At 37.2% G+C, this 57,671-nt stretch carries 42 protein-coding genes (2 of these 42 cut by a window edge); 15 read left to right on the top strand and 27 right to left on the bottom strand.

What is annotated here, in order from left to right; all coding sequences use genetic code 11:
• Window positions 1-1,070: the 3' portion of a GAF domain-containing protein gene (locus HME9304_RS05290; protein ID WP_112377589.1), read on the top strand. It extends 1,303 nt beyond the left edge of the window; only the last 1,070 of its 2,373 coding nucleotides appear in the window; the start codon falls outside the window, past its left edge; its stop codon occupies window positions 1,068-1,070.
• A gap of 13 nt (window positions 1,071-1,083) precedes the next feature.
• Here HME9304_RS05290 and HME9304_RS05285 read toward each other — a convergent pair whose 3' ends face one another.
• Entirely contained in the window at window positions 1,084-2,277 is a 1,194-nt protein-coding gene (locus HME9304_RS05285; RefSeq protein ID WP_112377588.1) for a Pycsar system effector family protein, read from the bottom strand.
• A 54-nt stretch (window positions 2,278-2,331) separates the two neighbouring features.
• Between HME9304_RS05285 and HME9304_RS05280 the strand changes: the two genes are divergently transcribed.
• Window positions 2,332-6,051 (top strand): metallophosphoesterase, encoded by a 3,720-nt coding sequence (locus tag HME9304_RS05280; RefSeq protein ID WP_112377587.1) that lies wholly within the window; start codon window positions 2,332-2,334, stop codon window positions 6,049-6,051.
• Here the strand turns inward: HME9304_RS05280 and HME9304_RS05275 are convergent.
• The 5 genes from HME9304_RS05275 to HME9304_RS05255 are packed head-to-tail and all read right to left on the bottom strand — an operon-like array spanning window position 6,048 to window position 15,720.
• Window positions 6,048-6,908, bottom strand: coding sequence for an NHL repeat-containing protein (locus HME9304_RS05275; protein WP_112377586.1), 861 nt, complete (start codon window positions 6,906-6,908; stop codon window positions 6,048-6,050). The two genes, HME9304_RS05280 and HME9304_RS05275, sit on opposite strands and share 4 nt — an antisense overlap.
• A complete protein-coding gene (locus HME9304_RS05270; protein WP_112377585.1) occupies window positions 6,905-7,804 on the bottom strand; it encodes a GyrI-like domain-containing protein in 900 nt (299 codons plus the stop codon). The genes HME9304_RS05275 and HME9304_RS05270 overlap by 4 nt, the downstream gene beginning before the upstream one ends.
• Before the next feature lie 33 nt (window positions 7,805-7,837).
• Window positions 7,838-9,166, bottom strand: a complete 1,329-nt coding sequence (locus HME9304_RS05265) for a vanadium-dependent haloperoxidase (protein WP_112377584.1) — start codon at window positions 9,164-9,166, stop codon at window positions 7,838-7,840.
• A gap of 12 nt (window positions 9,167-9,178) precedes the next feature.
• Window positions 9,179-12,427: a VCBS repeat-containing protein gene (locus HME9304_RS05260; RefSeq protein WP_112377583.1), complete on the bottom strand. Its 3,249-nt coding sequence runs from the start codon at window positions 12,425-12,427 to the stop codon at window positions 9,179-9,181.
• The gene (locus HME9304_RS05255) at window positions 12,424-15,720 is read right to left on the bottom strand and encodes a VCBS repeat-containing protein (RefSeq protein WP_112377582.1); all 3,297 of its coding nucleotides are present in this window, start codon (window positions 15,718-15,720) and stop codon (window positions 12,424-12,426) included. The genes HME9304_RS05260 and HME9304_RS05255 overlap by 4 nt, the downstream gene beginning before the upstream one ends.
• A 180-nt stretch (window positions 15,721-15,900) precedes the next feature.
• On the opposite strand from HME9304_RS05255, the gene HME9304_RS05250 reads away from it, so the two are divergent.
• Entirely contained in the window at window positions 15,901-17,553 is a 1,653-nt protein-coding gene (locus tag HME9304_RS05250) for a solute:sodium symporter family transporter (protein ID WP_112377581.1), read from the top strand.
• Between the two features lie 17 nt (window positions 17,554-17,570).
• On the opposite strand, the gene HME9304_RS05245 is transcribed toward HME9304_RS05250, so the two are convergent.
• From HME9304_RS05245 to HME9304_RS05225, 5 genes are all read right to left on the bottom strand, one after another.
• Entirely contained in the window at window positions 17,571-17,984 is a 414-nt protein-coding gene (locus HME9304_RS05245; RefSeq protein WP_239023389.1) for a monoheme cytochrome C, read from the bottom strand.
• Between the two features lie 56 nt (window positions 17,985-18,040).
• A complete protein-coding gene (locus HME9304_RS05240; protein WP_112377579.1) occupies window positions 18,041-19,264 on the bottom strand; it encodes a sulfite oxidase in 1,224 nt (407 codons plus the stop codon).
• Window positions 19,265-19,271: 7 nt separating this feature from the next.
• Window positions 19,272-20,816: an SLC5 family protein gene (locus HME9304_RS05235; RefSeq protein ID WP_112377578.1), complete on the bottom strand. Its 1,545-nt coding sequence runs from the start codon at window positions 20,814-20,816 to the stop codon at window positions 19,272-19,274.
• A 153-nt stretch (window positions 20,817-20,969) separates the two neighbouring features.
• The gene (locus tag HME9304_RS05230; RefSeq protein ID WP_112377577.1) at window positions 20,970-22,127 is read right to left on the bottom strand and encodes an LLM class flavin-dependent oxidoreductase; all 1,158 of its coding nucleotides are present in this window, start codon (window positions 22,125-22,127) and stop codon (window positions 20,970-20,972) included.
• Between the two features lie 14 nt (window positions 22,128-22,141).
• Window positions 22,142-23,032 (bottom strand): aldo/keto reductase, encoded by an 891-nt coding sequence (locus HME9304_RS05225; RefSeq protein WP_112377576.1) that lies wholly within the window; start codon window positions 23,030-23,032, stop codon window positions 22,142-22,144.
• 124 nt (window positions 23,033-23,156) lie between these two features.
• On the opposite strand from HME9304_RS05225, the gene HME9304_RS05220 reads away from it, so the two are divergent.
• A complete protein-coding gene (locus tag HME9304_RS05220) occupies window positions 23,157-23,699 on the top strand; it encodes an NADPH-dependent FMN reductase (RefSeq protein WP_112377575.1) in 543 nt (180 codons plus the stop codon).
• 2 nt (window positions 23,700-23,701) lie between these two features.
• Here the strand turns inward: HME9304_RS05220 and HME9304_RS05215 are convergent, their stop codons facing one another.
• The 5 genes from HME9304_RS05215 to HME9304_RS05195 all read right to left on the bottom strand — a co-directional run bounded on the left by HME9304_RS05215 (window position 23,702) and on the right by HME9304_RS05195 (window position 33,881).
• Entirely contained in the window at window positions 23,702-24,706 is a 1,005-nt protein-coding gene (locus HME9304_RS05215; RefSeq protein ID WP_112377574.1) for a LacI family DNA-binding transcriptional regulator, read from the bottom strand.
• A gap of 56 nt (window positions 24,707-24,762) precedes the next feature.
• On the bottom strand, window positions 24,763-25,695 hold the full coding sequence (locus HME9304_RS05210) for a YeiH family protein (protein WP_112377573.1): 933 nt from the start codon (window positions 25,693-25,695) through the stop codon (window positions 24,763-24,765).
• A 62-nt stretch (window positions 25,696-25,757) separates the two neighbouring features.
• The gene (locus tag HME9304_RS05205; protein WP_112377572.1) at window positions 25,758-29,090 is read right to left on the bottom strand and encodes a VCBS repeat-containing protein; all 3,333 of its coding nucleotides are present in this window, start codon (window positions 29,088-29,090) and stop codon (window positions 25,758-25,760) included.
• 181 nt (window positions 29,091-29,271) lie between these two features.
• Window positions 29,272-30,801, bottom strand: coding sequence for a RagB/SusD family nutrient uptake outer membrane protein (locus HME9304_RS05200; protein ID WP_112377571.1), 1,530 nt, complete (start codon window positions 30,799-30,801; stop codon window positions 29,272-29,274).
• Window positions 30,802-30,815: 14 nt separating this feature from the next.
• Complete coding sequence (locus tag HME9304_RS05195; RefSeq protein WP_112377570.1) at window positions 30,816-33,881, bottom strand: SusC/RagA family TonB-linked outer membrane protein; 3,066 nt, start codon at window positions 33,879-33,881, stop codon at window positions 30,816-30,818.
• Window positions 33,882-34,250: 369 nt separating this feature from the next.
• Here HME9304_RS05195 and HME9304_RS05190 point away from each other — a divergent pair, with 369 nt between their 5' ends.
• The 3 genes from HME9304_RS05190 (at window position 34,251) to HME9304_RS05180 (ending at window position 39,506) form a co-directional block, all read left to right on the top strand.
• On the top strand, window positions 34,251-35,270 hold the full coding sequence (locus HME9304_RS05190; protein WP_112377569.1) for a LacI family DNA-binding transcriptional regulator: 1,020 nt from the start codon (window positions 34,251-34,253) through the stop codon (window positions 35,268-35,270).
• A gap of 61 nt (window positions 35,271-35,331) precedes the next feature.
• Window positions 35,332-37,638 carry a glycoside hydrolase family 65 protein gene (locus tag HME9304_RS05185; RefSeq protein ID WP_112377568.1) on the top strand — a complete coding sequence of 769 codons (2,307 nt, stop codon included), beginning with the start codon at window positions 35,332-35,334 and terminating at the stop codon, window positions 37,636-37,638.
• The gene (locus HME9304_RS05180) at window positions 37,635-39,506 is read left to right on the top strand and encodes an alpha-amylase family glycosyl hydrolase (RefSeq protein ID WP_112377567.1); all 1,872 of its coding nucleotides are present in this window, start codon (window positions 37,635-37,637) and stop codon (window positions 39,504-39,506) included. The genes HME9304_RS05185 and HME9304_RS05180 overlap by 4 nt, the downstream gene beginning before the upstream one ends.
• Before the next feature lie 53 nt (window positions 39,507-39,559).
• Here HME9304_RS05180 and HME9304_RS05175 read toward each other — a convergent pair whose 3' ends face one another.
• Complete coding sequence (locus tag HME9304_RS05175) at window positions 39,560-39,979, bottom strand: hypothetical protein (RefSeq protein ID WP_112377566.1); 420 nt, start codon at window positions 39,977-39,979, stop codon at window positions 39,560-39,562.
• Window positions 39,980-40,224: 245 nt separating this feature from the next.
• Between HME9304_RS05175 and HME9304_RS05170 the strand changes: the two genes are divergently transcribed.
• Together HME9304_RS05170 and HME9304_RS05165 are read left to right on the top strand one after the other, a co-directional pair.
• On the top strand, window positions 40,225-40,920 hold the full coding sequence (locus tag HME9304_RS05170) for a glycerophosphodiester phosphodiesterase (RefSeq protein ID WP_112379731.1): 696 nt from the start codon (window positions 40,225-40,227) through the stop codon (window positions 40,918-40,920).
• Complete coding sequence (locus HME9304_RS05165; protein WP_112377565.1) at window positions 40,920-42,200, top strand: BaiN/RdsA family NAD(P)/FAD-dependent oxidoreductase; 1,281 nt, start codon at window positions 40,920-40,922, stop codon at window positions 42,198-42,200. Before HME9304_RS05170 ends, HME9304_RS05165 begins: the two co-directional genes overlap by 1 nt.
• Here HME9304_RS05165 and HME9304_RS05160 read toward each other — a convergent pair.
• Both HME9304_RS05160 and glpK read right to left on the bottom strand, forming a co-directional pair.
• The gene (locus HME9304_RS05160; RefSeq protein WP_112377564.1) at window positions 42,192-42,920 is read right to left on the bottom strand and encodes an MIP/aquaporin family protein; all 729 of its coding nucleotides are present in this window, start codon (window positions 42,918-42,920) and stop codon (window positions 42,192-42,194) included. The genes HME9304_RS05165 and HME9304_RS05160 overlap by 9 nt on opposite strands.
• Before the next feature lie 111 nt (window positions 42,921-43,031).
• A complete protein-coding gene (gene glpK / locus HME9304_RS05155) occupies window positions 43,032-44,525 on the bottom strand; it encodes a glycerol kinase GlpK (RefSeq protein WP_112377563.1) in 1,494 nt (497 codons plus the stop codon).
• A 70-nt stretch (window positions 44,526-44,595) separates the two neighbouring features.
• Here glpK and HME9304_RS05150 point away from each other — a divergent pair, with 70 nt between their 5' ends.
• Window positions 44,596-45,141, top strand: coding sequence for a DUF1697 domain-containing protein (locus HME9304_RS05150; protein ID WP_112377562.1), 546 nt, complete (start codon window positions 44,596-44,598; stop codon window positions 45,139-45,141).
• Window positions 45,142-45,345: 204 nt separating this feature from the next.
• On the opposite strand, the gene HME9304_RS05145 is transcribed toward HME9304_RS05150, so the two are convergent.
• Entirely contained in the window at window positions 45,346-45,819 is a 474-nt protein-coding gene (locus tag HME9304_RS05145) for a TspO/MBR family protein (RefSeq protein ID WP_112377561.1), read from the bottom strand.
• 90 nt (window positions 45,820-45,909) lie between these two features.
• Here HME9304_RS05145 and HME9304_RS05140 point away from each other — a divergent pair, with 90 nt between their 5' ends.
• The 4 genes from HME9304_RS05140 (at window position 45,910) to HME9304_RS05125 (ending at window position 49,945) form a co-directional block, all read left to right on the top strand.
• On the top strand, window positions 45,910-46,995 hold the full coding sequence (locus HME9304_RS05140) for a diphosphomevalonate decarboxylase (protein WP_112377560.1): 1,086 nt from the start codon (window positions 45,910-45,912) through the stop codon (window positions 46,993-46,995).
• Between the two features lie 143 nt (window positions 46,996-47,138).
• A complete protein-coding gene (locus HME9304_RS05135; RefSeq protein WP_112377559.1) occupies window positions 47,139-48,077 on the top strand; it encodes a mevalonate kinase family protein in 939 nt (312 codons plus the stop codon).
• A 9-nt stretch (window positions 48,078-48,086) separates the two neighbouring features.
• Window positions 48,087-48,992, top strand: a complete 906-nt coding sequence (locus tag HME9304_RS05130) for a geranylgeranylglycerol-phosphate geranylgeranyltransferase (protein ID WP_112377558.1) — start codon at window positions 48,087-48,089, stop codon at window positions 48,990-48,992.
• A complete protein-coding gene (locus tag HME9304_RS05125; protein ID WP_112377557.1) occupies window positions 48,992-49,945 on the top strand; it encodes a carbon-nitrogen hydrolase family protein in 954 nt (317 codons plus the stop codon). The genes HME9304_RS05130 and HME9304_RS05125 overlap by 1 nt, the downstream gene beginning before the upstream one ends.
• Window positions 49,946-50,027: 82 nt before the next feature.
• Here the strand turns inward: HME9304_RS05125 and HME9304_RS05120 are convergent, their stop codons facing one another.
• Complete coding sequence (locus HME9304_RS05120) at window positions 50,028-50,645, bottom strand: hypothetical protein (RefSeq protein WP_206170499.1); 618 nt, start codon at window positions 50,643-50,645, stop codon at window positions 50,028-50,030.
• Window positions 50,646-50,854: 209 nt separating this feature from the next.
• On the opposite strand from HME9304_RS05120, the gene HME9304_RS05115 reads away from it, so the two are divergent.
• The gene (locus HME9304_RS05115) at window positions 50,855-51,697 is read left to right on the top strand and encodes a pseudouridine synthase (RefSeq protein WP_112377556.1); all 843 of its coding nucleotides are present in this window, start codon (window positions 50,855-50,857) and stop codon (window positions 51,695-51,697) included.
• A gap of 30 nt (window positions 51,698-51,727) precedes the next feature.
• Here HME9304_RS05115 and HME9304_RS05110 read toward each other — a convergent pair whose 3' ends face one another.
• The 6 genes from HME9304_RS05110 to HME9304_RS05085 all read right to left on the bottom strand — a co-directional run.
• Complete coding sequence (locus HME9304_RS05110) at window positions 51,728-52,648, bottom strand: NAD(P)-dependent alcohol dehydrogenase (protein ID WP_112377555.1); 921 nt, start codon at window positions 52,646-52,648, stop codon at window positions 51,728-51,730.
• 1 nt (window position 52,649) lies between these two features.
• Window positions 52,650-53,942: an argininosuccinate lyase gene (argH, locus tag HME9304_RS05105; RefSeq protein WP_112377554.1), complete on the bottom strand. Its 1,293-nt coding sequence runs from the start codon at window positions 53,940-53,942 to the stop codon at window positions 52,650-52,652.
• An 80-nt stretch (window positions 53,943-54,022) separates the two neighbouring features.
• Window positions 54,023-55,093, bottom strand: a complete 1,071-nt coding sequence (locus HME9304_RS05100; protein ID WP_112377553.1) for a M20 family metallo-hydrolase — start codon at window positions 55,091-55,093, stop codon at window positions 54,023-54,025.
• Window positions 55,090-55,869 (bottom strand): acetylglutamate kinase, encoded by a 780-nt coding sequence (argB, locus tag HME9304_RS05095; RefSeq protein WP_112377552.1) that lies wholly within the window; start codon window positions 55,867-55,869, stop codon window positions 55,090-55,092. The genes HME9304_RS05100 and argB overlap by 4 nt, the downstream gene beginning before the upstream one ends.
• A 12-nt stretch (window positions 55,870-55,881) precedes the next feature.
• Complete coding sequence (locus HME9304_RS05090; RefSeq protein ID WP_112377551.1) at window positions 55,882-56,847, bottom strand: Rossmann-fold NAD(P)-binding domain-containing protein; 966 nt, start codon at window positions 56,845-56,847, stop codon at window positions 55,882-55,884.
• Window positions 56,848-56,946: 99 nt separating this feature from the next.
• Window positions 56,947-57,671: the 3' portion of an aspartate aminotransferase family protein gene (locus tag HME9304_RS05085; protein ID WP_112377550.1), read on the bottom strand. The gene runs 445 nt beyond the window's last position; the window shows 725 of its 1,170 coding nt (coding positions 446-1,170); its start codon lies off the right edge, out of view; the stop codon is at window positions 56,947-56,949.

Here is a 57,671-nt window from a genome sequence, read left to right as displayed (position 1 = left end):
AAGGGAACCAACCTATTTTTAAGGAAATAGTTTTTAAGGATGTTTATCCGCTTTATGGTCAAATAGATATTAAGGAATCCTCCAAGGAAAGGAATATTTCCATCCAAAGGGATCTAATGATTCAACTTTCAGAAATAAACGATGTTCTGATAAAAGCAGTCAAAAAATATAGATTGCCAATTTATGAAGAGTTGATTTTTAGGGTAGAAACGTATCTTGAAGAAGTAAAGGAGGCACTTTATACCCATACAGAACAAGCCATTTTCGATTTTGTTAAAGAAGAGGTCAATCCAATTTTTAAACACCTCAAGAAAGAGGACAAAGAGCTCAATAATCTTATTTTGAGCTATGAGGCTCAAATTGATGCTGGAACAGAATCTTACTATGATCATAGAAGAAATTATGATGACAGTGTTATGGAGGCCAATATGCAATTGGCGGCCCTTTTGGATAAAAGGCAATTGGATGCCCAGGAAATGTTTCCGCACTACTTTGAGAGATATAAGACCGATGGTGTGGAACACAACATGTACATAGGGAGTTCCATTGCCAATGAGAGAAGTTTTGATGAGCTCTATCTGAGTAACCTAAGGCTTTGGCAATTACAGGTTATGTGTGATATGGAGAACAGGTACTATGAACTAAAACACAATCTGCCTGTTAAACTGGATGTAGCTTCATTGATATTGGTCTATAGTACATCATTGTCCATTAGGTTCAGGATGGATGAAAAACGTTTTGACGTTGACGGTACGTACAATGCCAGATATGAGGTTATAAAAAAGCGTATTGATAAATCCTACATCAAAGGGACCAATGAAAGATTGACACAAAAAGGGAAATTGTCCATAGTGTATTCCCAGCGCAAGGATGAAAAGGAATATCTACGCTATATAAAGTTTTTGAAGGCAAAAGGATATTTTACCAACAATGTAGAAATTGTTGAGCTTGAAGGTCTCCAAGGAGTTACGGGACTTAAAGCGATAAGGGCAGAAATTTTATATAAAAAGGACAAAAAATCCGAACGTACGTTTACTTATGAAGATTTAATGGAAGAATTAAATTCCTAATGGATTACTTTTTTTAAGTTCCTGGTACCGTTTGTCCATAGTAATGGAATGAAATCCCAAATGCCAATACGGATATCACTATACCTGTGATGAAGATAGTATAGGTCCAGCGCAGGATTTTATATTTTCTGTTAAGCACGAGCCCTAAGAAATATAAGTCTTTGGTAAGGGAAGAATAAATATAATCCTTATCCTTTACCAATTCCTGAATTGCCCATTCATAATCCTGAAGGCTCATTTTATGGAAATTTCCAAAAAAAAGTAAATTCACCTCCTTGTTCTGTACGTCTTGTTTTGTAAACTCACCACTAGTTACGTTAGGCCTTGTCGCCAAAACGGCCATTATCATAGAAATAACACTGAAAACTACAAATATTGCCGTAGGATAAATGAGGTAGGTATTCGAGGGATTATCCAACTTAGGTATGAGATTGGACAAGGCCACGGAAATGATTATGGCATTTACGGATAATAGGATGTTTGCCTTGGTATCCGCAATATCACTAAGTGTAAGGTGATTTTTTAAAGTAACCCTAAATAGGGTCTGAATACCACGGTCTGGGCTTTCACTTTTGTACTTTGCCTTTAAAGCTTCCTTTTTTGCGATTTCTTTTTCGGTCTTTTTTTCTTTGACCAGTAGTTTTAAATTTTGCTCCTTTCCTTCTTCCCAGTTTTCTTTTGCATAAGTGGTATGGAATTTATGCTCATTTCGGAACATTTTTATGTTTTCGTCGCGCCATTCTTTGTTGGAATATGTGGCAATGCCCAGTTCTCTCAATTCTTCTTGCAAATAATCGGTAGTTTCCCAGTAGCTTTTTTTTGCAAAATGTGATGCATCCGCATCCCGTATGATTTCTTCCTGTAAATTAACCGGTTCATGATATCTCTTTGTAGCCATTATATGTGCATTTATATCTTTTATGGCAGCTATATCATAATTATTATCCTCTAGAAATTTTGTGGCAATCTTACAACTTTCCTCTTCATGATTATTTACACCTTTGGTATAGCCCGTATCATGAAACCATGCTGCCAATAAGATCTTTTCGTTCTCTATCGGTTTTAGATTATAGAAATTGAGTAATTCTTTAGTACTTTTAACTACACGTTGGGTATGTCTTAAATTGTGGTATAAAAACTTTGGGTTTAACTTATTTTCAAGAATCTCTGACACATAAAGTTCAGCTTTTTCAACAATCTTGGACATAGCACTATTTTAGACTCTTCCAAAATACGAAAATTTAGAACCAACCCCCATGCTATGAAAAAACATTATCTACTTATTTTTTTGTTTGCCATAATATACAGTTGTGCTACCTACGAAGCAAAATATGATGAACCCTTTACTGGTGAAAAAATATATGCGGATAAAGAGGTGGAACACACATTTTTCTTAATAGGCGATGCTGGAAAATCTCCTATGGGGGATTTGAATCCTGTATTGAAAATAGTCAAATCAAGATTGGATAACGCGGTCGAAAACAGCACCGCAATTTTTTTGGGCGACAATATTTATCCTGCTGGTCTACCGGACAAAAAAGATTCGACCATTGCATATATTGAAGCAAAGAACCATTTGGATGCTCAATTGAAGTCCGTATCCGAGTATAAAGGCAAAATTGTTTTTATACCGGGAAACCACGATTGGTATAACGAAGGATTGAAAGGGCTGAAAAGACAAGAAAATTATATTGAGGAAGTATTGGATAGTAAGGAGGTTTTCTTTCCCGAAAATGGATGTCCCATGGAAAAAATTGAAATAGGTGATAATATAATAGTCGTCACAATTGACACTGAATGGTACTTGGTCAATTGGAACAATCATCCTACTATTAATGACGAATGTGAAATAAAAGATCGCGGAAGATTTTTTGAGGAACTGGAGGGAATTATCAAAAAGAATCGTGATAAGACAGTGATTCTTGCCATGCACCACCCAATGTATACTTATGGATCACATGGCGGTCAATTTTCATTCAAGCAGGGAATGACTCCAACTTCCAAAGCAATCGTACCGATCCCAATACTGGGAACTTTTATCAATATTCTTAGAAAAGCATCTGGAGCTTCATTTGAAGACCTGTCAAATAAAGTTTATAATAGTTTAATAAAAAGAATCGTAACACTTTCCCAATTTTCTGACAAGGTAATTTTTACTTCGGGCCATGAGCATACCCTACAGTACATTGTTGAAAATGGGATACCCCAAATAGTGAGCGGATCTGGAGCTAAAAAGGGAGCAACACGACTTTTGAACGGAAGTAAGTTTTCTACAGGGCGAATGGGATATGCTATCTTGAACGTTTATAAGGACGGTTCATCCATAGTGGATTTTTATGGAGTTGGCCCTGATGGTAAGGAAGAGTTATTGTACAGTACAGAAGTCTTGCCTTCAGATGACCGAATAGATGAAAAGGAGTATACAAATAATTTTCCCGCAACCATGGAATCATCTATCTATAGTGAAGAAGAAATTGATAAGAGTGGTTTTTACAAATGGATTTGGGGAAATCGGTACAGAAAATATTATGCAACTAAAATAAAGGCCCCAACAGTTCGGTTAGATACTTTATTCGGGGGATTGGAGGTAGTAAGAAAAGGAGGGGGGAACCAATCCAGCTCTTTAAGGCTCCAGGATAAACAGGGTAGGCAATATGTAATGCGGGCAATGCGGAAAAGTGCAGAGCGTTACCTCCAGTCAATTGCTTTTCAGGAACAATATGTCATCGGGGATTTTAAAGATTCTTATACTGAAAGGCTCTTGATGGATTTTTATACGGGAGCACACCCTTATGCACCATTTACTATTGCACCGCTTTCAGATGCAATTGGACTTTTCCATACCAATCCGAAACTATACTACGTTCCCAAACAGAAAGTCCTCGGAGGGCACAACTTAGATTTTGGAGACGGCCTTTACATGATCGAAGAACATGTTTCCGAAGGTCATGTTGACTTAAAAAGCTTTGGATACACAAAGAAAATTGAGAGCACGTACGATTTGATAAACAAATTGAGAAAAGATGAAAAGTATAAAATAGATGAGGAGATGTATGTGAGGGCTCGTTTGTTCGATATGTTGATAGGAGACTGGGACCGTCACGTAGATCAATGGCGATGGGCTGAATTTGAAGACGGCTCCGGTCAAAAAATATACAAACCGATTCCTAGGGACAGAGACCAAGCTTTTTCAATCTGGGGAGATGGAACTTTAATGGCATTTGCCTCGCGCGCTGTCCCTAGCCTAAGAATTTTTGAAGGTTTCAATGAGGAAATAAGAAGTGTGAAAGGATTTAACTCCTCTCCCAAGACTTTTGCACTGGATATGGCCTTGTTATCCCAAACGAACATTGAATCATGGAAAGAACAAGCAAAGTACATTCAAAATAATATTGATGAGGCAGTTATAGAAAAAGCGTTTTCATTATTTCCTACAGAGGTCAATGATGAAACAGTTTCAGAGATTAAAAAAGTGATTTTGGCAAGAAAAGAAAATCTTGTTGAAACTGCCATGGATTATTTTAAAGTCATTAATAAATACAGTGTAATCACTGGAACAGATAAAGACGATTATTTTGAAATCAAATCATTGGACAATGGAAGCTTAGATGTTAGAGGCTATCGAATTAAAGATGGAAAAAAACGGGACTTATTTTTTCAAAAAACATATCAACCTGAATTTACCAAGGAAGTCTGGTTATATGGTTTGGATGATGATGATGTCTTTGACGTAAAAACAAAATCTTCAAAAGTTAAGCTTAGAATAGTAGGAGGCCAGAACAACGACGTCTATAAAATAGCCCAAGACAGTAAGAAAACCTACGTGTATGATTTTAAGACAAAAAAGAACACGTATGATGAGGCCTACGGAGGTAAAATCCACAGAATAAATGACTATGATACAAATACCTATGAGTTTCTTAAACTAAAGGCAAGTACCAACCAAATATTGCCTTCACTTGGTTTTAATCCAGATGATGGATTTAGATTGGGATTGACGAATACCTACACTTTCAACGGTTTCAGACAGAATCCGTTCACCCAACAGCACACTTTCAACGCTGCGTACTATTTTGCTACCAGTGGCTTTGATTTTGGTTATAATGGAGAGTTTGCCAATATTTTTAAGCATATAAATTTAGAATTGAACGCAAAGTTCACTAGTCCCAATTTTAGTGTCAATTTCTTCGGATTTGGTAATGAAACCGAAAACAATGATGATGAAGAACCTCTTGAATTTGACTTTAACCGAGTAAAGATAAGAACGATAACCTTTTCCCCTTCTTTGGTATGGAGAGGTTATTTGGGCTCTAAAGTAAGTTTGGGCCTATCTTATGAAAATTATGAGGTCGAGGAAACAGAAAACCGTTTCATCGCAGGATTTTTTACTGACGCAGGAAGGGATACACAACAAGATTTTTTGGGAGTGGATGCTGCATACAGTTACTCCAATACAGATAATGAAGCTTTTCCAACGCTTGGTATGAGTTTTTCATTGCAAGGAGGGTACAAAACTAATTTGAGCGATTCAGGCCGTGCATTCGGTTTTGTAATTCCCAGTTTGTCAATTGACTACAAATTGTCATCAAGTGGGAGATTGGTTCTTGCATCAAAAGTGAAGGCACATTTTAATATTGGAAACGATTTTGAGTTTTATCAAGGTGCCAGTATTGGTGCCAACAATGGTTTAAGGGGATTTCGTTTTCAACGCTTTACGGGAAAGACAGCGTATTTTCAAAATACAGATCTACGTTATAGTTTTAGAAAACAGCGAACGGGGCTTTTGCCAGTGACTCCTGGAATTTTTGGAGGATTTGATTATGGAAGGGTTTGGTTCCCGAACGATTCTTCTGATCAATGGCACAACTCTTATGGCGGAGGGTTTTTTGTAAACGGAGCGGATATTTTATCAGCCAACTTTGGCTTGTTCAATAGTACTGATGGCTTACGTTTTGCTTTTGGCTTAGGTTTTGGGTTTTAATCAAGATTATAGGAATATAAATTTCGTCCCCCGTTTTTGGATGCTTCATCCGCTATCAATAACGTATTGTTATCCAAAAAACAGATGGATTCTTGTTGGGTTCTATGTCTTACGTCAATAGCTTTGACCGTACCTTTTGTAAAATCATCAGAAGAGAAATTGGTAAATGACCAGATGAGCCCCGATCCCAATAGCACTATTCTTTTCCCATTAGGAGAAATATCTGCTGCCGTTACCGAACAAAAATTTTGATCTTTACAAGTAGTGAATATTCCTATAAGTTCTGCTGTATGCGAACCTTTTTCTGCGGGAACTTTATAAATAAAGGCTTTTCCGGTATAAGGTTTGGCTCTATTTTTAGTAATTAAATATAGGAAGCCGTCCTTATAAAAAAAAGCTTCGCAATCATATAATAATTCTGATTTTTTGGGGGGAAATTTTGTTTGTTCGGGATAATGGAAACTGATTTTTTCTGCATCGATTTTATCGCCTTTTTCATTTTCAGGATTTGGTAATTTATAGATAGAAAGATTTTCACGCTCGTTAAAATTGTTTCCAAAATTTCCTATATAAAGATTGCCGTCATCATCTTTTGCCAAATCTTCCCAATCATCGTTTTCAACACCTTTGACATCGAATGTCTTTATGATTTTACCATTCTGATCAACTTTAAAAATATCATCTTTATTTCCATTGTCCTCTATCGCCCATATTGTTGAGCCATCAATAGAGACAATACCTGATATTTCGCTTAGGCTTGAGGGCAGCTTTGCCAAATAGGTAAAATCTCCATGATTGGGTTCTTGTGCACAGGCTTGAAAAAAAATTAAAACTATAAAAAGCGATATATTTTTCATAAGGAATCTTTTATTGGCATGTAGATTTCAGCTATCCATTCCAGTTCATTACCTCCCATATTTGGATTATTTTGGAAAACTTCTACGGGCATTTTTGTCACTTCTATATCTTTATTATCAGCATGGTCCAAAAGCTTGTACCAAGCTCTATCTGAAGTTATATAATTTCCATTGTAAATAGCTTTCAACGCTTTTTTTGATTCAAATTTTTTGTATTTTATTTCATTATTAAGCGGTAGGGAATCCGGTTTAATTATCGGAAAGCAAAAATTATATGCAATACTATCATTTTCCATGTTCCATTCGGTGATTTCAACAAATGGACTGCCATTTACTTTCATATTGTTCTCTTTCACAAAACCACTCAAAAATGGAAAATCCTTCATCATATCAAATGCCTTTTCAGACTGTAAACCTTTGACTTCTATATAAGCACAGTACGTTGATTTCAACTCATCAATGCCTACAACATTCACCTTAAATTTTTTAAGATGTTCGTTCAAAAATTGATTAAAGTCCAACAGATTTTTTTTGGAACGTTTTTCCAAAATAGTTGAGGTGAAGGGAATCAAGATTTTGTTCATTAGGCTATTTTCCAAATCTTTGATTCTTACTTTGACCTTTGAGGTAGAATCCGTGATAGGGATAATTTTCCAGTTATATACAACAACGGTGTCCCCAAATTTCAGCTGTTGTTCAAGATTTAGAACTCCATACTCTTTCAGTGGTGCGTTGGTAGCCATACTTTTCCCCCAGTTTTTAATGGTTCTATTTATAGTGCCAGGAAAGGTTTTGGCGGTAAAAGAAACCAGATAATCATTTGGTTTAATGAAAAGATACCAGCCAAGGGCAGCTATGATTACAAATAAAACCACCAAAGAAATTTTTCGTTTCATCAGTATTCAAATTATTTTTTGGGTAAAGAAGAGTTATTGAAGCATTTTGAGATTTTCCACTACATATTTGCCCAAGCGCCTTCCTTGGTCTACACCTACGACCACTGCTGCCCTGTAGTGAATACCTCCGTACATTCTACTCATAGCAGCTTCGTCTGCAGCTTGCTCAAAGGATTTGAAAGTGCGAACCGGTAGACCGTAAGGAACTTCAGTATCATCATCAAAGGCAAAATTATCACCAAAAATATCTGTAAGAACTACTGCAGCGGCACCAGAAACAACACTATGACCACTAGTGTATTCGGGGAATGGAGGTGTTTGTAATATCGGCTCCCAATTTTCATCAATATGTTCATTAATCAATGTTTCTGGGCGAATCAAATTACTTCTATATTTTTCATCCCAACAGCTAATAAAGGCATCTGCCATTGCAATCGAAGCTTTTGTATAGGCATAAACTGTTTTGTTTACATCGGCATTGGTAGTTCTGCTCGCTATTTTGGTAATTCCTATCCAATGTGCTCCGGGAGTAATTTTTTTAGTGGCGAACATTAAATGTCCTCGAGTTACTGATACATAAGGATTGCAGTCCCAAAATTGGGCAATTTCTACTTCTTCAGAGGAATCTCCTTCGGTAGTAATATCGTTACTGATGTCGTACACCTCTTTCAATTCCTTATAAAAATCAGAGTCTTCTTCCATTGAAAATAGTGGCGGCGGCGTTGGCCTAAACTGACTTGCGGAATCTATTACAAAGGGCCTTATTTTACTCCAGTGCGGTTCTATCCCGGCCATGTATGCAGGCGGGGTAGGTTGCCATCTAGAAGGATTGTCCGTATCCACTGTAAACTTGGGCATGGTTCTGGTCTGGTTGTAATTGTCTTTGTTCATCCATTTAGCGACATGCTCGGCCACTTTAAGGCCATAGTCTTTGGATGCGTTGAACTCATTTGTATTTTTATCGTCCCAAATAGTGTACAAGCTGTCTCTGTAAGCCTCAATCCTGTCTTCGGAAAAAATAAGTCGCTTACTCAATTCAATATGGGAAATCAAAGCAGCCAATTCGTAATTTATCTTTTCGGCCACTTCTGGATTTGGGATGGGTGTAAGTCCCCTAACTTGATTTACCAATGATTTGTATTCATTATCCTGTGATGCTAAAATTTCATACGCCGCTATATTTGGATAAGCAAAGATCCTACTTGCTACGGGAGGCGAGAAAATATCATGTATCATCACTTCAGTAACCTTGTCCACAGAACCATGAAAATCATTTGGATCTATGACAATGGGTTCACTTTTTTTTGCACATGAAAAGAGAAAAATTGTGTATATATATAGTAAGCCGATTCGCATTTTCATTGTTCTATTAATTTATCTAAGCAGCCTATAAACTTGAGCCTTATCGTTATTTACAGTTACTAGCAGGTATGTAGCATTATTGAAATTAAATGCGTTTAAGTGTCTGGCAGATTTTTGGGACATCTCTAAACCGAGCGCATCTCCCAAAATTATATCATTTTCATTAGTTATCAATGCCCCGGGAAAAGAATCGAACTTTCCGTGAAATGGTGTTACGCCAAAATAGTTGCCGGCGACCAATACTTCATTTTTTGAGTCGCCGTTAAAATCAAAGGCCAAAAAAGACGTAATCGGAGAAACTTGCAGCTCAGCTTTAAAAGGGATAAAAGTATATGAAGTGCCATTATTTTGCAGATATCCGGAATGAAGTTCATGTATTTTTAAAACTTCAGCTTTGGCCAAAGTCTTTTTATTGAAAATTTCTTCAATTGATTTACCTGCAAAACTTTTATAGGTAGTGAATTTCTTTCGTAAAGAAACCAATTGTCCTGATAACTCGTCCAACCCCAATAAGGGGTAGTATTTCCCGTTCTTTTCTGTAGCAACAATAGTTTCTGTGCTTCCGTTGCCGTCAAAATCATAAGAATAAAGATTCATAGGGGCTTTTTTGGACGCACTGAATTTTGAATTTATGCCCCAATTGCCCAACAAATAATCTATATCTCCATCATTATCTATATCAAAGGGTTGAATAGCCTGCCAAAGACCATTCAGATTATTTTCCAAAAGGTCAACTTCTTCAAATGAACCATTAGAGTTTTTAAAGAATTTAGGAGCCATCCATTCTCCGATAACGATAAGATCTTCAACTCCATCATTGTTAAAGTCTGACCAAGTAGCATCAGTGATCATCCCCAGGTTTTGAAACGGGGTATTTTCCACTATTGAAAAATTACCGTTGGTATTCTTGAGTAAATATGAATTTGGAGTTTTACCGAATTTTGAAGTTACTACATTACTCCCCACAAATACATCCAAATCCCCATCCCCATCATAATCGTTAGCTTCGATTACGGAAGTATTTTCAAAGAAATCGGGAATTTTGGCTTTCAAGAACGCAGTATCTTTTTGAATAAAATAATTATCAAGTAGCGGTTTGACCTTTCCATAGAAATCCGCTCCACCAGAGCCAATAAAAACATCATTTTTTCCATCTCTGTCAAAATCCTTTATTAGCGCTACCACTTCTTCTTTTACGGAATCTTTTTGTATCACTGTAAATTTCTTTTCTGTAAATATAGTATCCTGTTGGATATAGATTTTTGAGGAAAAGAATTTTGAGCCACCAAAAAATACATCATCTTTTCCATCACCGTTCAAATCTCCAATAGCTGCGGCAGGTCCCCGATCAGATACGCGATAAGGAATAAGTTTTTCCCTATTAAAATCGATATGGTTGTCTTCTACATGTGTAAAGTTAAGACCTAAATTATCTTCAACTTTCTCGAAAATAAGCCCTTTGTTCCGTTTTGTTTTTTCATAGTCAAAAGGGTTAGTGTTATTTGGTCTTATCTCTAAAGTTTGGTTGGTAGAAATGTTTTTCAGTGTTTGATAGGATTTATCAGGCCAAACAATTTTTATTGAGTCTATTTTTTCTGAAGCGCCATAGCCAAAATGTATAATGGGTTCAGAACTTGATTGAAACCCGCGGGTAGTATAAAGTTCTTTGTACTGTAGTTTTCCTTTATGATAGGAATAGACTTTTGTTCCTATAGCAAAAGGATTTCTCCCAATGTATTTTAGTCTTATTTTCAAATAATTGGAAGTGGAGCCGATTTTATTTTGATAAATTGTAGCCGGCCTATTGATGTTATTGGTGACCAAGTCCAAATCTCCGTCGTTGTCCAAATCCCCATATGCCGTAGCACCTGATATTAAAGTATCTCTGGTAATCCAATCATTGGATTTATTATCAAATTGAAGATTTGATTTTCCTTTAAAAACCATATTGTTCGTTGCTCCGGAAGGCATTAAATTCAGCGCTTCTTGATCTACCAGTTTGGTGTTGTCCAGTTTTTTTTGAATTTGTTCATTGGAAACAAATCGGATATAGTCTAAGTCATTTGGTCGTTTTGGAATGCCATTCGAAATAAAAAGATCTTGCTCGCCATCTTGATTATAATCCCCAAAGAGAGCACTCCAACTCCAATCGGTTGCAGCAATTCCACTCAATAGTGCAGTTTCCAAATAATTACCACTTGGTTGGTTTACATAAAGCATGTTTCGGGTAAATTGGTAATGATATCCGTAACGCTGGGTTCGTAAGCGTTGCACTTGAATATTGTCGTCTCCTTCCGATGATTTCAACGGAACTTCGTCTTCAGGAAGCATATCCAAAGAAATAAAATCAGGTAACCCATCATGGTTGATATCCGCTACATCGCTTCCCATGGAAAATCTACTGGTATGGCCAAAATACTTTCGAAGACTTTCGGTAAATGTTCCATCTCCATTGTTCAGATAATAGTAATCATCTTCGTGGAAATCATTGCCTATATAGAGATCGGGATAGCCATCAACATTAAAATCCGAAACCGCTATTCCCAGGCCATAACCATTGATTCCACCATAAATTCCTGCCTCTTCGCTTACGTCTGTAAATTTATCGCCGTCATTACGTAACAATTTATCACCTGTTTCAAAATTTCTGGTATACCGTAAGTCGACCCGCCCAAAAGATTCTTGGGTATGCACTGCATGGTTCAATAAATAAAGGTCTAAATCACCATCAAGGTCATAATCCAAAAAAGCTGCAGAAGAACTATAAGTATCAAAGTCCAACCCATATTTTGCGGCACTCTCTGTAAATGTATTATCGCCGTTATTGATAAAAAGTTCATTGGCACCTTCAAATCCATTTATCCCCACAACAGCACATACATAAATATCTAAAAAGCCGTCTCCATTTATATCCCCCATAACAGATCCCGTATTCCATGAGCTGTCACCTTGAACACCTGCTTTTTCAGAAATATCCTTAAATTTTAATCCCCCTTGGTTCAAATACAACGTATTTTTTACTTGGTTTCCAGAAAAAAATATATCAGGGAGCCCATCATTGTTTATATCGCCTATGGATATACCGCCACCATTATAAAAATAGAGATAGTCAAGAATATTCAGATCATCAGATTCTGAGAGGGTATTGCTGAACAAAATACCCGTTTCCTCTGCCGATGGATTTGAAAAAAGGGTCCCTTCCTTTTTTCCACAACTTAAAACGACTAACAAGAGTAAGGTTGAAAAAGTATGCTTGATCATTTTATTTCAAATAATTGTGGAGCAGCATTATTAATACCAATTATATAGTGTTCCTGTTCATTTATTATAGCTTTTTCAATATTTCTAGCGGGTCCTGAAATATTGATTTTCAGGTTATTGTTCCATTCAAAATCATTTTTTCCAAACCGCAAAAATATACCATGCGATGCATCCATCCTACCAAGTTGTGTGCTAATTTCATAGTTGTTGCCTACGGCAAGGATATCTTTATGGCCATCATCGTCAAAATCATCCACTATCATATCATTTATGGTGGAAATCTGAGCTATTTTAGGAAGTTCAATTTTTTTAAACGTATTGTTCCCAAGGTTCTCAAAGTAACAACTGGAAAGTTCGTAAACATTTTTTTGAACTGCGTTCTTAAGTTTTTTTGTGCTAAATAAATCGTTTAGGGATGCCTTGGCAAAGCTCTCATATGAAAGAAACTTTTTATTTAAAAAAGGCATTTGTTTTACCAATTCATCTTTTGAAGCAAAAGGGGTTTCTTTTTCTTGGTAGAAATACGTTACCAAAGGTTCTATTGATCCATTGGCATCAAAATCATTACTGTACAGAGTAATTGGATGTTTTAGAGATGCCTTTAACTTACTATTGTTTCCCCAGTTTCCTGCTACCAAATCTATGTCGCCGTCGTTATCAAAATCTTCTGCAACAATACATTTCCAAAATCCATGGGTTTTGCCCAATCCATTTTTTGAAGCGAGATTTAGGTTTTTACCATCATTCATGAGAATTGAGATGGGCATCCAATTGCCTACTGCTATCAGGTCTTTGAAACCATCACCGTCCAAATCTATCCAAGTAACATCTTTTACATTACCGATAGATTCAAAACTTGGAGAAATACTTGTGGTGACATTTTCAAAAACACCTTTCCCATTATTTTTTAACAGATATTGTGCCGATGTAATTCCAAATTGCTGTGGAATTTGGTCCGAGGTTATCGTAAGGTCCATATCACCATCATTATCAAAATCCACAGCAGTTACTTTTGAAGCGTTTAATTCTATACCATCAAATACATTGGTTTGTTTTTCAAAAACACCATTTTTGTTGATGTAGAGTCTTGGCTGAATTCTATTGGATGATTTGAACTCGTTACCTGCACTGACTACAACCAAATCTTGAAATTCATCTCCATTGGCATCAAAAAAAGCATGGGATACATCTTCATTAAAAGCATCTTTAGAAAAAACAGCTTCTTGTTCGCTGGTAAAGATGCCGTCGGCTTGTTGAACGTATAATTTTGAAGCTTGTGCTTTTGCCCCTGAAATAAATATATCTTGGAGCCCATCATTATTTATATCTGCCACGGAAATCGAAGGTCCTTCATTGGTGTTGGCGAACGGGACCAAGGGATCCCTATCAAACTCAAATGTATTTTGTTCTTTATGGACAAATGGTATTATACTATCCTTTTTAATAAATAAGGAAGGTTTGGTATTGCTATTTTTTAAATAAAAATTTCCAGCTGAATTCTTTTCTTCAAGTACTATATTGCCATCTTTTAATGACCTTAAAGTTTGAAATTTTCCACCAGGCCAAATAACGGTCAGGGAATCTAAAATGGAGTCTTTCCCCAACCCCATATGTATGGTATTTGGAACAGCAGAAAGATAACCCCTGGTTGTAAAGTTCTCATGGGTGACAATGTCTGTTTTAGTGTGTGCAACAACTCTAGTTCCTATACCGAATTTATTCTTTTCATTTCCTTTGAAGGTCAGTTTGAGAGTATTTTGATTTGATGCAGTATTCAAGGTATTTTCTAAGATGAAAGCCTTCTCATTAATATTGTTCACTACCAAATCTAAATCGCCATCATTGTCTAAATCAGCATAAGCACAGCCATTGCTAAAGGAGTTCTCTTTTTTTAGCCATGAATCGGTGACGTTTGAAAAAGACAAATCCCCGTTATTTTTAAAGAAATAGTTGGCCACTTTTTTTTCTGGGAGCTCATCAATAAAAGCCATTTCTTTTGCTGACATTCCTTTTTCGATATTCTTTTGAATTTTGTCGTTTGCAATGAAACTAATAAAATCCATATCATTGGTAGCGCCTTTTATCCCATTGGAAACAAAAAGGTCTTTGTGGCTATCATTGTCAAAGTCCGCAAAAAGGGCTCCCCAAGACCATTCTGTTGCAGAAATACCACTAAGATTTGCCGTCTCACTAAAATTGCCATCACCTAAATTAAGGTGCAAAGCGTTTTGCATGTATTGTGGAGCGAATCCATTTTTTAGATATTGCTGGTATACGGGAAAGGGGTATTCCAATCCAGAAGTCTTGTATGTCTCCAAATTTTCAGGTAACATGTCTAGAGAAATGATATCTGTTAGACCATCATTATTGATGTCCGCAATATCATTGCCCATAGAAAAATGCGTTGTATGGCCTAATTTCTTATCATTTTTAGAGATAATTTCTTCAAAAGTCCCATTTTGTTGATTGATATATAAATAATCATTTTCAAAAAAATCATTTCCAATATAGATATCAGGATAACCATCATTATTGATGTCACTAATACCCAAGCCCAAGCCATATCCAATTTTGCTTTGAAAGATTCCGGCTTCATTTGAGACATTCAAGAATTTTCCATTTTCATTTTTATATAGGACATCACCAGATAGGGAATCCAATTGTTTTCTTTTTGCACCTTTTCCATAGGAACGATTTGGGTTGATAGAGTGATTCAGCAAGAACATGTCCAAATCCCCATCAATATCATAATCAAAAAAAGCGGCTTGAGTTGAAAATCCCGAAAAATCTATACCATATTCTGAAGCTTTCTCTTTAAAATGAGGTACCCCCTGTTCATCGACTCCTTGATTTACATAGAGTAGATTCTTTCCTTTTAATTGCTTGTAATTTCCAACCTTGCAAACATAAATATCCAATAATCCATCATTGTTGATATCTACATGGCTAACCCCTGTGGTCCATCCACTGCTGTTGTTAATTTTAGCTGATTCCGTAATATCTTCAAATTGTAGGGCGCCTTTGTTCAAGTACAACTTATCTGCTTGTAGGTTTGAAGTAAAATAGAGATCGACCAGACCATCATTGTTAAAATCGGCTGCAGCGACCCCTGCCCCATTATAGTAATATAAGTAGGTAAGTATATTAAGCTCTGGCGTATCTTTAAGATGGTTGGCAAAAGTGACTCCAGTATGTGATAAAGGCCTTTTTACAAAAAGACTCTCGGCATCTTTTTTGGAACAGCCCCCAACAAAGAAAATAAGACCGACGAAAATCCAGAAGACTTTTTTCATTTGGTTAAAATAGGGAGTAAGATAACTATTCCGTTAGTAACAGGAAAAGTTGAGATTGTTAATGTTTTTGGGACAAACGCCTATGGATTCTAAGATTGTCTGGTATGTTATCTTTATAATTATTGTTTTGATAAATAATCCAATATATTTATAAACTATAAACAAACTGAACCGATCAATATGTTAGGAATACTATCTTTTCTGGGATTCACCATTTTAGTGGGTGTGATAGCTTATTTAGCAACCAGGAGTACGGATGAAAAATCATCAGATGGATATTTTTTGGGTGGAAGAAGTTTAACGGCGGGAGTTATTGCAGGGTCGTTGTTATTGACTAACTTATCTACAGAACAAATTGTAGGATTAAATGGAAGCGCTTATAAAGACGGACTTTCTGTTATGGCATGGGAAACCCTGGCCGCTATTGCCATGGTTGTCGCAGCTATTTTTTTATTGCCCAGATATTTAAAAGGCGGTTTGACCACTGTTCCACAATTTTTGGCAGAAAGGTTTGATGTTGCAACCAAAACAATAACTTCCGGTCTTTTTTTAACGGGCTATGTGGTGGTATTGTTGCCTGTAATTTTGTACTCTGGTTCTGTGGCTATAAGCGGAATGTTCAATGTTCCGGAACTATTAAATGTTTCCGACTCCACTGCCTTGGTAATCTGTATATGGGGAATTGGTGTAGTAGGGTCTATTTATGCAGTTTTTGGAGGACTCAAGGCAGTAGCCGTATCAGATAGTATCAATGCTATAGGATTAATGATAGGTGGGATCATGATTCCTGTATTTGGATTGATGGCAATTGGCGATGGGAGTGTTCTAACAGGCTTGGATACATTGATTTCCTCAAATCCTGAAAGATTCGATTCTACTGGAGAACACGGACAAGAAGTTCCCTTTTCTACAATATTTACAGGGATGATGTTAGTGCAGTTGTTTTATTGGGGAACCAATCAACAAATTATTCAAAGAGCTTTGGGAGCAAAAAGTCTAGCAGAGGGGCAAAAAGGATTATTGCTGGCTTCGTTTCTAAAAATACTGGGCCCCTTGATTTTAGTATTACCTGGTATGATAGCCTATCATTATTTTGATGGCAGTTTGGAGTCCAGTGATATTGCTTATCCAGCTTTGGTTGGAGCCGTATTGCCTAAGTATTTGGTTGGTTTTTTTGCAGCAGTATTATTTGGTGCAATACTAAGTTCATTCAATAGTGTGCTTAATAGTTCTGTAACACTTTTTGGTATAGATATTTACAAGCAGCATATAAAAAAAGATGCCTCCGAAGTTACTGTCGTGAAATATGGAAAGGTTTTTGGGGTTTGTCTGGCTTTAGCCGCTATGTTTATTGCCCCTATAATCGCCAATGCAGGTAGTTTGTTCAACTATCTCCAAGAAATCAATGGTATTTATAATATACCGATATTAACTATTATTGTGGTTGGTTACATGACCAAAAGAGTGCCTGCGATTGCGGCTAAGATTGCCATATTTCTAGGTTCTGGACTCTATATTATAAGTCAGTTTATCGTTGGCCCTGCAATGGTAGAAAAGGCGATGGAAACAGCTAAAGCTTCTGGCATAACTGATGAGGCTACCTTAAGACTCGTAGAAGCCGATGCCTATCCTCATTTTTTACATGTTATGGCTATCCTCTTTTTGCTTAATGCCGGAATAATGTTGTTGATCGGTAAATTCTATCCAAGAAAAGAGGCATTTGTACAAAAATATACGAAGCAAGTGGAGATTACCCCCTTTAAATACGTAAAAGAAGCTGGAGCATTAGTATGCATTATAGTAATTGGAATCTATTTTTACTTTGCCAAATAAAAAGGATTTTCGAGAAATTATTCCTCTAAAACATACCATTCAATATCGGTTAAATTATCACGTCTGCCTTTATTCTGGGGAGCATAATTGGTAGCAAGATAGTTTACTATTGTTTCTTCTTGATTTCCCAAGTCCCAGAGATTTTGGGTTTCTTGCATCCATCTAATGGTCGCTATCCACCCTTCTTTGGACATTCTGTTTTGTGTAACCAATTTTGCTGAATGACAATTGGTGCAGTTCTGGATTACCTCGGTAAGTCCTTCATCATCTACAAATCCTGTCACAATATGAACCCCATCTTTAATTTCGTTTGCTAACTCGGGTAATTCAACTATAATGGTTTCTGTAGGTTTTTTGGAAAAAACGGATGGGTTTAAAGCGATATAGATAAAACCAAAAACAGCAAATCCAATTAGTCCAAAAGCCAACATAAGTTTATAATATAGGCTTCTAACTTGATTTTTAAATTTATTTTCAAAAGACATGGCTAAACGACCTTAATTGCTATTCTGTGACACGCATTGTTCAAATAACCTTTGGGATTCCAGCCAGGTAAAAGCATTGGCTGGCTTATGCCTTTTGAGTCGGTAGCCCTCGCCCAGACTTCATAATACCCTTTCTTTTGAAAGTTGCCGATTTTTGTAGAAAAGTGTTGCCATGCCAAACGATTTACTGGCTTTTCTAAAGTGCAAACATGCCATGTAGCTCCAAAGTCTATAGAATATTCCATTTTAGAAACCTCAAGTTCACCGGCCCATGCATGGCCTCGAATATTTAAAGTAGCTCCATTTTTAATTATGGCTCCAGATTTAGGATAGGTAATTAAGGACTTTATGGGCATGGATTCTATAATACACATGTCCTCCTCGGCTACTTTCTCGCCTGGAGCTACAGGCTCACAGGGAACTCGATAAGATGTCCCGTTCATTTTGGCACCATCATGCACTTTGTTTCTTATACTAATTCTATTTATCCACTTGCCAGATGCAGATGCGGGCCAACCTCCTGCTATCAATCTTAAGGGGTAACCGTGGGCAAGGGGAATATCTTTATCGTTCATTTTGAATGCCAATAGTGTTTCATTCTGTAATGCTTTGGCGATGGGAACTCCTCTAGAGATAGGTTCTTTTTCTGGATTTAAACTTAAGTGTTTGTCCGCAGCATGATATCCAATGTAGACAGCGTTACTTTTTAAACCTACATCATTGAGCACATCCCTTAATCGAACACCTGTCCAATTGGCACAGGAAACAGCGCCAACAGTCCATTGATTGCCTTTTGCTGGCGGATTGAACTCACTTCTGCCATTACCCCCGCATTCCAAAGTTAGTTGATAAGTATATTGTTTAAATTTAGATTTTAGGTCAGAAAGGGAATAGGTTTTACTTTTCTGAACTGATTCGCCGTCAAATATCAATGACCAATTGTCTACATCAATAACATCTGGAACCAAGCCATTGTTTCTGATGAACATAAACTTATTGGGTGTAATCTTATCGTCCAATAGATGTGCTTGTGCCTCAATATTCCAGGGCTTATTATTCAGAACGTTCATGCCCTTGTCTTTTCCAAAAAGTCTAAAAGGGTCTGGGTCCTGTAATCCCAAAGGCTTATACCCCAAAGGAATTTTATGTCCAAAAACGATTTTAGCACCTACGATGGCACTAAAAGCACTTAGGCTTCCTTTTGTAATAAAACTACGTCTTTTCATTTTTTAATTAATGAAATATAATGTGTAGCGCAATCAATGACAGTAACATTCCAACACCAGCTTTTGCAAGTATGGGAGAAGCGGGTTCGGCTTTTAATTTATTTCGCACAAAGCCAGTTTTAGATCCAGCCCAAATGATTACAAATCCGATTAGAATAACCCACATGGCTCTTACAAAGTAATTCATATCTGGAAAAAACTCCAAAAAGAAAAATTGCAATGGAATTGTCGCTGCAAATCCAAATAAAGCAACTCTGTGCTTTGGAAATGCAAGAAACGCTGCAGCACAGATTAAAACGACAATACCACAATTTATGAAATATCTTAATTGGTTGAGCGTATGGGTAAATGCAGCTCCTGGATCTTGGAATTTAAGGTAAAGTAAAACCACTCCGATAATTGACCCAGAAATAAAGGATATTAATATTGCTTTTTTCCCAGAGCGTACTATCTGCCTATCTGTTGCTTTTTTATTTACATATACTTTGTAGATGTCTATGGACCACAATGTTGCCAATGAATTGAAAGTGGAATCCACAGTACTCATTAAAGAGGCAAATAAGGCGCATAAAATCAGCCCTTTAATGCCAACGGGCAGGTACGTATTTACTAAATAAGGAAAAGCTGCATCAGGTTCTGGAAGACCATTTTCTCCCAAAATCCCTACTAAAGCTATACCGGGTAAGATAATAATAGCAGCCATGAAATATTTCATAAGCCCACCTACCATTAAACCAATCTGTACATCCTTTAAACTTTTGGCCGCTAAAGAACGTTGCACTACAGATTGGTTGGCGCACCAATAGTTGATATTTAATAAAAATGCTCCAAAAACATGTGTCCAAGGTAGCGTATCATGATCTGCAGGTAAATGCAAATGCATCAAGTCTCCAGTTTTCTCATACAGTTGTGACCAACCTCCAAGATGATGAATAGCTATAAATAGCACTACTGTACCACCGGTCAATAAAATGACAAATTGGATAACATCTGTGCGAACTACCGCAGCAAGTCCTCCAAAATAAGTGTAGGTTGCTGAGAAAAGCCCCAAGAAAACAATCAATATGGCTATCCTGATCAATCTATCTTGATGTATAAACGATAGAAAATCCCCAAATACTAAATCTACAGAGTAAGCTCCCCAGAACAATGCTGCTCCAAGTGTAATGGTAGAAAATAGTAAAATGTTAGAGGCTGAGTATAGCAAGGCAACGGTACTGCCCAATCTTGTTTTTATGAATTGGGTAATTGTGATAATCTGTTCCCGCAAATACATAGGAACAAATATGAACGCAGCCAAAAGCAATCCTTGAATTGCATTTATCTCAAAATTTGCCTGTGCCAATCCATATAGGTATGCTGAGCCCATAAATCCAAGAAATTGATATCCCTGAACATTGGTTGCAATAGTTGAAAAGGCAATTGAGGGCCAACGCAGATTTCTACCACTTAAGAAATATTCTTCAGTAGTGGCTTCTTTGGAAGTTCGTCCTGTAATAGCGGTTACAAAAACAATGATAAAATATGCACTGACAATTAATAAATCAATCATAGACTATGTAATTAAATGCGTTAATTCCATAGCACACGCCTCCTCCTATGGGCAATCATATAGGATTGACTCAGGTTACGGTGGTTGGTTACAGAATAATTCTTAATTATGTAATATACCATTTTGTTTCCAAAATCAGTATCTCAAAGTTTTTTAAACACGTACACCCGAACCCAAAGGGCTCATAGGTTCATCAGCCGATACTTTTCCCTGTACTTCCGGCATAGAGAATGTTTTTAGACGTGGCAAGACCAGTTTTGCAAAGCGTTCGCATTCTTCTTTATGGGGATAACCAGAAAATATAAATGCCCTGATTCCCATATCCATATATCTATTCAATTTTTCAACTATCTGATCTGGATTTCCAACAAGTGCTGCTCCACATCCTGAACGCCCTCTTCCGATTCCAGTCCACATATGTGGTTCCACATAACCATCATCCTCTGCTATTTCTCTCATTTCGGCTTGCCTGCTAACACCATAAGATTTTGCATCCAAGGCTCTTTCCCGTATTTCCTTTCCATGCTCCACATCAAGTTTTGAAATTATACTGTCAGCATATTCCCTAGCTTCTTCTTCTGTTTCCCTAACTACTACATGAACCCTTAGTCCAAAATCAATTTTACGGCCATAGCTTGCTGCTTTTGCACTCATGTTTTCCATAAGTTCACGAAGGTTTTCTTCAGTCTCAGGCCACATGAGATAAACATCGCAATGTTCTGCACACAAATCTACTGCTGCGGGCGAATAACCTCCAAAATAGAGTAGCGGGCCACCATTTTGATACGGTTTACCAGGTGAGGAAGAAAGTTTTAAATTGTAAAATTTACCTTGATAATCAATTTCATCCTGCGTCCAAATCTGCTTTAAGATTTCTATGACTTCCCTTGATCTTTGATATCGATCTTCCGAGGACATTTCCTCACCAGGTAGGGGCGATGAAATAATATTAATGGTAAACCTACCTTTTAATATGTGGTCTATTGTGGCGAGTGTTCTTGCCAACATCGGTGGGTGAATTTCACCGCAACGAACTGCCGCCAATAGATTTATTTGTTTTGTCATAGGCGCTACAGCAGAAACAAATGGAAGGGTGTCTTGTCCAACTTGATACGAAGATGGGCAGAGGATGTTTCTAAAACCATTGTTGTCCGCAGTGAGAACAATTTTTGAAGTGTTTTCGAAAGTACTTTTATATTCCATACTTCTTTCACCCAAATATCTATCATCCCCATTACAAATTGGAGCAAACCATGATACCTCTGCTCCTTCTAAATGCGGCGATCTAATTTCTATTTTTGAATTATCCATTTTCTTTTTTTTACTTAATCTATTTCCCTACCTAGTGCGGCTTGCCAGAGCATGTACCATTCTTCGTGCGTTAATGAAATATTCAATGCTTCACTTGCAGCTTTAATACGTTCAATCTTAGAAGTTCCCAATACCGGAACGATTCCTGCTGGATGTTTTCTTAACCAGGCATAGAGGATTTGATCATTTGCAGCACTATATTTTTCTGCAAGCAAGTTCAAGGTTTTTTGTATGGCTTGAATTTTTTTATCCTTACTATCTTTAAATAAAATTCCTCCACCAAGGGGAGACCATGCGGTAGGAATAACTTTTAGCTTTTGGCATTGATCAAGTGTACCATCTTCAAAAGCATTTCTATGCAACAGTGATATTTCAACTTGATTTGTAATTAGCGGAGTCAGGGAATTCAATAAATCAAATTGGGAAGGTGAAAAGTTGGAAACCCCAACATCCAATACTTTCCCTTCTTTTTTCAGCTTTGAAAAAGTTTCTGCAATTTCATGAGGGTCAAATAGATAATCGGGTCTGTGCAACAAAAGAACATCGATATAGTCTGTTTTTAGGTTTGCCAATGATTTTTCAACAGAAACATTTATATGTTCAGCCGATAGATCGTATGATTTTATTTTATGGTCAGGACGATTTTCCGAAGTCAACTTTATTCCACACTTTGTGGTGATTCGCATTTTTTTCCTTAAATCTTTTCTGGACTTAAGAACTTTTCCAAAATCTTCTTCAGTTGTATAGTGTCCGTAAATATCTGCATGGTCAAAATCCACTAAATTTAAATCGATACAACCTTCAATGAATTTTTCATATTCAGCAGTAGTGAGGTTACTTCCCCAAGTTCCCAATCTCATAGTGCCGATTATGTATGGAGAAATACTGTCTTTTGTCAGTTTCATGTGCTTTGAACGATTCACGTTAATTACCAAATTTAAATAAATTGCTGATAAATGTAAACGTTTACATTATAAAAATCCATAATTTTGTTTTTTGGCACTATGTTTAATTTCATTTGTTATAGAAATGATTACAATTATCTCTGGGTCCAACAGAAAAAACAATAAAACATTGCATTTTGCTAAGCATGCGTACGAGAAACTTTGTTTAGAAACTACAGAAGAAGTAAGGTTTTTGGATTTATCAACCATAGTTGGTAATGTTGTTTATGAAAACATGTACAGAGATTCCCAACAACCCAAAATAATTCAGGATATACAAAACAATTATTTTATACCATCTTCTAAATTTTGGTTTTTTATTCCAGAATATAATGGAAGCTATCCTGGGATTGTAAAATTGCTTCTGGACATAATGTCTGTAAGAGAGATTAAACCAAGTTTTAATAACAAAAAAGCCTGTATAACAGGAATTGCTTCAGGACGAGCGGGCAATCTTAGGGGAATGGACCATCTTGCAGATGTTTTAAACCATTTGGGTATTCATGTGCATCCGAATAAAAACCCAATTTCCTCTATTTTTAAAATATTGAATTCGGAAGATAATTCGATAAATGATGATGCTGAAAAAACAATTCAAAATCAGATAATACAATTGTTGAAATTTTGATGTTATTGAATCATGGTGGAATCCCGTTTGATCAGTTTGGGAAGTAATACTTTATTCTGTGGCTTTAATTCTACTTCTTTTAGTTTTTCTATGAGCAAACCTGCAGCCAATTCGCCCATTTGAGAACATTCCTGGTCAATGGTACTTATTTTTGGTTGTGTAAGTTTAGTAAAATCCGCATTTCCAAACCCAATTAGTTTTACTTTGCCAGGAACATCAATATCCAAATCTTTGAGAAGATTTAAAACGTGCAATCCAATTTCATCACCGTAAGCGAAAATACCATCTATTTTTGGGTCGCTCTTGAACAACTCTTTTAAGATTTTCAAATCTTTTTTTGTATGTGCAGTGAGCTCAATTTCTCTAGAGAGAATACCCTTTCGCCCACTTTTTAGAATGGCATCTTTGAATCCTTTTAATCTTTCCTTAAAAATAGAAACTCTAGGGTTACCTGCTATATGTAAAAGATTTTTACAATTTTTATCCAACAAATGTTTAGTGGCCATAAAGCCGCCCATATAATCGTTCAGGGTTACTGAGCTTGTTCCATCTAGAGGAGGTACACGGTCAAAATATACAATGGGCACTTTACTTTCACCTATTTTTTCAATAAATGAAAAGTCTGATGTTTCCTTTGATATTGACATGAGAATACCTTCAACGTGTAGTTTTAAAAAAGAATTCAAGGCTACATTTTCTCTTTCTTGCAACTCGTGCGATTGCGAAATAATAATATTATACCCTGAGTCGCTGACTATTTTTTCTATTCCGTTAATTATCCCACTAAAGAAATAATTATTCACTTCAGGTACAATGACACCAATAATCTTACTTTTTCCACTGCGTAGGGCGGCAGCCATAATGTTGGGTCTGTAATCCAAATCCTTGGCGGCCTTCAAAACTTTTTCCTTGGTTTTTGGTGAAACAAGTGAGCTATCATTGAATACACGTGACACTGTAGCCAAAGATAAACCTGTAATCTTAGCGATTTCCTTTATTCCTGCCATGTAACCTTGTATTGATAACCTTTATTATAATTTCAAATGTTGGACCGTATACAGAATCAGACGTAATTTAATACATAGAGCAGTGATATAATTCCCAAAACGACCCATGTAAAAATACCAACTATCAGAATGTTGAATCCGAGTTTTTTAAGCTGTGAAATATTTATTTGTAGCCCAATCAGGAATAGTGTAAAAATCAACGCTTTTCTAGCTCCCCAAACAATATATTCACTAAAGAGTTCTGCGGCGGGAATGTAAGAGTTTATAAGCATAGCACCTACGAAACCAAAAATAAACCATGAAAATGTAAATTTTTCTTTTGAGTTTGATCCAAACGATATGATAAGTACCAATGGTATTATCCAAAGTGTTCGCACCAATTTTGTGGTAGTAGCTACATTTAGCGCAACATTTCCATAAACTTCCGCTGCTCCGACTACAGAACTGGTATCATGTATTGCAATAGCACTCCACGTTCCAAATTGAATTTGGGATAGTTCGAAAAAATATCCTATATATGGAAAGATGAACAATGCAATTGCATTGAGCAAGAAAACAATAGCCAGTGAAATAGAAGTTTGTGATGAATCGGCTTTTAAACTTGGACTTACTGCTGCTATTGCGCTACCTCCACAAATAGCTGTTCCAGAGGCGACCAATATTGTGGTTATTCTTTCAGATTTAAGGATTTTACCAATTGCAAAGGCAATAATAAAAGTACAAACTATAGTAATCAATGTAATAAAGAAACTGTTGGAACCTACTTCAATGGCTTGTCTCATATGGATTCCAAAACCAAGTCCTACTACTGAAAGCTGTAATAAAGTTTTTTGAAACCTTTTACTGTTTTGAACTACGGCAAAATCAACAATCTTAAATATTCCGCAAATCATCCCTATACCCAACGCAATAGCAGGGGAGATAAGTCCAAACAGAGTTCCTGTTAAAACTCCTACTGCTAATATATATGTGGTTGTTTTTGAAAGCATTTTGGCCGAAAGCGAAAATACGAATAAAAATGAAAACGTTTACATTTCCCTAGTGCCCTCTGTTAGTTATAGCGATATACTTTTGGTTTTTCACTATTGATTCCAACAAGGAGAAACTCCTCTCCGTTTTTATCCTTGAATGTCAATAGCTGTTTAATCTCTCCACGTACATGAAAGCCAGATTCATTATTGGGCAACCATTTATAACTGCCATCATTGTTAGCCAAGAGAACACTTCCAAAACTGGCATCCAACCGACTGTATTGAGGCTTAAAATCGTAATTGTTCCCGCCTAATACAATATCAAGTCTGCCATCTCCATCAATGTCTTTACATTTTACATCGCAAACACATGAAAATTGTGTTTCCGCAGGGAGCGGCTTTATTATAAAATTTCCTGTTCCATCGTTTATCGCCACAATACTTTTAGTGTAGTTGACCTCTTTAACAATTGAATTTTTGAGGACAGCAGAATCCAAAAGCTCGTCTATACTCTTAGTTGCGTAATCAGAGAATTTTAAATTCTGTTTTTTTAGTGATACAAGTTGGCCTGTTAGTTCTCTTTTTAGAGAAACAGGTACGTTTCGCTTGTTTATATTTCTTGTGACTATTTGTTCAATGGTTCCATTATTATCAAAATCATTAACGAACATTTTGGCAGGTGATTCTTCTGTGGCACTATAAGCTGAGTTACTACCTTGGTTGCCAAGAATTAAATCCATATCACCATCGTTGTCCAAATCTCTTGAATGAACTGTGTTCCACCATCCATATAAGCTATCCAGGCTACTTGTTTTTGGACTAAGTCTTCTTCCATTATTTTTGAATACTTTGGGAGTGCCCCAGTCGGTAGTGACAATTAAATCCTTTTTGGAGTCTCCATCGATATCAGTCCATTCTGCATCTGTAACCATGCCTACATTTTTTAAGTGAAACGCTTTGCTTTCAGTTATATCAGAAAATTTCCCTTGGCCATCATTCAATAATAAAAGGTGTTCTGGATCAATGCCATAAATACCAGGGATGCTTCTACTGCCAATAAATAGGTCTTCATCTCCATCCCCGTCAAAATCAAATGGTGCTATTACTGAGACATTTGTTTCTAAACTTTTAAGATTGTGCGTACTTTTTGAGAAAGTACCATTACCATCATTTATATAGATGCGATTGGTATAGTTTTTTGAGTCTTGAGGAATGTTTCCTCCAGATCCAACAATAAGGTCCATATCATTATCTCCATCAACATCCAAGAATACTGAAGCTGTGTCTTCAAAAAGTCTATCTGCTCTAAATACATCTTGTGCATATGCTGGTTTTAACATACCACCTCCTTTGTGTAAGTAGATTTTGGCAGCTTCTCCTTTTGCACCTCCTATAAAGATATCTTCATTTCCATCGTTATCGATGTCTGCCACAGCAATAGTTGGCCCCTCTTGAGAGAGCATCTTTGATATTAGACCTTCATAATCGAAATCTATATGCTTGTTTTCTTTATGCTTGGTTATTTCCGATTTTATTTCGGTTAATAGTGGATTTTTATTGTCTTTGAACTTTTCATAAATTTCTATAGCATCATTTTGTTTGAGGGTGATTAAAGTGTTTTTTTCAATGGCTCTAATTGTTTGGGTTTTATTATTAGGCCAAATAACCCGTAATGAATCAATCTTTTCCTTCTGTCCTATGCCAATGGTCATTGTATAGTCTACCGAAGATTGAAAGCCCCTAGAGGGAATCAATTCTTGTCTGATTATTTCTTCATTCATAAAAAGTTCTACCAAACTGCCTATTCCGAATGTATTTGGTGCCTCTCCCTTAAGGTTTATTTTAAGGTAATTGTTTGAATTGTTTTCAGCGTTATTTCTATATACAAAAAGTTCTTGGTTTACATTATTGACCACGATATCTAAATCCCCATCATTATCCAAATCCCCATACGCCGCTCCATTGGAAAAACTCGGCGTATTCAACCCCCAACTTTTAGAAGAATTTGAAAATGTAAGATTGCCATTATTCTTAAAAGCATAATTTGAAATGGGAGTAGAGGGCATGGCATTGATTACAGCTTCTTTTTGGTCTTTGGTACCCGATATTGCTGTCTGTTGTCTAGCAACATCCTCAAAAAAATCTATAAAATCTTGGTTTGTTAGGTCATGATAGATACCGTTGCATACATAAATATCCCGATATCCATCGTTGTCCATATCAAATAACAATGCGCCCCAGCTCCAATCTGTTCCCGAAACTCCACTGTAATTAGCAATCTCTGCAAAAGAATTCCCTTGATTCAGTTGTAGCGTATTCTGCATGTATTGATAATAGTAGTCGTTTTGAAGTTTTCGTTGATGGGTATCAAAGGTTTCGAAAGTAGTAGTATTTTTAAGCCTTTCATCTCCTTCGGGTAACATATCCGTGACAAAAATATCTGACTTACCATCGTTATTGATATCTGCCATATCCGCACCCATAGAAAAAAGGCTTAGATGGTTTGCCCAGTCCTTAATACTTTCTGTAAAGGTGCCATTTTGATTGTTGATATATAGGTAATCATGCTCAAAAAAATCATTGGATACATAGATGTCAGGATAGAGGTCATTGTTAATGTCACCAATAGTAACGCCGAGACCAAACCCTACCAAACTACCATAGATATTGGCTTCTTCACTGACATTTGTAAAAACACCTTCATCGTTTCTAAATAATTTATCGCCACCTCCTTTAATTTCTTCAATTACATTCCAATCTTCTGCCCTTACATTCCTTTTATTTTCGTAACCTAAACTTGCAACGGGGATAAAACTGTTGTTCAACATGTAAACATCCAAATCACCGTCTTTATCATAATCAAAAAATGCTGCATGGGTCGTAAACCCGCTATCTGCTAGGTTATATTGCTCAGCATTTTCAGTAAAGGTTAAATCCCCATTATTGATAAAAAGTTCATTTTTTTGGTCATCACCTTTTATATTGCCTGCGTTACAAACATAAATATCTAAAAGACCATCAGCGTTAATGTCAACTAAAACCACTCCAGTTGACCATGCTTTGGTCCCTGCCACATTTGCAGATGCTGTAATATCCTCAAAGGTAAAATCACCTTTATTTAGGAATAGTTTGTTTTCTTTTCGATTTGCCGTAAGATATATATCAGGCAGACCGTCATTATTTATATCGCCAATGGCAACTCCACCTCCATTATAGAAGTTGCGATATAAAAATATATTGAAATCTTCTTCGTTTTCTATTTTATTTATAAATCTTATACCTGTTTTGGTACTATCCAATGCAGTGAAAAGGAGTTCCCTAAAATCATTTTTTACTTCTTTTTCATTTTTTGAGCAAGAAGTAAATAGAAAAAATAGAACAGGAATTAAGTAGATATGAAATTTATTTAACATCTGATGGAAATATAAATTTGAATTTCGTCAAAAGTTGAATCTTAACCGCTTTGAAAACTAATTATTTCGCGACAATATTCATAATTGTTCGTGAATATTAACGCTAGTGGACTCTAAAATCCTAGAATAAAAAAGAGGGCAAATAATTGCCCTCTTTAAAATTTAATATATCGATAAACTACTAGTAACCTTCGTTTTGAACTAAATTTGGATTGGCCAATGCATTTTGAGGTATGGGAAATAATCTTCTAAATTCATCTTGATTTTCTTTTAATTCCCAAGTATCTGCAAAAGTACCATATCGTAACTGTCTTGCTCTTTGACCTGTTATATTGGATTCCGCATTCATCTCTCTTTTGTACTCGTCATATACATCATCTAAAGTAGCAGATCCTATTGTTGTAGCACCAGCCCTAGAACGAATTGCGTTTACATCCGCCGTAGCATCACCACCGCCACCATTACGTAATACAGCTTCGGCACGCATGAGAACAGCTTCTGAGAAACGAATGAAAACAAAATCATTTGTTGGTGCAGGTCTTCCATCCGCTCCACGTTGAGGATATTTTACGATACGAATACCATTCCTTTCATTATTAATTTCCAAACTGGTAAGCAATTCATCTTCGTAGATTAATAGATTATCTTGTCGGTCTGTAAGATTTTCACCTGCAGCATTTTTTTGTTGTCCACGAAGATATCCTACACTTACACCATTCACTTCAGGCCCTGGAAGACCTAATCGAGCATCTTGATCTTCATCATCTGTTCCAAAAGACCTAAAAGTTTCTGTCAAAGTAACAAAACCGTTCCAACCTCCTTGATTAGGATGTAGCATGTTCCACTGTCGTTCGCCTGTTCCAGTATTCAAATGAAGAATTACCTCGCTATTACTGGAAATATCCCAAATATCAAAATAGTTGGTGCTTTGATCTAATTCAAAGTCTAGAGCTTCAATTGCATTGATATCATCTATAACTGCTTGATAAGCACCTGAAGGAGCAGCTCCTAAAATGCGTTCGGCATTAAGATTTATTTTAGCTCTTATGAATCTGGCTGCGGCCTCTCCAATGAGGAAAGTATCTCCATCTGGACCATGACTGCTCAAATTACCACTATTGATAGCTGAGTTGATATCATTTAATATGATATCATAAGCTTCTTGTGCACTAAGTGATACTGGAAAAACATCTGGACCATCATTAACTTCCCTAAACGGTGCGATTCCATAAAAATTTACTACCATGAACATGTTAATGGCACGAATTACCTGTGCTTGTGCCAACACGGTTGGTGAAGCTCCAGAAGCAGGGTCAATTAGCTGTGTTGCATTAAATGCTTGTTGATTTCTCCTATTCCAAGAATTAAGAACATCTAAATGTCCTGGTCCCCAATTATGGTTATGCAATAAGCGCCAAACTCCATTATCACCCCAGTCTGCACCTCTTGTTAAAACTGCGATATTTTCTGCTGATACCTCCATCAGTGCATACTCGTTCTGTTGCCCGTTCAAGTTTTGAATACCGGAATATAGGTTAGTTAATGAGCCTTCGGGGTTTGATACACCTGAAAACTCACCGGAGTCGCTCTGTATGTTTGTGGAATCACCAAAATTAGGTTCCAAATCTGTACACGACTGCACAAAAACTAAAGCGGCAGCCACTCCCATGTAATGGAAGATTCTCTTGTTAAAAAATTCTTTTTTTCTCATTGTCAATTTTTTATTTAGAAACTTGCATTAAAGCCTAAAGATATTGTTGTTGGTCTAGGAAATGCGGTTAAGTCAATACCAGCAGAAGGTACATTGTTCAAGACCCTTGGAGTAGAAACTTCAGGATCTTGACCACTATAATCTGTTATTATAAACAGATTTTGAGCGTTTGCAAAAACTCTGAGACTGCTGAATATGCTATTCTCAGACAATGGAACATTATGGCCCAAACTTACATTTTGCAATCTTAGAAAAGAACCGTCTTCGACAAATCTGCTAGATACTTCTTGAATATTTAAAGGGTTTTCTATACCAATATTAGATGCAGCATCAACAGTTACGTTGCGTCCTTGTGCCAAATTTCCGATTGTAAGATATGCATTTCTATTATTGTTGTATATGGATTGTCCAAAAAGACCATTAAAAAACAAGCTCATATCCCAATTTTTGTATCTAAAGTTTTGGGTTATGCCCAAGGTTATATCAGGCAGACCACTTTCACCAATAAATACTTGCTCTCCAACGGAAGAAATTTCACCGTTTGCTAAACGGAATTGGTTAACCCCTGTCGTTTCTGGAACACCTGTGTCAGGCGAAAGTCCAACCCAATCTTGAACAAAAAAGCTGAACAATGGCTGGTTGTTTGCCAGTTGTTGGGAAAATGCACCGGTCAGACCTGGACCATTTATAGGTCCAGCATTAATTGCAGGGCCAGTATAATTTTCCAAGATGTTATCATTGTAGTTAAAATTAAAGTTGAAATCCCATGTAAAATCTTCAGTCTCAACCGGTATTGCATTAATGGTAAAATCAATACCTGAGTTTACGATGTCTCCATCTACATTTGAGAAAAAGAAAGGCTGTACAGCAGGTTGTGGACTTACTTGCTGTAATAAAAATCCTTCTGTCACATAATTATAGTAATCTAAGGAACCACTTATTCTATTGTCCATTATCGCCCAGTCTATACCGACCGTAAACTGTGTATTCTCCTCCCATTTTAAATCGGGATTATTAAAAGCAACATTAGAAGATCCAGCTTCTTGTTCTACACCAGCATTATTGATAGCTGCTCTGGTAAAACGATCTCTTGCTGAGAATTGGTTTGTACCAAGTCCTTCTTGGTTACCAACCACACCGTAAGCGGCTCTAAATTTAAACGTGTCAAAAACTTCTGGAAACCAATCTTCCTCGGAAAGTGTCCATGCAGCACCAATGGATCCAAATGTTCCATATTTGTTGTTACCTCCAAAACGAGAGGAACCATCAATTCTTACGGTACCGGAGAAGTTATATTTTCCAGCTATGGAGTAATTCGTACGAAAGAAAAAAGATTGCAGCTCATCTACATCTTGTGTAGTATCAACTGTCTGAGCAGTAGAAGATGCGATGTTATTTACCATTTGGAACAAATTGTCCGTTCTAAATCCTGCTGCTTCAACGAATTGTGTTTCTGTTATAAACTCTTGATAAGAGTGACCTAGCGTAAGATCAAGTACATTCTCACCAAAGCTTTTATTGTAACTAAAGTAAGATTCCCAAGTACTATTAATTTGATCCAATTCGTTTAATCCTGCTCTACCAACGTTTAATGTTTGGTCGGATACAAAAAGCGGTGAAAAAACTTGATATGAAGAAGAAACTGCTTTGTCCAAACCAACATTTGTATTAAAACTTAGATTATCGGTGAAATTATATCGCGCTCCAACATTTATCAAAGCTCTCATCGTACTTGAAGCAGTTCTCGTTAGTTCTAATAAGGCTTCTGGGTTTCTTCGTTCTGCAGAAGGTTGAAAAAAACCACCTACAAAACTACCTCCAGTACCTCTTAAGTCTTGATCTGGTGCGAAATTCCATGCAGCAGATAATAAATCTCCTCTGGCGTTTGGACTATCCGATATCGGAGCACGTTGATTTTCGATATTAGAGATTGTCGCTTGTGTAGTCAATCTTAATTTGTTATCAAAGAAACGCTGCGAAGCATTTATACGCAAAGTCAATCTATCAAAATAACTGTCCTCTACCTCACCTTCTTGGTCCTGGTACCCCATTGAAATCCGGTAATTTCCATTTTCATTACCACCACCGTATGAAAGATTATGGTTTTGAGTAAAGGAAGCTCTGTAAATAAGATCTTGAGTATCTGTATTACCTCCTGCATCTGGGAATGTTGATCCAGGTATAAGGATATTTGCCAAGCGGTTTTGAGCATCTAAAAATTGGTCTCTATCCAAAAGGTCCAATTGGTTTGGAATCCAGCCAACAGAGAAAGTTGAAGAAAATTCCAGAACACTTTTCCCAGATTTACCACTTTTTGTAGTAATCAAAACCACACCATTAGCCCCTCGCGATCCATAAATTGCCGTAGCTGAAGCATCTTTCAAAATATCGATACTTTCAATGTCATTAGGGTTAAGAAAACTTAAAGGATCAATTGCAGAACTTGTCCCAAGGTCTGTATTAATACTTCCAGTACCATCAGCAGCACCTCCACCAACTCTTGCATTGGTATCTGAACCACTAAGGGGTACACCATCTACCACGTATAATGGATTGTTGTTAGATCTGACTGAAGCTGTACCACGAATTCTAACATTCACAGCACCACCTGGCTCTCCATTGGACGCAGATATTTGAACACCAGCAGACTTACCTTGTATTAACTGTTGAGGATTAACTATTACACCTTTATTAAACTCTTCAGATTTAACACTTTCAATAGCACCGACAGCCGTTTTTCTAGTCTGCGTACCATAACCTACAACAACGACTTCATCCAACTCACTGGCGTCTTCCTGTAAAACAACGTCTATAGTTGCTTGTCCATTTACAGGGACTTCCTGAGAAGAAAAACCAATATAACTAAAAACGATGACTGCATCAGCAGCAACATCATTTAAGGTATAGTTACCATCAAAGTCAGTTTGAGTACCATTGGTAGTTCCCTTAACAACAACACTGGCTCCCGGTAAGGGGCCACTTGCGTCTGAAACAGTACCTGATACTGTCTGAGCTTTTATTAGACTAAAGCACAAAAATGCACCTAGCAACAAAAAGCTTTTAAGTAGCGTAATCTTCATAAATAATTAATTTTAAGTTTAGTTAATTTTAATTCAAGTGTTAAACATATATAAAAAAAATGTTAATCAAAATTTAAGCATAACGCAGAATATTACGAAAACGGTTTCGTGTTGATAACTTTGGAATTGTGAAAGGTTGATAAATCTTAAAGAGTTAATTTATTCAAATCACAATCAAATGGCAAATAATTAAAGAATTTGACAATATGTAGCTAATATACTGTTTTTATTCTTTACTTGGTCTTAACATTTTTTCAGAAAGTTTTAATAAGTTTCGATGACGTTTTTGTTAAAAAGAATCAATTGATTAAGTTGCTTGTCTTTATTAACTAATTTGAAACATTTAATAAAAAGAATAAAATCATTTCTTTGAAAAATAAAATAACCTTAAAGGATATCGCCAGAGAGCTTGAAGTCTCTATATCTACCGTATCAAAAGCCCTAAAAAATAGCGAGGAAATAAGTAGGGATACCAAAGAGAAGATTCAAGCTTTTGCTAAATTGTACAATTACAAGCCGAACAATATTGCCATAAGCCTTAAAAACAAGAGAACCAAAAATATAGGTGTTGTCATCCCTGCTATAGTTCACCATTTTTTTACGACCGTAATACGCGGAATAGAAAAATATGCAAATTCAAATGGATATAACGTCATTGTTTGTCTTTCGGAAGAATCATTTGATAAAGAGGTGATAAATATGGAAATGCTTGCCAATGGGAGTATTGACGGTTTTATAATGTCACTTTCCTCGGAAACACAACAAAAAGGGGATTACAATCATCTTAAAGAAGTAACAGAACAGGGGATTCCCGTAGTTTTGTTCGATCGAATTACAAACGAAATTGACTGTGATAAAGTTATTATTGATGATGAGTTGGGAGCTTATATGGCAACAAAAAATCTTATTGCACAGGGAAGAAGAAAAATAGCATTGATTACAACAGACGATTATTTGAGTGTTAGTAAGGCTAGAACCGAAGGATATAAAAAAGCACTTTTGGAAAGTAACTTTAAAATTGATGAATCTAGAATACTCAAACTTTCATCTATGGAAATGGATGAAAAAAGTATAGTGGATTTTTTTAGCAAACAAAAGGTTGATGCTGTACTTTGTGTGAACGAAATATTTACGGTATTTAGCATGAAACTTATTCAGAAAAAAGGACTTAATATTCCTAAGGACGTGTCTTTTATAGGTTTTACTGATGGGTTGCTTTCCAAATATGCAAACCCAAGCTTGACCGTAGTTGCACAACACGGTGAAAAAATGGGAAAAATCGCTGCGCAGATGTTGATAGATAAAGTAGAAAGTGACAGTGAAGAAGAAGCATTTCAAACTAAAATATTAGAACCAACATTAGTGGTCAGGGATTCAACAATTAATTAAGTTTGCAATATTTTCTACAGCAAAATATACCATATTTACTCACCAAGTTTTATTTTAAAAAATGAATCAAGATTATATAAAAGCTGACCCTTGGTCCATTATTGAAGAAGGTTTCGATAAAGAACAAGTCAAATCATCAGAGAGTTTATTCAGTTTGGGTAATGGGGCCATGGGGCAACGTGCCAATTTTGAAGAACAATATTCAGGAGCTACTTTTCAAGGCAGTTATATTGCTGGGGTATATTATCCAGACAAAACTCGTGTTGGGTGGTGGAAAAATGGATATCCGGAATACTTTGCAAAGGTCCTCAATGCACCTAATTGGATCGGAATCGATGTTTTTGTGAACGCCGAACCACTGGATTTGAATACATGTACAAGCGTCTCAAACTTTAGAAGAGAGCTCAATATGAAAGAGGGATGGTACAAAAGGAGTTTTAACGCTACAATGCCTAACAATGTTAAAGTTGGGGTAGAAGTAATCAGATTTTTGAGTATAGATTTGGATGAGATAGGAGCAATTCAATACAATTTACAAGTGTTGAACGCAGATGCTGAAGTCATTCTTCTTCCCTATTTGGACAGTGGTATTACCAATGAGGACAGCAATTGGGACGATAAGTTTTGGAACACAACGAAGATTGTTTCTGAAGGCGAAAGAGCCTTCATTCAATCACATACCATGAAAACCAATTTCGCGGTCTGTACCTTCATGCAAACAGAGGTTTTTGTCAATGGAAACAAGGCCCAAATAAAACCGACTTTAAAAAAGGACGAACAATCTGTTGGAAATTCGTATATCATTGAAGTTAAAAAAAATCAACAACTCAGCCTAATAAAATATGGTGGCTATACTGTAGATAGAAACCATCCTAAAGATCAATTGCAAGCAGTTGCCAATTTGGTTTTGGATGAAGCATCAGAAAATAGGTTTGAGGGACTTCTTAAAAAACAAAAAGATTCTTGGGCCAAAATCTGGGAAATGAGCGACATTGCCATTGAGGGCGATGTAAAAGCACAGCAGGGAATCCGTTTCAACATTTTTCACTTGAACCAAACCTACTTAGGAAAAGACTCCAGATTGAATATTGGTCCAAAAGGATTTACAGGAGAAAAGTATGGAGGTAGCACCTATTGGGATACAGAAGCTTATTGCCTCCCATTTTACATGGCGACCAAAAATCAAGAAGTGGCCTGGAGCTTACTGGAATACCGCTACAACCATTTGGAAAAGGCCATAGAGAACGCACATAAACTTGGATTCATTAATGGTGCGGCATTATATCCTATGGTTACCATGAACGGCGAGGAGTGCCACAATGAATGGGAAATCACTTTTGAGGAAATCCATAGAAATGGGGCAATTTCATTTGCAATATATAACTATCATAGGTTTACGGGCGACTACAGCTATATTCCAAAAATGGGATTGGAAGTTTTAATAGGAGTTGCACGATTTTGGCAGCAAAGATTTAATTTCTCAGAGGACAAACAGCAATATGTCATGTTGGGCGTTACAGGCCCAAATGAATATGAGAATAATGTCAATAATAACTGGTACACAAACTATTTGGCAAAATGGTGCATTGATTATACCTTGGAACAGTTGAAAGTTGTAAAATCCAAATATCCAAAAGATTATAATAGGATAGTGGACAAAACAAGTCTAGCTTCAGCCGAAACCGAGAATTGGGCGAAGGTTGCCAATAACATCTATTTTCCATATTCGGAAAAGCATGAAATATTCTTACAGCAAGATGGATTTTTGGACAAGATATTGATAAGAGTCAAGGATTTGGATAAATCGCAAAGGCCAATAAACCAAAAATGGAGCTGGGACAGAATATTACGTTCACCTTACATAAAACAAGCGGACGTTTTGCAGGGATTCTATTTTTTTGAAGACCATTTTGGCAGGGATGTGCTAGAAAAACATTTTGATTTCTACGAACCTTTTACGGTCCATGAATCCTCATTGTCTCCATGTGTGCATAGCATACAGGCAGCAAAGTTGGGCAGGATGGAGCAGGCTTATAAATTCTATTTGAGAACATCTAGATTGGATTTGGATGATTATAATAAAGAAGTTGAAGAAGGATTGCACATCACATCCATGGCGGGTACATGGATGAGTATAGTAGAAGGTTTTGGAGGTATGCGCGTATTAAATGATGAGCTCCATTTTACGCCACAGATACCAGAACAATGGGAATCATATACTTTTAAAATAAATTTTAGAAATCAAATTATTACAGTAAAAGTTTCAAAAAAAGAAGCAAGCTTCGAAATTACCGGGGAGAAAGCATTGATGATCAAAGTAAACGATAAACCAGTCGAATTAATTCCCAGAAAAGCAGTTCAAGCATGAAACGATATCTCTACGTCGCTTTTTCAGTGATTATTATTATAGTATCTGCATGTGAAAAGAAAATAGAGAAAAAACCAGTTGAGAAAGTAATGAAAAAAAAGTTTGTAGTTTATCAGGTTTTTACACGACTTTTTGGAAATACCAATACTACAAATAAACCTTGGGGCACCATTGAGGAAAATGGAGTTGGAAAATTTAACGATTTTACGGAAAAAGCACTTAAAGAAATTAAGAATCTGGGTGTTACCCATATTTGGTATACCGGTGTTCCACATCATGCCCTTATCAGTGATTATACAGCATATGGAATTTCCAATGATGACCCGGACGTTGTAAAGGGACGTGCGGGATCCCCTTATGCGGTCAAGGATTATTACAACGTGAACCCAGATCTGGCCGTTGACCCTTCAAAACGATTGGAAGAATTTAAATCCCTAGTGGAAAGAACACATAGCGTGGGAATGAAGGTCATCATCGACATTGTACCCAATCACGTAGCCAGAAACTATGAAGGAAAAACAAATCCAGAGGGTGTTTTTGATTTTGGGGCCAAAGATGATACTACTGTGGAATATGCTATAAACAATAATTTCTATTATATACCAGGTTCACAGTTTAAAGTGCCCGAATGGCAAGATGGGTATCTTCCCTTGGGCGGGGAACAAAATCCCAGAGCAGATAAAAAATTTAAAGAAAGTCCCGCCAAATGGACAGGCAATGGCTCGCGGTTGGCTCAGCCCCATTTTAATGATTGGTACGAGACCATCAAAGTGAATTATGGTATAAGTCCAGATGGCACCAAGGATTTTGACCAATTGCCTGAGAGTTTCAACAACAAAGACTATCAAGCACATTATAATTTTTGGAAAGATAAAGCTATTCCAGACTCTTGGGACAAGTTCAAGGACATCGCATTGTACTGGTTAAATTTTGGGGTCGATGGATTCCGTTTTGATATGGCCGAGATGGTACCCGTAGAATTTTGGAGTTATTTGAACTCCAATATTAAAATGAAGAATCCAGATGCTTTTCTATTAGCCGAAGTGTACAACCCCGATCTGTATAGGGACTATATCCAAAAAGGAAAAATGGACTATCTATATGATAAAGTGGAGCTTTATGATAGTATAAAACACATTATGAAAGGATATGGATGGACGGACCATATACCCGTAGTACAAGAAAGAATGGCAGACATTGAGCACCATATGCTCCATTTTTTGGAAAATCATGACGAACAAAGGATTGCCAGCCCAGATTTTGTAGGAAATGCGGATTTGGCAAAACCTGCTATGGTAGTTTCAGCAACTTTAAGTACATCCCCTACCATGATTTATTTTGGTCAGGAAGTGGGAGAGCCAGGGGCAGAGGATGCAGGTTTTGGAAAACCTACAAGAACTTCAATATTCGATTATATAGGCGTACCGCACCACCAACGTTGGATGAACGACAAAAAATTTGATGGAGGGCAATTGTCCAAAGAAGAAGAAAAATTGAGGGATTTCTATAAGCGCTTGCTGAATTTTACAATTACAAGTGAGGCATTGATGGGAGCGTATCAAGAAATCCATTTTTACAATAAGGATAATACTGAAAATTATGACTATCGAGTGTTATCATATGTTAGATGGTCTAAAAATGAGAAGTTGGTGATAGTTTCAAATTTTGATGCCGATAAAAATTATGAATTTGAACTGAAACTGCCAGAGGATGTCATTTCCAAATGGAATCTATTGGATGGGGAATATGATCTGGTTGAAGAACTCTACAATCAGAAAGAAGGAAAATTAACTGTTGAAAATGGAAAGGGAACGGTGGATATAAAATTACAACCTCTGGAATCTGTTATTTTCAGCATCGAGGAATAAAAAAGGCGGATTGCAAAGCAATCCGCCCCAACATTAAGGTTGGTTAGTTGCCATTATGCCTTACTGGCGGTATTTTTATATACCAATGCAATTACAACTCCTATTATACCGTAAAAAATAACCTCTACAACTCCATTTACCAGTGCTGCTGTTAAATCTGAAAGTCCCATGACCGCGTAGTTTAAAAGTCCTAGTCCAAATCCCGTAAATACACCTATCCAGGCACCATAAGTAAAGCCGTCCCCAACACTGTGATAGCCACGGGCCCATTTACCATAAATGGTACTCAATACAAAAGCTGCGATAAGATTACTTCCGGCAATCAGTCCCATATTCATTTGCTCGTTCATAACACTTTTTACAGTATGTGCTTCAAAAAATTCGGCAAGTAAAAATTCCCAAATTCCATATCCCAGTAAAAACATGGTAAAAAATGCAGCAAGTGTAGCTAATAAATTAGATTTTGAAAACATAATAATTGGTTTATTGGTTGTTGAATCGATAAATGTATTAAATAAATTTTATCAAATTGTCAAAAATTTATATTAAAAAATGATAATCAATTTGTTTTATTAAAATTTTGATATTGAATACGTATCACCTTAAATTAATTTCAGATTCATTTGCAAGTTGTATTTTTAGCATTGAAAAAATCTTCACTATGAAAAAAAGTTTACCATTTGCAATACTGACAGTTTTCTTGATAAACAGTTGTAATATGATAGATTCTAAAACTTTGGTTATTGGGCATAGGGGAGCTATGGGGCATGAAACTGAAAATACATTGGCTTCGGTACAAAAAGCAATGGATTTGGGGGTGGATATGATAGAAATAGATGTATTTAAAATATCAAGTGGTGAGATTGTGGTTTTTCATGACGAGCGTGTAGAAAGACTCTCCAACAGTGGAGGGCTAATCGAAGAGTACAATATCTTTGATGTGAATAAACTGATCCTGAATGGAAATCATAAAATACCTATGCTGCAAGATGTCTTAAAATTGATCGATAACCAAGTTGCATTGAATATTGAGCTAAAAGGTGGCAATACAGCAGAAAAGGTAAATTTTATCGTGGAAAACTATGTGGACAAAAAAGGTTGGACTTTAGATAATTTCATTATCTCCAGCTTTAAGTGGGATGAGCTTAGGAAAATGCGAAAATTCAACCAAAATATTAAAATAGCCATACTTACAGAAGAAGACCCGATTGATGCAATTCCTATTGCCAAAGAATTGAACGCCGTTGCCATCAATCCATTCTTTGAATCACTTACCGAAGAGAATATCAATAGAATACAGTCAGAAGGATTAAAAGTATACACATGGACCGTCAATGAAACTGAGGATATTCAAAAAATGAAAAATTTTGGGGTCGACGGAATCATTACTAATTACCCTGAGCGGGCACATTAATGTTTGATGTTATCATAGTAGGTGGCGGTGCCGCTGGATTCTATGCAGCGATCCAAATTGCAGAAAAATCCCCAGAACTAAAAATCGCCATTTTTGAAAGAGGTAAAAGCTTGCTCTCCAAAGTAAAGGTTTCTGGGGGAGGTCGATGTAATGTCACCCATGGAGAATTCTCTGCCCATGAATTGGTTGCTAATTATCCAAGAGGCAAAAAAGAACTTTTGGGGCCTTTTTATACACACGCTCCTATGGATGTTATGGCCTTTTTTGAAGAAAGGGGAGTTCCTCTAAAAATAGAATCTGATGGCCGTATTTTTCCAAAAAGTAATTCATCACAGTCAATAATAGATTGTTTTCTGTCAGAAACTGAGCGTCTTGGAATCAAAATTTTGAAAAACAGTGCGGTAAAGCATTTTGAAAAAATAGAAAACGGCGGAGGATGGCAAGTAACCACCATGAACAAGAACTACAGTTGTAGGATACTTATTTTAGCAACGGGGAGCAACCCTAAAATCTGGAAACAGTTGGAATCTATAGGACATACTATCATTGCACCCGTGCCTTCACTTTTTACTTTTAATATAACAGATGAAAGAATAAAAGGAATACAAGGGATTAGCGCTTATGCTACTGCTATGATTCCTCCCAAAAAAATTTTTTCATCGAAAATCAATGTAAAGATAAAAAGTGGCATAAAGCAAGAACCAATTTTAGAGTCCGATGGTCCAGTGCTTATAACACATTGGGGACTGAGCGGTCCCGCAATTTTAAAGCTTTCAGCATGGGGGGCCAATATTTTACACGATTACAACTATAATTTTAGGATTGACATCAATTGGAAACCAGAGTATACCACGGAATCTATGTATCTTTTTTTACAGGAAGTAAAAGAAGTTGAGGCCAAAAAAACCATACCTAAAACGAACGCGGTGGATTTGCCTAGAAGGCTTTGGTTAAATTTGGTAAAAGCTGCTGAAATAGATAAAGATTTAAAATGGGCCAATATTACAAATGAAAAGCTTAAAAATCTGGCCACGCAACTTACTTCTTGCTCATTTAGGGTGGAGGGCAAAAGTACATTTAAGGAAGAATTTGTTACTGCAGGGGGAATAGACCTAAAGGAAATCAACTTCAAAACTTTTGAAAGCAAAATTCACCCAAATCTCTATTTTGCCGGAGAAATAATAAATGTAGATGCCATAACGGGAGGATTCAATTTTCAGAATGCATGGACCGGTGCATATATTGCAGCGCAGGCAATCACTTCTAATCAATCAGCTTAAAAGCATTGCGATTCCAGCAGCTATAGTAGCACCTAATATTGGTCCTACAACAGGAATCCAAGAATATCCCCAACCGTTTGAACCTTTATTTTTAATGGGTACTAGGGCATGTATGATTCTAGGTCCTAAATCCCGAGCGGGATTTATTGCATATCCCGTAGTGCCGCCCAATGACAAACCAATTCCCCAAACAATCAAGGCAACCGGCAAAGCGCCCAGAGACCCAAGACCAATTATACTATTATCCTTAGAGGAAACTGCATCGGTAAAATAAAGCACTGCAAATACCAGAACAAAAGTGCCCAAAACTTCCGTAAGAAGATTCAAGGCTATATTGGGAATTGCCGGGGCATTACAAAAAACACCTCTTTTGGTATTACCATCTTCAGTAGCATCAAAATGGTCTTTGTTCATAAGCCATACGAAAAAAGCACCGAGCATCGCACCTATAAATTGAGCCAAAATATAAGGAGCGATCATAGGGATTGAAAATTCTCCAGCAACTGCCAAACCAATGGTAACTGCTGGATTAAGATGTGCTCCACTATACGGTCCTGCAACAACAACACCCGTATATACCGCAAAAGCCCATCCCGTGGTAATTACAATCCATCCAGAACCATTTCCGTAAGTTTTGTTCAGAGAGACGTTGGCATTAACACCGCATCCTAACAAAATAAGTAGAAAAGTGCCAACTATTTCTGCAATAAAAGGTGTCATGGTTGATTTGTTTAAAGGTTAAAGGTTAAAGGTTAAAGGTTAAAGGTTAAAGGTTAAAGGTTAAGGGTTAATGTTAAAGGTCAAAGGTCAACCGTCTCGGTCATCAGTCAACTACTTTCGTGTCCAGTGCTCCAGAGCTTCAATGGCTCTATACCATCCTTTTATTCCTTTTTCAATTGGTTCCCTTTCTTTTGATGGATTAAAGTGTATATCAGTCTGCCATATATCCTGTATTTCTTCTTGATTTTTCCAATAACCTACTGCAAGCCCAGCCAAGTAGGCAGCACCCATAACAGTTGTTTCCACTATTTTTGGACGAACGGTCACAGTGTTCAAAACATCGGCCTGAAATTGCATAAGCATATTATTTACCGTAGCACCTCCGTCTACCCTAAGTTCTTTTATTGAAATTCCTGAATCTGCTTCCATCGCTTTTAAGATATCCATGGTTTGATAGGCTATGGATTCCAGCGCTGCCCTGGCAATGTGTGCATCTGTACTGCCCCGAGTAAGCCCAAAAATTGTTCCTTGCGCATGTTGGTTCCAATGCGGAGCTCCCAACCCGGCAAAAGCAGGTACAAAATAAACACCTTCCGTACTGTCCACTGAACTTGCCAATCTTTCTACTTCGGAGGAGGTCTTTATAATTTTTAAACTATCTCGAAGCCATTGCACAACGGCACCGGCAATAAAGATGCTACCTTCGAGTGCATAATGTGTCTTTCCATTTATTTTCCATGCCACAGTGGTCAACAAGTTGTTTTTGGATACAATGGGTTTTTCGCCAATATTCATGAGCATAAAACAACCAGTGCCATATGTGTTCTTTACCATACCTTGCTTAGTGCACATTTGTCCAAAAAGTGCTGCCTGTTGGTCACCGGCGATTCCGGCGATTGGAATTTTGGCAGCAAAAAAATTAGGGCTGGTCTGCCCATAGACCTCACTGGACTGTTTCACCTCTGGCAACATACTTTTTGGAATGGTAAAAAGGTCCAAAAGTTGGTCGTCCCATTCCATGGAATTAATATTGAAAAGTAATGACCGTGAAGCATTCGTAACATCGGTAATATGCAAATTTCCCTCTGTCATTTTCCAAATAAGCCAAGTGTCAATTGTACCTAGAACCAAATCGCCTGCCTCAGCTTTTTTGCGCGCGCCTTCTACGTTATCAAGAATCCACTTTACCTTTGTGCCTGAGAAATAGGAATCGATAACTAAACCTGTCTTCTCACGAATCATTTCCGATTTCCCCTCCTTTTTTAATTCATCACAATAATCTGCAGTTCGTTTATCCTGCCACACAATGGCATTATATATGGGCTCTCCAGTATTTCTATCCCAAACCACAACGGTCTCGCGTTGGTTTGTAATTCCAATGGCCGCTATCTGTTCTCCTTTTAACCCTTTTTTACTCACGGCCTCAGCGGCTATACCAGCTTGTGTAGCCCAGATTTCATCGGCATCATGTTCTACCCACCCCGGCTTTGGGAAAATCTGGGTAAACTCTTTTTGGGCTACGGAGATTATTGCTCCCTTTTTATCAAAAACTACAGCTCTGGAGCTTGTGGTGCCTTGATCCAAGGCAAGGATATACTGATTCATTCTGTTGATTTATTGCGTTTGAATTTACTAAAATAAATCGTAGTAGTTTTATTCCCCGGAATTATTGACCATGAAAACATATATTGCCCTACTTAGAGGAATCAATGTTGGCGGCCAAAAAAAGATTGGGATGGCCGATCTAAGACAGACTTTGGAAAAAGCAAGTCTACAAAATGTTGAAACCTATATACAAAGTGGTAATGTGGTTTTTAAAAGTGAAGAAACCGATATGGATTTTCTCCAAAAAGTTATTCATGATGCTATCTTAAGCAGCTTTGGATTTGATGTGCCAACTTTGGTGACGACGGGCGAAAATTTAAAAAATGTTTTAAGTATAAATCCCTTTTTAGGCCGGGCGGAAGAAAATAAGCTATATTTTGCCTTCCTCAAAAAACCGCCGGTCAATCAGTTAATCGAAGAATTCAATAAAGAACAATTTATCAATGAAGAATTTTACATAAAGGATACATGCGTCTTTTTATATTGTAAAACAGGCTATGGAAAAGCAAAATTGAACAATAATTTGATAGAGCGAAAACTCAAAGTTGAAGCAACTACACGTAACTTGAACACAATACAAAAGTTGATTGCGATAGCCTGTAAAAGCAATAATTAAATATTAATAGGGCTAATTGGATAAATACGTATAATTTCAGCTATCTATTAAATGGAGAACCAGAACAGGGTAATTTTCTAAACTGTCAGCTCGAGCGCAGTCGAGAACGCATAACTTTTAAAATTGGGCTTCGACTGCGCTCAGCCTGAAATTATTGACGTAAACTTAATTTTAGTTAAGTAACTATCTACTGACTTCTAAAAATCAATTTAACTCCCAAATTTTATAGTTCAAGATTGTAGCAAAACCCACCCACAAAAGGTAGGGTACAAGAAGTATTGCCGCAGTTTTACTCACGATATTGAACCATTTTATGGTCAATATTATTAAAGTAAACAAAATTAGAATGACCACTAGCGCCATTAAAGGATTCTTAAGTCCAAAGAATACAATACTCCATAAAGCATTGAACAATAATTGAAACCCAAAATGATATAATGCTGTTTTTACCCAAATGTGATGAACCCCTTTGGACCATACAATCCCTGCAGAAATCCCCATTAAAATATACAGGACCGTCCAAACTGGGGCGAATAACCAATTAGGAGGATTAAAACTGGGCTTGTTCAATGTTAGAAACCAATCGTTTACAGAACTCTGGGTAGCAAAGCTGGAAAGAAAGCCAATTAGAATACAAATAATGACGGCTATAGCGATATAAATAATTTTTTTCTTCATGATCAGTGCAATTCCCCCTAAAATAAGAATTTATTTATACCTATTTCCTGTATCGTTACCTGCATTCTTATATTTGCCCAAACATTTTTAATGACTGAAAAAGACTTTCTGCCCAGTGCATGCGAAGAACTGCCATTATCAGGAAAAGTAACTTGGAAAGTTCCCAGTAATATTGCATTGGTAAAATATTGGGGAAAAAGGGCAGATCAGATTCCTGCCAATCCCTCTATAAGTTTTACGTTGGATGCAAGCGCCACAACAACTTCGCTTTCTTATGAAAAAAGTGAGCTTGGTAGTTCAAAATTTTCTTTTGAATTGTTTTTTGAAGGGAAATCCAAGGAAGACTTTAAACCGAAGATCCAGACTTTTTTTGAACGGGTAGAAAAGTACCTTCCCTTTTTAAAATCCTATCACTTTAAAATCGAGACATCAAACTCTTTTCCGCACAGTAGTGGCATAGCATCTTCGGCAAGTGGAATGGCAGCCTTGTCTTTATGTTTGATGGACATTGAAAAGAAAATGAACCCAACCATGGATGCCATCTTTTTTAAGAGAAAAGCTTCGTTTTTGGCACGTTTGGGTTCTGGTAGTGCAAGTAGAAGTATTGAAGGTGACTTGATCCAATGGGGAAGACATTATTCAATTAATGAAAGTTCGGATTTGTATGGAATACAATACCCCTATAAAGTTGATTCTGTTTTTAAAAATTTTCATGATACTATCTTATTGGTACACAAAGGGCAAAAAAAAGTTAGTAGCTCGGTTGGTCATAATTTAATGCACGACCATCCTTATGCTGAAAGACGTTTTGCCCAGGCCCACGAAAATTTGGATAAGCTCAAAACAATTTTTGAAGAAGGAAATTTAAATAGGTTTATAGATATTGTTGAAAGCGAGGCACTCACCTTACATGCGATGATGATGACCAGCATGCCTTACTTTATTTTGATGAAACCGGATACTTTGGAAATCATCAATAAAATTTGGGAGTATAGAGCGCTGACCAAGGTACCAGTATGTTTTACGTTGGATGCCGGTGCCAATGTCCATGTATTGTATCCTGAATCCGTAAAAGAGAAAGTTATTCAATTTATTCAAGATGAATTAGTTGTGCATTGTGAGAAGGGACATTATATTTGTGACCGCATAGGAAATGGTGCAAAAAAATTATATTGATACAACCCGTTCAAATACACCAAATAGTGATTCTGAACGTAGAAAAATGCAATTAACTGAAAGTTTTAAGCTAATAAGACCAATAATGTTTATCTTTATTTCGTTTAGCGTTAAACAAATTGAGTTATATTCCTAAACCTCATATGAAAGGACCGCTATTTTACTCTAAAATTCTACTTTTTGGCGAGTATGGAATTATCAAAGATTCCAAAGGCCTTTCCATTCCATATAATTTTTTTAAAGGTGCTTTAAAAACCGATGATAACCTTTCGGACGAAGCTAAAAAATCAAATGACAGTTTAAAGGAATATGTTGGTTATTTAAGAAAATTGGAACAAAAAGAACAAAGTTTGGTTTCTTTTGATTTACAAACTCTTGAAGCGGACGTGGCAAACGGAATGTATTTTGACAGTTCCATTCCACAAGGATATGGTATTGGCAGTAGCGGAGCTTTGGTTGCTGCAATATATGACAAGTACGCTACGGACAAAATAACGGTTTTAGAGAACCTTACCCGCGAAAAACTTTTGAAGCTCAAGAAGATATTTGGTAAAATGGAGTCCTTTTTCCACGGAAAATCTTCTGGCCTCGACCCTTTGAACAGCTATTTAAGCCTGCCCATTTTAATAAATTCAAAGGACAATATAGAATCCACTATCATTCCTTCACAGAACAAGGAAGGTAAAGGCGCAGTATTTTTGTTGGATAGTGGCATTACGGGAGAGACGGCACCCATGGTCCAGATTTTTATGGAAAAAATGAAGCAGGAAGGATTCCGTAGTATGATCAAAAATCAATTCATAAAACACACGGATGCCTGCGTAGAGGATTTTTTAAATGGCAATGTAAAATCCCTGTTCGGTAACCTAAAAGAACTTTCCCACGTGGTCTTTGACAACTTTAAGCCCATGATACCATCCAAATTTCACCAACTTTGGCAGAAAGGCATAGAGACCAATGATTATTACTTAAAACTTTGTGGATCGGGGGGCGGGGGCTACATTTTGGGCTTTACCCAAGATTTGGAAAAAGCTAAAAAATCCCTTCAGGGACATAATCTGGAAGTGGTCTACAACTTCTAATCCCATCACATGCTCAATAGAAAAAATAAACTACTGCTGTTTAAGCTGTTGAGTTTATTTTCCGTAGTTAGGGGATACAATATTTTAATGATTACCCTTGCTCAATATTTGGCTTCCATTTATATACTATCGCCAGACTTACCACTGCACGATGTAATTTTGGATTTTAATCTTTTCTTGATAGTAACGGCATCAGCCCTTGTCATTGCAAGCGGATATATCATCAATAATTTTTACGATGCCGAAAAGGACCTGATCAATAAACCAACAAAAAGCATGTTGGACAGATTGGTGAGCCAACGTTTTAAACTGACAACATATTTTATTCTCAATTTTTTAGCGGTGATAGCTGCAAGTTATATATCGTTCAGGGCCGTTTTTTTCTTCTCCGCATACATTTTTGGAATATGGCTGTACTCCCATAAACTAAAACGTATCCCTTTTATAGGGAATTTGGTTTCATCTTCCTTGGCCATTGCTCCGTTTTTTGTGGTTTTTGTTTACTACGCCAACTTTCAAACAGTAATTTTTGTCCATGCGCTTTTTCTTTTCCTATTGATATTGGCTCGGGAAATGATAAAGGATTTGGAGAATATGGCCGGTGATATGGCTCAAAACTATAAAACCATTCCAATTTTATATGGAACCAACATTTCAAAGTTGATTATTGGTCTGTTGATTGTGCTAACACTTATTCCTTCGCTCCTGTTGATAAACATTTTTGATATTGGCTATATGTATATATTCTTTTTGGCATGTATCGGTCTATTATTGCTTTTCATTATTTTGTTATGGAGAGCCAACGGCAAAAAACACTATGTCTGGCTGCACAATATTTTAAAATTTATCATTGTTGCCGGCGTTTTCAGTATTTTACTGATTGATATTGATTTGGTCTTAAATCGAATTTTGTAATGGAGAACTACCTAAAAGTTGCCATGGCGCAGATAGCCCCGGTCTGGTTGGACAAACGTGCGACTTTACAAAAAATAGAAGCTTCAATATTGGAAGCGGTCATGGAAAAGGCCGAGCTTATTATTTTTGGTGAAGCTTTTTTACCGGGATACCCCTTCTGGTTGGCACATACCGAAGGTGCTGCATGGGATTTAAAAGTAAATAAGGAACTTCATGCGCATTATGTTAGAAACTCGATTCAGATTGAAGCAGGAGAGTTGGATACAATTTGCAATCTTGCCAAAGAACATACGATAGCCATTTACTTGGGAATCATGGAACGTGCAAAGGACAGGGGAGGACATAGCATCTACTGTTCCCTCATCTATATCAATGAAAATGGAGTAATAAAATCGGTACACCGTAAATTGCAGCCTACTTATGATGAACGTTTGACCTGGGCACCTGGGGATGGCAATGGCCTACAGGTACATCCATTAAAGCAATTCACCGTTGGCGGACTCAATTGTTGGGAAAATTGGATGCCACTTCCCCGAGCTGCCCTATATGGACAGGGTGAAAATCTACATATAGCCGTTTGGCCTGGTGGATTGCACAATACAAAAGACATTACCCGATTTATTGCCAGGGAATCAAGAAGCTTTGTAGTTTCGGTTTCTTCGTTGATGCGAACATCCGATTTTCCAAAAACTACCCCACATTTGGATAAGATCTTGGAAAAAGCCCCTAAAGTTTTGGCCAATGGTGGTTCTGCCATTGCGGGCCCCAACGGCGAGTGGTTGGTAGAACCCATAGTGGATAAAGAAGGATTGATTTATCAAACGCTGGATTTTAACCGTGTATACGAAGAACGCCAGAATTTTGACCCCGTAGGCCATTATGCAAGACCGGATGTTACCAAGTTGCTGGTGAACCGAGAACGGCAATCTACGGTTGAGTTTGAAGGTGAATAGCTAGTCTGGATTTTTGTAAGAATACTTATCAGTTAGTGTAAAATGTGTTTTAACGCGTTTTTACACAATGTTATAAACCGTTTTAATATTTCTTATCACTAGTAAAAACCTTATTTAAGTGTGATATTTCCTTGACTTCTTTAGGTCGAATGTCGACATGTGAAAAATAGGTTTGCGTATTTGGCGCCCAGTCAAAATAGGTTCCAGCAGTTCGAGTTTTCATTTCTTCAGATTGCTCTTTTTTTAATTGAAGCTTTTGTTCAAATATAATTTTTGGTTTATCATTAACTGGCTCGATAAAAACTTGTAGTAAATAGTCACCCGTTAAAAATGAATATTCTTCTCCGTCCTTGGGCAGCAAAAAATGATGATTACAAGCAATACCATTTTTACCTACAAAAAGGCCGCTTCCTCGAACTAGTCCATTGTCGTCATAAACCCAAACGTTGAAATTTTGCACAGATTCACCACGTTGCAATCGAATAAACATATTTTGAATATATTGTCCTTTATCTGATGTGCTATAAAGTAAAGTCCTTATAAATACTTTATTGTGCTTTTCTCCACCACCGTCTGGTCCGAAAAATATAATTGTTGGTTTTGTCATTTTTACAACACCTTTTTTCAGTCTTGTCAACCAAAAAGTGAGCCCAGAAATTGTCAATGCCGCTATTGAAATTATGATGCTTATGTAGTTCATTTTATTTTCTTATAATGACTTATGACTATAAGGATATGAATTGCTTTTAAAGATTTATACCCATCGATAAGTGAAGTTCGCGAAATTTAATATAAAAATCTAGTTGTAATCGACGGATTTAATTTATCAATTGATGAATAGGCTATGTATCGCTCAAAAGATTTTTAAGAAATCAAAATGAGCTACCTTTGCAAAAAATTTAATGACTGATGGCGAAATCAGACTATAACCGAAAAGGTAAACCTTCCAATAGAACGACTGGCGGAGATAAGAAAAAGCAATATTCCAAAAGTTACAACCTTGCAAGAAAAAAGGCTGCCCCACCAAAAAACACCAACCCCAACGAAATACGTTTAAATCGTTACATAGCCAATGCGGGCATCTGTTCGCGTAGGGAAGCGGATACCTATATTGCGGCGGGCAACGTATCCGTAAACGGAAAAGTAGTCACGGAAATGGGCTATAAAGTTCAGCTGACCGATGATGTGCGTTTTGACGGTAGAAAGCTAAACCCCGAAAAGAAAGAATATATACTCCTCAACAAACCCAAAAATTTTATCACCACGACCAATGATGAAAAGGGTAGGCGCACAGTAATGGAGCTCGTTTCCAGTGCTTCCAAATCCCGTTTGTTGCCGGTAGGCCGATTGGACAGGAACACGACAGGACTTTTGGTGTTTACCAATGATGGCGATATGACGAAAAAATTGACGCATCCCAAACACGGGGTACGGAAAATCTACCATGTTCACTTGGACAAAAATCTGGCCCTATCCGACTTACGTAAAATTCAAGAGGGGTTGGAATTGGAAGATGGCAAGGTGCAGGTAGATGACGTAAGTTATATACAGGGCGCACCAAAAAAAGAGGTTGGCATTGAAATTCATAGTGGTCGCAACCGCATTGTCCGTAGGATTTTTGAGCATTTGAATTATAATGTAATCAAACTGGACAGGGTAGTTTTTGCCGGACTTACCAAAAAGGACCTTCCGCGTGGACATTGGCGACATTTAACAGAGCAAGAGGTGATTAATTTGGGAATGATAAAATAATTATTGATATAAGAACTTTGAAAAATCCATTTACTGGCTTATTTCAATAACGACATTCCCTCTTTTATGCCCTTGATCTACGTATTCATGTGCACTCACAATATCTTCAAGTTGATAGCATGAGTCAATGAATGGTTTTAGTTTTTCTTTTTCTGCCAATTCCTTTAATCTTAAAAGGTGTTCCCTTTTTTCTTTGGTCAACATTTTAACAGAAATAAAAACACCGTCCTTTTTCAGAACTTTTTTTGCTTTTGATTTGGTTGTTTTTCCAACAGCATCAAAAACAATATCAAATTTCCCGTTGAACAACGTATAATCTTCTTTTTTATAATCGATTACTTTAACAGCGCCTAGTGATTTTATCATGTTTATGTTTGAAGTACCGCATACACCTGTAACAGATGCGCCAAAATATTTTGCAACCTGTACGGCATAGCTCCCAACGCTTCCAGATGCCCCATAGATCAATACGTTCTTGCCTTCTGAAATTTTTGCTTTTTCCAATAGAAAAAGAGCGGTCATACTTCCAATGGGCAAAGCGGCAGCTTCTTTAAAATTAAGGTTTGTTGGCTTTAAATCAATGACGCCATGTTTCCATTGCTCGGGCAAGCAAGTAAATTCTGCATAAGAACCTGAATTTTGCATTGTAGTAGTGCCAAAAACTTCATCACCTATTTTAAACTTTGTAGCATTTCTTCCTTTTCCTTCAATTATTCCTGAAAACTCATGGCCAAGAATCTTTTTCTTGGGCTTAAACAACCCGAATATCAATCTTGCGGGAAGCCAAAATAGTGGAGGAAAATCCGAACTGCGAAGCCTCACATCTCCAGAAGTAACTGTAGCTGCAAAAATTTTTATGAGAACCTCATTATCTTTTGGTGTTGGCTTATCAATCTCTTTTAATTCAAGAACATCTGGAGCACCATACTTTTTGTATATAACTGCCTTCATTTTAAATGTAATGGTCAGTTATTCCTTTCATCTTCTCCCTAATTTCCTCCAAACACAAATTTCCCAAACTGCCTTCATGGGTATGGTGAATGTCTTTTTTTGGCTGAAAAGTTCCGGCTTCGATTTCAGCACCCATTTTTTTGTAGGCATCCCTAAAGGGCATTCCATTCTTAACCAGCTCGTTCAAGGTATCCACACTGAAGAGGTAATTGTATTTTGGGTCTTCGAGAATTTTGTCATTGACCTTGATTTCTTTTAGACTAAAGTGCATCAACTCCAGACAGGCCTTAATATCTTGAATTGCGGGCACTATAACTTCTTTGACCAATTGAAGGTCTCTATGGTATCCACTTGGTAGATTATTTGTAATGAGAACAAGCTGATTGGGCACTGCTTGAATCTTGTTGCATTTGGCCCGGATCAGTTCAAAAACATCAGGGTTTTTTTTGTGTGGCATGATACTGCTTCCCGTGGTCAGTTCATCCGGGAAAGTGATGAAATCAAAATTTTGGCTCATGTATAAACAGATGTCCATAGCCAGCTTGGAAAGTGTTGAAGCGATACTGGAAATACCGAATGCCGCCGCTTTTTCTACTTTCCCACGGCCCATTTGGGCAGCGACCACATTGTATTTCATCGTTGTAAACCCCATCTCTTTGGTGGTAGATGTTCTGTCCACAGGAAAAGAACTGCCATAACCCGCAGCGCTTCCCAGTGGATTTTGGTCAGCTATCTTGTAAGCGGCATTAACAAAATACAAATCATCGATCAAGCTTTCGGCATAAGCTGAAAACCACAGCCCAAAAGAAGAGGGCATGGCAATTTGCAAGTGTGTATAACCTGGAAGTAGGGTGGACCGATGCGTTTCAGCTAAATCCAAAAGTAAATCAAAAAGGATTCTGACCTCGCTTTTTATTTCGGTCAACTCGTTTTTAAGATACAATTGCATGGCCACTAAAACCTGATCGTTTCGGGATCGTGCGGTATGGATTTTTTTACCCGTATTCCCAAGCTTTTCTATAAGCAAAAACTCAATTTTGGAATGCATGTCCTCAAAGGAGTCCTCAATGGTAAAAGTGCCGCCATCAATGGTTTTTGCGATACTATCCAATTCCCTGACCAAATCTTCCGATTCGTCTTTGGTGATCAATCCTACATCACCTAACATTTTGGCGTGTGCCTTCGAGGCGATTACATCATACTTTGCCAGTAGCAAATCCAATTCCCTATCATTACCTACGGTAAAATGGTCTATTTTTTGGTCTGTACTAAATCCTTTGTCCCAGAGTTTCATGTTTTATTAGATGTTAGATATGAGATATGAGATATGTGATTGATTTTTCATCTAACTTCTCACATCTAATCTCTCAATACTTATTTTAAAAATCCTTCCAATATTTTGATGTACAAATCTATGCCTTTCTCGATTTCATCGACATAAATAAACTCATTGGCAGAATGGGACCGTGTGCTATCGCCAGGACCCAGTTTAACGGATTGGCAACTCAAGGCCGCTTGGTCCGAAAGTGTGGGTGAACCGTAGGTTTTTCTGCCAAGTGCAAGTCCGCTTTTTACCAAATCATGGTCAGGGTCAATGGCTGAAGAATTCAGTCGTAACGAACGTGGGGTAATTTTACAAGGCGCTTCATTTTGAAGTATCTCAGCTATTTCCTTGTTGGAATAGCGGTCATTTACACGAACATCGATTACCAAATCCACTTGCGCAGGTACCACATTATGCTGGCTTCCCGCTTTAATTTGGGTCACCGTCATTTTTACTTCGCCCAAAACATCGGAAGTTTTATCGAAGGTATGTTTTTTGAACCACTCAAGCACCTCGATGGTATTGTAAATGGAATTGTTATCATTTGGATGCGCCGCATGTGATGGCGTTCCTTCCACTACAGCATCAAAAACGACCAATCCCTTTTCAGCTATGGCCAGATCCATTAGGGTAGGCTCTCCAACAACGGCCACATCTATTTCTGGAAGCATGGGCAATAAGCCCCTTAAGCTTCGTTCCCCAGCATTTTCTTCTTCCGCAGAAGCTGCCATGATAATATTGTGACTTAGGTCTTCCTGATTATAAAAATGCGTAAAAGTGGCTAAAAGCGAGACCAAACAACCACCCGCATCATTACTTCCCAAGCCAAACAATTTTCCATCTTCAATATGTGGATCAAAAGGGTCTTTGGTATAGGCACTATTGGGTTTAACGGTGTCATGATGGGAATTTAAAAGTAGGGTAGGCTTGTTTTCATCAAAATGCTTGTTGAACGCATACACGTTGTTGAACTGTCGCTCCGTTTCAATTCCGAAATTGGCCAACCATTTTTGAATGGTATCCGCTGTTTTATCCTCTTCTCTAGAAAATGAGCGAATGGCAATCAGCTCTTTCAGAAGTTGTATTGCCTTTTGGGATAGTTCCGTTTGGTGTATTTTCATAAGGTAAGCGTTGTAAAATTTGAATTTTCTTCTTGAAGCATATCACTATTTCCTATACAAACTTGTTTTACGTTCTGTTGTAATGCATGAAAGCAGTTGTGCATTTTTGGGAGCATTCCATCTGCTATGATTCCATCTGCCAAAAGGGACTTGTATTTCTTGGAATCGATGTGTTGAAGTACGGAATTTTCGTCATCAATGCTTCGCAGTACTCCTTTTTTCTCAAAACAATAATATAACGTAGTTTCAAATTCTGATGACATGGCAATTGCCAGTTCTGCTGCAATAGTGTCCGCATTGGTGTTTAACAATTGTCCTTTGCCGTTGTGGGTCAATGCACAAAAAGTAGGGGTAAGACCAGCGTTTAAGAAAACCGAAATACTACTGGAATTTACTTTTTCCACATCGCCAACAAGCCCAAAATCAATATCGCCTACAGGTCTTTTCTTAGCAGTGATGGTATTTCCATCAGCACCGCTCATCCCTATGGCGTTGCAACCCAAAGCTTGAAGTTCAGCTACAATTTTTTTGTTCAATAATCCGCCATAAACCATGATGGCAACATCCAAGCTTTCGGTATTGGTTATTCTTCTTCCATTGACCATTTTGGAAATGACTCCGAGTTTTTCTCCAATCTCCGTGGCCTTTTTGCCTCCTCCGTGAACCAAGATTTTGTTCCCCTTAATTTTTGAGAACAGCTTCAAAAATCTGGATAACTCCTGGTCATCATTAATGATGTTACCTCCTATTTTTACTATGGATAATTTGGTTTTCATAGATTATCTCCTTTATTCTTTCCCTTTGGCAGAGAAAACATTACTGTGTTCCAGTATTTTTTTTAGCACTATCTGTGCTGCAAAGGTTCTGTTGTTCGCCTGCTCCAAAACCAAAGACTGTCCTCCATCCAATACGGCATCTTCGACCACTACATTTCTACGGACGGGAAGGCAATGCATGAATTTTGCACTTCCCAATTTGGCTTGGGTCATCATCCAATGACTATCCTGTGATAACACCTTTCCATAATCTGAATAGCTGCTCCAATTTTTTACATAGACAAAATCAGCATTTTCCAAGGCTTTGTTTTGGTCATATTCAATAGCGCAGCCTTTCGTAATTGACGGATTTAGCTCGTAACCTTTTGGGTGCGTAATGGTAAATTCAACGTTTTGTTTTTTTATCATTTCAATAAATGAATTTGCCACGGCGTGCGGTAACGCTTTTGGGTGTGGGGCCCATGATAATACCACCTTGGGTTTAGGTTTGGTATTGCTTTCCGTTATGGTAATGGCATCAGCGAGAGCCTGTAACGGATGCGCAATGGAACTTTCCATATTTACTACTGGAATGGATGCGTACTTGGTAAAACCATTGAGCACTTCTTCCGCTTCATCCTTTGTTCTGTCTTTAAGTTTGGCAAACGCCCTTATGGCGATAATATCGCAATATTGGGAAACCACCTTGGCAGCTTCTTTAATGTGTTCTGAGTTTCCTTGATCCATCACAGTTCCATCCTCATATTCCAGAGCCCAGCCTTCACTTCCAAAATTCATTACCATTACTTCCATTCCCATATGCATGGCTGCTTTTTGAGTGCTTAACCGAGTTCTTAGGCTATTGTTAAAAAATAAAAGACAGATGGTTTTGTGCTTACCCATTTCTTTAAATTGATAGGGGTCTTTTTTTAATGCAATCGCTTCGTCTACCCAATTGGGAAGCGAATCAATATCATTTATGGATAAATAGTTTTTCATTTTATTTTTTTGTCATTTTCAGCTTAGTTAGAATCCGTTTAGTTAGAATCCGTACCCTGAGCGTAGTCGAAGGGTGGAGTGTTGAGCTTGGCCGAAACATTATCCCAACTCTTTTTGTAGTCCCTCAAAAAATAAATCGATATGGGTTTTGGTTATATTAAGAGCGGGTAAAAACCGTAGCAGTTTTTTGTTTTTTGCACTTCCTGTGAACATATGTTGGTTGTAAATAAGTCTTTTTCGCAAATCGGCCACTTCAAATTCAAATTCCAAACCTAGCATCAATCCTTTTCCTTTTACTTTTTTTATTTCTAAAAATTCTTTGGCTTTTTCTTTAAAATAGCTGCCCAACTCGTTAGCATTTACCAGCAAATCTTCTTCTTTCAGAACCTCTAAAACAGCCAGGGTCGCTGCACAGGCCAAATGATTGCCACCAAAAGTGGTTCCCAAGAGACCGTAAGAAGCTTTAATGGATTCATGTACAAGAATACCACCGACAGGAAAACCGTTTCCCATGCCTTTGGCGATAGAAATAATATCGGGTTGTACACTTCGACTCCGCTCAGTGTCCGTTGGACTCCGCTCAGGGTCCAAATGATGTTGAAAGGCAAAAAACTTTCCACTTCGCCCAAATCCCGATTGTACTTCGTCCGCTATGAGGACAATACCTTTCTTTTTACAGTGTTCCGCAATGAATTGATAAAATTGGGTTGTGGGCTCATCCAGACCACCAACTCCTTGAATTGCTTCTAGGATAACAGCGCAGTACTCGTCCGAATCCATTGCTTTTTCAAAGGCTTCAAAATCGTTTAGAGGAAGAAAAGTTA

The organism is Flagellimonas maritima (assembly GCF_003269425.1).
Taxonomy (GTDB): Bacteria; Bacteroidota; Bacteroidia; order Flavobacteriales; family Flavobacteriaceae; genus Flagellimonas; species Flagellimonas maritima.
The sequence above is the reverse complement of the archived record's forward strand: the minus strand, read 5'-3'. Positions and strand labels throughout refer to the sequence as shown.

Excerpts from the sequence above, each read along its gene's own strand:
- HME9304_RS05090 (WP_112377551.1), bottom strand. The coding sequence starts at position 56,847 with ATGAAAAACTATTTATCCATAAATGATATTGATTCGCTTCCCAATTGG.
- HME9304_RS05230 (WP_112377577.1), bottom strand. The coding sequence starts at position 22,127 with ATGGATAATTCAAAAATAGAAATTAGATCGCCGCATTTAGAAGGAGCA.
- HME9304_RS05125 (WP_112377557.1), top strand. The coding sequence starts at position 48,992 with ATGGAGAACTACCTAAAAGTTGCCATGGCGCAGATAGCCCCGGTCTGG.
- HME9304_RS05270 (WP_112377585.1), bottom strand. The coding sequence starts at position 7,804 with ATGAAACGAAAAATTTCTTTGGTGGTTTTATTTGTAATCATAGCTGCC.
- HME9304_RS05245 (WP_239023389.1), bottom strand. The coding sequence starts at position 17,984 with ATGTTGGCTTTTGGACTAATTGGATTTGCTGTTTTTGGTTTTATCTAT.
- HME9304_RS05175 (WP_112377566.1), bottom strand. The coding sequence starts at position 39,979 with ATGTTTTCAAAATCTAATTTATTAGCTACACTTGCTGCATTTTTTACC.
- HME9304_RS05195 (WP_112377570.1), bottom strand. The coding sequence starts at position 33,881 with ATGAAGATTACGCTACTTAAAAGCTTTTTGTTGCTAGGTGCATTTTTG.
- HME9304_RS05275 (WP_112377586.1), bottom strand. The coding sequence starts at position 6,908 with ATGAAAAATATATCGCTTTTTATAGTTTTAATTTTTTTTCAAGCCTGT.
- HME9304_RS05280 (WP_112377587.1), top strand. The coding sequence starts at position 2,332 with ATGAAAAAACATTATCTACTTATTTTTTTGTTTGCCATAATATACAGT.
- HME9304_RS05225 (WP_112377576.1), bottom strand. The coding sequence starts at position 23,032 with ATGAAACTGACAAAAGACAGTATTTCTCCATACATAATCGGCACTATG.
- HME9304_RS05180 (WP_112377567.1), top strand. The coding sequence starts at position 37,635 with ATGAAACGATATCTCTACGTCGCTTTTTCAGTGATTATTATTATAGTA.
- HME9304_RS05260 (WP_112377583.1), bottom strand. The coding sequence starts at position 12,427 with ATGATCAAGCATACTTTTTCAACCTTACTCTTGTTAGTCGTTTTAAGT.
- HME9304_RS05150 (WP_112377562.1), top strand. The coding sequence starts at position 44,596 with ATGAAAACATATATTGCCCTACTTAGAGGAATCAATGTTGGCGGCCAA.
- HME9304_RS05220 (WP_112377575.1), top strand. The coding sequence starts at position 23,157 with ATGATTACAATTATCTCTGGGTCCAACAGAAAAAACAATAAAACATTG.
- HME9304_RS05235 (WP_112377578.1), bottom strand. The coding sequence starts at position 20,816 with ATGATTGATTTATTAATTGTCAGTGCATATTTTATCATTGTTTTTGTA.
- HME9304_RS05130 (WP_112377558.1), top strand. The coding sequence starts at position 48,087 with ATGCTCAATAGAAAAAATAAACTACTGCTGTTTAAGCTGTTGAGTTTA.
- glpK (WP_112377563.1), bottom strand. The coding sequence starts at position 44,525 with ATGAATCAGTATATCCTTGCCTTGGATCAAGGCACCACAAGCTCCAGA.
- argB (WP_112377552.1), bottom strand. The coding sequence starts at position 55,869 with ATGAAAACCAAATTATCCATAGTAAAAATAGGAGGTAACATCATTAAT.
- HME9304_RS05285 (WP_112377588.1), bottom strand. The coding sequence starts at position 2,277 with ATGTCCAAGATTGTTGAAAAAGCTGAACTTTATGTGTCAGAGATTCTT.
- HME9304_RS05110 (WP_112377555.1), bottom strand. The coding sequence starts at position 52,648 with ATGAAGGCAGTTATATACAAAAAGTATGGTGCTCCAGATGTTCTTGAA.
- HME9304_RS05240 (WP_112377579.1), bottom strand. The coding sequence starts at position 19,264 with ATGAAAAGACGTAGTTTTATTACAAAAGGAAGCCTAAGTGCTTTTAGT.
- HME9304_RS05115 (WP_112377556.1), top strand. The coding sequence starts at position 50,855 with ATGGCGAAATCAGACTATAACCGAAAAGGTAAACCTTCCAATAGAACG.
- HME9304_RS05250 (WP_112377581.1), top strand. The coding sequence starts at position 15,901 with ATGTTAGGAATACTATCTTTTCTGGGATTCACCATTTTAGTGGGTGTG.
- HME9304_RS05185 (WP_112377568.1), top strand. The coding sequence starts at position 35,332 with ATGAATCAAGATTATATAAAAGCTGACCCTTGGTCCATTATTGAAGAA.
- HME9304_RS05140 (WP_112377560.1), top strand. The coding sequence starts at position 45,910 with ATGACTGAAAAAGACTTTCTGCCCAGTGCATGCGAAGAACTGCCATTA.
- HME9304_RS05145 (WP_112377561.1), bottom strand. The coding sequence starts at position 45,819 with ATGAAGAAAAAAATTATTTATATCGCTATAGCCGTCATTATTTGTATT.
- HME9304_RS05265 (WP_112377584.1), bottom strand. The coding sequence starts at position 9,166 with ATGAAAATGCGAATCGGCTTACTATATATATACACAATTTTTCTCTTT.
- HME9304_RS05160 (WP_112377564.1), bottom strand. The coding sequence starts at position 42,920 with ATGACACCTTTTATTGCAGAAATAGTTGGCACTTTTCTACTTATTTTG.
- HME9304_RS05215 (WP_112377574.1), bottom strand. The coding sequence starts at position 24,706 with ATGGCAGGAATAAAGGAAATCGCTAAGATTACAGGTTTATCTTTGGCT.
- HME9304_RS05100 (WP_112377553.1), bottom strand. The coding sequence starts at position 55,093 with ATGAAAATACACCAAACGGAACTATCCCAAAAGGCAATACAACTTCTG.
- HME9304_RS05200 (WP_112377571.1), bottom strand. The coding sequence starts at position 30,801 with ATGAGAAAAAAAGAATTTTTTAACAAGAGAATCTTCCATTACATGGGA.
- HME9304_RS05255 (WP_112377582.1), bottom strand. The coding sequence starts at position 15,720 with ATGAAAAAAGTCTTCTGGATTTTCGTCGGTCTTATTTTCTTTGTTGGG.
- HME9304_RS05205 (WP_112377572.1), bottom strand. The coding sequence starts at position 29,090 with ATGTTAAATAAATTTCATATCTACTTAATTCCTGTTCTATTTTTTCTA.
- HME9304_RS05210 (WP_112377573.1), bottom strand. The coding sequence starts at position 25,695 with ATGCTTTCAAAAACAACCACATATATATTAGCAGTAGGAGTTTTAACA.
- HME9304_RS05170 (WP_112379731.1), top strand. The coding sequence starts at position 40,225 with ATGATAGATTCTAAAACTTTGGTTATTGGGCATAGGGGAGCTATGGGG.
- HME9304_RS05120 (WP_206170499.1), bottom strand. The coding sequence starts at position 50,645 with ATGAACTACATAAGCATCATAATTTCAATAGCGGCATTGACAATTTCT.
- HME9304_RS05165 (WP_112377565.1), top strand. The coding sequence starts at position 40,920 with ATGTTTGATGTTATCATAGTAGGTGGCGGTGCCGCTGGATTCTATGCA.
- argH (WP_112377554.1), bottom strand. The coding sequence starts at position 53,942 with ATGAAACTCTGGGACAAAGGATTTAGTACAGACCAAAAAATAGACCAT.
- HME9304_RS05135 (WP_112377559.1), top strand. The coding sequence starts at position 47,139 with ATGAAAGGACCGCTATTTTACTCTAAAATTCTACTTTTTGGCGAGTAT.